The 57,671-nt window shown below is 70.6% G+C and carries 47 protein-coding genes (2 of these 47 running past the window's edge); 30 read left to right on the top strand and 17 right to left on the bottom strand.

Annotated features, from left to right (window positions below; all coding sequences use genetic code 11):
• Window positions 1-568: the end of an AAA family ATPase gene (locus WMF39_RS10020; RefSeq protein WP_437745309.1), read on the top strand. Its footprint begins 5,408 nt before the window's first position; 568 of the gene's 5,976 nt are visible here — the last part of the coding sequence; the start codon falls outside the window, past its left edge; it ends in the stop codon at window positions 566-568.
• Here the strand turns inward: WMF39_RS10020 and WMF39_RS10015 are convergent.
• Entirely contained in the window at window positions 549-1,961 is a 1,413-nt protein-coding gene (locus WMF39_RS10015) for an L-serine ammonia-lyase (RefSeq protein ID WP_437745308.1), read from the bottom strand. The genes WMF39_RS10020 and WMF39_RS10015 overlap by 20 nt on opposite strands.
• Before the next feature lie 215 nt (window positions 1,962-2,176).
• Here WMF39_RS10015 and WMF39_RS10010 point away from each other — a divergent pair, with 215 nt between their 5' ends.
• The 6 genes from WMF39_RS10010 to WMF39_RS09985 all read left to right on the top strand — a co-directional run bounded on the left by WMF39_RS10010 (window position 2,177) and on the right by WMF39_RS09985 (window position 11,484).
• Complete coding sequence (locus WMF39_RS10010; protein ID WP_437745307.1) at window positions 2,177-2,965, top strand: OmpA family protein; 789 nt, start codon at window positions 2,177-2,179, stop codon at window positions 2,963-2,965.
• Window positions 2,966-2,979: 14 nt separating this feature from the next.
• Window positions 2,980-4,260, top strand: a complete 1,281-nt coding sequence (locus WMF39_RS10005; RefSeq protein WP_437745306.1) for a glycosyltransferase — start codon at window positions 2,980-2,982, stop codon at window positions 4,258-4,260.
• Window positions 4,261-4,490: 230 nt separating this feature from the next.
• The gene (locus WMF39_RS10000; RefSeq protein ID WP_437745305.1) at window positions 4,491-7,541 is read left to right on the top strand and encodes an RHS repeat-associated core domain-containing protein; all 3,051 of its coding nucleotides are present in this window, start codon (window positions 4,491-4,493) and stop codon (window positions 7,539-7,541) included.
• Between the two features lie 790 nt (window positions 7,542-8,331).
• Window positions 8,332-8,736, top strand: a complete 405-nt coding sequence (locus WMF39_RS09995; protein WP_437745304.1) for a hypothetical protein — start codon at window positions 8,332-8,334, stop codon at window positions 8,734-8,736.
• Window positions 8,737-8,955: 219 nt separating this feature from the next.
• A complete protein-coding gene (locus tag WMF39_RS09990; RefSeq protein ID WP_437745303.1) occupies window positions 8,956-10,590 on the top strand; it encodes a hypothetical protein in 1,635 nt (544 codons plus the stop codon).
• A gap of 375 nt (window positions 10,591-10,965) precedes the next feature.
• Window positions 10,966-11,484 (top strand): SUKH-3 domain-containing protein, encoded by a 519-nt coding sequence (locus WMF39_RS09985; protein ID WP_437745302.1) that lies wholly within the window; start codon window positions 10,966-10,968, stop codon window positions 11,482-11,484.
• 14 nt (window positions 11,485-11,498) lie between these two features.
• Here WMF39_RS09985 and WMF39_RS09980 read toward each other — a convergent pair whose 3' ends face one another.
• Window positions 11,499-11,672: a hypothetical protein gene (locus WMF39_RS09980; protein WP_437745301.1), complete on the bottom strand. Its 174-nt coding sequence runs from the start codon at window positions 11,670-11,672 to the stop codon at window positions 11,499-11,501.
• 462 nt (window positions 11,673-12,134) lie between these two features.
• Between WMF39_RS09980 and WMF39_RS09975 the strand changes: the two genes are divergently transcribed.
• The 3 genes from WMF39_RS09975 to WMF39_RS09965 all read left to right on the top strand — a co-directional run bounded on the left by WMF39_RS09975 (window position 12,135) and on the right by WMF39_RS09965 (window position 14,442).
• Window positions 12,135-12,527: a hypothetical protein gene (locus tag WMF39_RS09975; RefSeq protein WP_437745300.1), complete on the top strand. Its 393-nt coding sequence runs from the start codon at window positions 12,135-12,137 to the stop codon at window positions 12,525-12,527.
• A 680-nt stretch (window positions 12,528-13,207) separates the two neighbouring features.
• On the top strand, window positions 13,208-13,843 hold the full coding sequence (locus WMF39_RS09970; protein ID WP_437745299.1) for a hypothetical protein: 636 nt from the start codon (window positions 13,208-13,210) through the stop codon (window positions 13,841-13,843).
• A gap of 11 nt (window positions 13,844-13,854) precedes the next feature.
• Complete coding sequence (locus WMF39_RS09965) at window positions 13,855-14,442, top strand: cytochrome P450 (RefSeq protein ID WP_437745298.1); 588 nt, start codon at window positions 13,855-13,857, stop codon at window positions 14,440-14,442.
• 90 nt (window positions 14,443-14,532) lie between these two features.
• Here WMF39_RS09965 and WMF39_RS09960 read toward each other — a convergent pair whose 3' ends face one another.
• Window positions 14,533-14,658, bottom strand: coding sequence for a hypothetical protein (locus WMF39_RS09960; protein WP_437748162.1), 126 nt, complete (start codon window positions 14,656-14,658; stop codon window positions 14,533-14,535).
• 224 nt (window positions 14,659-14,882) lie between these two features.
• On the opposite strand from WMF39_RS09960, the gene WMF39_RS09955 reads away from it, so the two are divergent.
• A complete protein-coding gene (locus tag WMF39_RS09955; RefSeq protein ID WP_437745297.1) occupies window positions 14,883-20,435 on the top strand; it encodes an AAA family ATPase in 5,553 nt (1,850 codons plus the stop codon).
• A gap of 102 nt (window positions 20,436-20,537) precedes the next feature.
• On the opposite strand, the gene WMF39_RS09950 is transcribed toward WMF39_RS09955, so the two are convergent.
• The 4 genes from WMF39_RS09950 to WMF39_RS09935 all read right to left on the bottom strand — a co-directional run bounded on the left by WMF39_RS09950 (window position 20,538) and on the right by WMF39_RS09935 (window position 24,457).
• Complete coding sequence (locus WMF39_RS09950) at window positions 20,538-21,008, bottom strand: SRPBCC family protein (protein WP_437745296.1); 471 nt, start codon at window positions 21,006-21,008, stop codon at window positions 20,538-20,540.
• Entirely contained in the window at window positions 21,005-21,625 is a 621-nt protein-coding gene (locus WMF39_RS09945; RefSeq protein WP_437745295.1) for a TetR/AcrR family transcriptional regulator, read from the bottom strand. The genes WMF39_RS09950 and WMF39_RS09945 overlap by 4 nt, the downstream gene beginning before the upstream one ends.
• Window positions 21,626-21,787: 162 nt before the next feature.
• Window positions 21,788-23,263, bottom strand: coding sequence for a hypothetical protein (locus tag WMF39_RS09940; protein ID WP_437745294.1), 1,476 nt, complete (start codon window positions 23,261-23,263; stop codon window positions 21,788-21,790).
• 516 nt (window positions 23,264-23,779) lie between these two features.
• Window positions 23,780-24,457 carry a hypothetical protein gene (locus WMF39_RS09935; protein WP_437745293.1) on the bottom strand — a complete coding sequence of 226 codons (678 nt, stop codon included), beginning with the start codon at window positions 24,455-24,457 and terminating at the stop codon, window positions 23,780-23,782.
• 448 nt (window positions 24,458-24,905) lie between these two features.
• On the opposite strand from WMF39_RS09935, the gene WMF39_RS09930 reads away from it, so the two are divergent.
• From WMF39_RS09930 to WMF39_RS09875, 12 genes are all read left to right on the top strand, one after another.
• Window positions 24,906-25,958 carry an NAD(P)H-dependent flavin oxidoreductase gene (locus tag WMF39_RS09930; RefSeq protein ID WP_437747960.1) on the top strand — a complete coding sequence of 351 codons (1,053 nt, stop codon included), beginning with the start codon at window positions 24,906-24,908 and terminating at the stop codon, window positions 25,956-25,958.
• Window positions 25,959-26,303: 345 nt separating this feature from the next.
• Entirely contained in the window at window positions 26,304-26,606 is a 303-nt protein-coding gene (locus WMF39_RS09925; RefSeq protein ID WP_437745292.1) for a hypothetical protein, read from the top strand.
• Between the two features lie 48 nt (window positions 26,607-26,654).
• Window positions 26,655-27,560, top strand: coding sequence for an ATP-grasp domain-containing protein (locus WMF39_RS09920; protein ID WP_437745291.1), 906 nt, complete (start codon window positions 26,655-26,657; stop codon window positions 27,558-27,560).
• Window positions 27,561-27,710: 150 nt separating this feature from the next.
• Window positions 27,711-28,244, top strand: a complete 534-nt coding sequence (locus WMF39_RS09915; protein WP_437745290.1) for a 2'-5' RNA ligase family protein — start codon at window positions 27,711-27,713, stop codon at window positions 28,242-28,244.
• Window positions 28,245-28,397: 153 nt separating this feature from the next.
• Complete coding sequence (locus WMF39_RS09910) at window positions 28,398-30,092, top strand: protein kinase domain-containing protein (RefSeq protein ID WP_437745289.1); 1,695 nt, start codon at window positions 28,398-28,400, stop codon at window positions 30,090-30,092.
• A 139-nt stretch (window positions 30,093-30,231) separates the two neighbouring features.
• Complete coding sequence (locus tag WMF39_RS09905; RefSeq protein ID WP_437745288.1) at window positions 30,232-31,233, top strand: tetratricopeptide repeat protein; 1,002 nt, start codon at window positions 30,232-30,234, stop codon at window positions 31,231-31,233.
• Window positions 31,230-32,378 carry a hypothetical protein gene (locus WMF39_RS09900; RefSeq protein ID WP_437745287.1) on the top strand — a complete coding sequence of 383 codons (1,149 nt, stop codon included), beginning with the start codon at window positions 31,230-31,232 and terminating at the stop codon, window positions 32,376-32,378. Before WMF39_RS09905 ends, WMF39_RS09900 begins: the two co-directional genes overlap by 4 nt.
• A 438-nt stretch (window positions 32,379-32,816) precedes the next feature.
• The gene (locus tag WMF39_RS09895; RefSeq protein ID WP_437745286.1) at window positions 32,817-35,837 is read left to right on the top strand and encodes a carboxypeptidase regulatory-like domain-containing protein; all 3,021 of its coding nucleotides are present in this window, start codon (window positions 32,817-32,819) and stop codon (window positions 35,835-35,837) included.
• A gap of 120 nt (window positions 35,838-35,957) precedes the next feature.
• Window positions 35,958-36,878, top strand: a complete 921-nt coding sequence (locus WMF39_RS09890) for a LysR family transcriptional regulator (RefSeq protein ID WP_437745285.1) — start codon at window positions 35,958-35,960, stop codon at window positions 36,876-36,878.
• A 154-nt stretch (window positions 36,879-37,032) separates the two neighbouring features.
• The gene (locus tag WMF39_RS09885; RefSeq protein ID WP_437745284.1) at window positions 37,033-38,127 is read left to right on the top strand and encodes a 2Fe-2S iron-sulfur cluster-binding protein; all 1,095 of its coding nucleotides are present in this window, start codon (window positions 37,033-37,035) and stop codon (window positions 38,125-38,127) included.
• A gap of 32 nt (window positions 38,128-38,159) precedes the next feature.
• Complete coding sequence (locus WMF39_RS09880; RefSeq protein WP_437745283.1) at window positions 38,160-38,342, top strand: hypothetical protein; 183 nt, start codon at window positions 38,160-38,162, stop codon at window positions 38,340-38,342.
• A 50-nt stretch (window positions 38,343-38,392) separates the two neighbouring features.
• A complete protein-coding gene (locus tag WMF39_RS09875; RefSeq protein WP_437745282.1) occupies window positions 38,393-38,605 on the top strand; it encodes a hypothetical protein in 213 nt (70 codons plus the stop codon).
• A gap of 34 nt (window positions 38,606-38,639) precedes the next feature.
• Here WMF39_RS09875 and WMF39_RS09870 read toward each other — a convergent pair whose 3' ends face one another.
• Window positions 38,640-38,894 (bottom strand): hypothetical protein, encoded by a 255-nt coding sequence (locus tag WMF39_RS09870; RefSeq protein ID WP_437745281.1) that lies wholly within the window; start codon window positions 38,892-38,894, stop codon window positions 38,640-38,642.
• Window positions 38,895-38,943: 49 nt separating this feature from the next.
• Here WMF39_RS09870 and WMF39_RS09865 point away from each other — a divergent pair, with 49 nt between their 5' ends.
• From WMF39_RS09865 to WMF39_RS09855, 3 genes are read left to right on the top strand one after another with little or no spacing between them, the layout of a single operon-like run.
• Window positions 38,944-39,666, top strand: a complete 723-nt coding sequence (locus tag WMF39_RS09865) for a hypothetical protein (protein WP_437745280.1) — start codon at window positions 38,944-38,946, stop codon at window positions 39,664-39,666.
• Window positions 39,667-39,692: 26 nt separating this feature from the next.
• Window positions 39,693-40,196: a hypothetical protein gene (locus WMF39_RS09860; protein ID WP_437745279.1), complete on the top strand. Its 504-nt coding sequence runs from the start codon at window positions 39,693-39,695 to the stop codon at window positions 40,194-40,196.
• Window positions 40,169-40,822 (top strand): hypothetical protein, encoded by a 654-nt coding sequence (locus WMF39_RS09855; RefSeq protein ID WP_437745278.1) that lies wholly within the window; start codon window positions 40,169-40,171, stop codon window positions 40,820-40,822. Before WMF39_RS09860 ends, WMF39_RS09855 begins: the two co-directional genes overlap by 28 nt.
• 12 nt (window positions 40,823-40,834) lie before the next feature.
• On the opposite strand, the gene WMF39_RS09850 is transcribed toward WMF39_RS09855, so the two are convergent.
• Together WMF39_RS09850 and WMF39_RS09845 are read right to left on the bottom strand one after the other, a co-directional pair.
• Window positions 40,835-44,197 carry a hypothetical protein gene (locus WMF39_RS09850; protein ID WP_437745277.1) on the bottom strand — a complete coding sequence of 1,121 codons (3,363 nt, stop codon included), beginning with the start codon at window positions 44,195-44,197 and terminating at the stop codon, window positions 40,835-40,837.
• 200 nt (window positions 44,198-44,397) lie between these two features.
• On the bottom strand, window positions 44,398-46,074 hold the full coding sequence (locus tag WMF39_RS09845; RefSeq protein ID WP_437745276.1) for a glycoside hydrolase family 30 protein: 1,677 nt from the start codon (window positions 46,072-46,074) through the stop codon (window positions 44,398-44,400).
• A 305-nt stretch (window positions 46,075-46,379) separates the two neighbouring features.
• Between WMF39_RS09845 and WMF39_RS09840 the strand changes: the two genes are divergently transcribed.
• A complete protein-coding gene (locus WMF39_RS09840) occupies window positions 46,380-47,165 on the top strand; it encodes a hypothetical protein (protein ID WP_437745275.1) in 786 nt (261 codons plus the stop codon).
• Between the two features lie 47 nt (window positions 47,166-47,212).
• Here WMF39_RS09840 and WMF39_RS09835 read toward each other — a convergent pair whose 3' ends face one another.
• Both WMF39_RS09835 and WMF39_RS09830 read right to left on the bottom strand, forming a co-directional pair.
• Window positions 47,213-48,034, bottom strand: a complete 822-nt coding sequence (locus WMF39_RS09835) for a metallophosphoesterase (RefSeq protein WP_437745274.1) — start codon at window positions 48,032-48,034, stop codon at window positions 47,213-47,215.
• An 18-nt stretch (window positions 48,035-48,052) separates the two neighbouring features.
• A complete protein-coding gene (locus WMF39_RS09830) occupies window positions 48,053-49,294 on the bottom strand; it encodes a radical SAM protein (RefSeq protein WP_437745273.1) in 1,242 nt (413 codons plus the stop codon).
• A gap of 243 nt (window positions 49,295-49,537) precedes the next feature.
• Here WMF39_RS09830 and WMF39_RS09825 point away from each other — a divergent pair, with 243 nt between their 5' ends.
• Window positions 49,538-49,963 carry a putative metal-binding motif-containing protein gene (locus WMF39_RS09825; RefSeq protein ID WP_437745272.1) on the top strand — a complete coding sequence of 142 codons (426 nt, stop codon included), beginning with the start codon at window positions 49,538-49,540 and terminating at the stop codon, window positions 49,961-49,963.
• A 76-nt stretch (window positions 49,964-50,039) separates the two neighbouring features.
• Here the strand turns inward: WMF39_RS09825 and WMF39_RS09820 are convergent, their stop codons facing one another.
• From WMF39_RS09820 to WMF39_RS09805, 4 genes are all read right to left on the bottom strand, one after another.
• Complete coding sequence (locus tag WMF39_RS09820; protein WP_437745271.1) at window positions 50,040-51,446, bottom strand: hypothetical protein; 1,407 nt, start codon at window positions 51,444-51,446, stop codon at window positions 50,040-50,042.
• Window positions 51,447-51,623: 177 nt separating this feature from the next.
• Complete coding sequence (locus WMF39_RS09815) at window positions 51,624-52,271, bottom strand: nucleotidyl transferase AbiEii/AbiGii toxin family protein (RefSeq protein ID WP_437745270.1); 648 nt, start codon at window positions 52,269-52,271, stop codon at window positions 51,624-51,626.
• On the bottom strand, window positions 52,217-52,522 hold the full coding sequence (locus tag WMF39_RS09810; RefSeq protein WP_437745269.1) for a DUF6922 domain-containing protein: 306 nt from the start codon (window positions 52,520-52,522) through the stop codon (window positions 52,217-52,219). Before WMF39_RS09810 ends, WMF39_RS09815 begins: the two co-directional genes overlap by 55 nt.
• A 319-nt stretch (window positions 52,523-52,841) precedes the next feature.
• Complete coding sequence (locus WMF39_RS09805) at window positions 52,842-54,032, bottom strand: SMP-30/gluconolactonase/LRE family protein (RefSeq protein ID WP_437745268.1); 1,191 nt, start codon at window positions 54,030-54,032, stop codon at window positions 52,842-52,844.
• A gap of 219 nt (window positions 54,033-54,251) precedes the next feature.
• Here WMF39_RS09805 and WMF39_RS09800 point away from each other — a divergent pair, with 219 nt between their 5' ends.
• Entirely contained in the window at window positions 54,252-55,232 is a 981-nt protein-coding gene (locus WMF39_RS09800) for a 2-dehydropantoate 2-reductase (RefSeq protein WP_437745267.1), read from the top strand.
• Window positions 55,233-55,244: 12 nt separating this feature from the next.
• On the opposite strand, the gene WMF39_RS09795 is transcribed toward WMF39_RS09800, so the two are convergent.
• Complete coding sequence (locus tag WMF39_RS09795) at window positions 55,245-55,910, bottom strand: hypothetical protein (RefSeq protein ID WP_437745266.1); 666 nt, start codon at window positions 55,908-55,910, stop codon at window positions 55,245-55,247.
• A 735-nt stretch (window positions 55,911-56,645) separates the two neighbouring features.
• Between WMF39_RS09795 and WMF39_RS09790 the strand changes: the two genes are divergently transcribed.
• On the top strand, window positions 56,646-57,671 hold the 5' portion of the coding sequence (locus WMF39_RS09790) for a DUF7507 domain-containing protein (RefSeq protein ID WP_437745265.1). It continues 948 nt past the right edge of the window; the window shows 1,026 of its 1,974 coding nt (coding positions 1-1,026); the start codon lies at window positions 56,646-56,648; its stop codon lies off the right edge, out of view.

Here is a 57,671-nt window from a genome sequence, read left to right as displayed (position 1 = left end):
AGACGGTGAGGCGGCGCTCCGGCTGGCCATGGAGCGGAGGCCGGCGCTCGTCTTGATGGACCTGGTCATGCCGGGCATCGACGGCCATGAGGCCACGCGCCGCCTGCGGCAGATGCCCGAGCTCGGCGAGGTCATCATCCTGATCTCGTCCGCGAACGTGTCCGGAGCCGAACAGCAGGAGGACGTCCGCGCCGGCTGGAACGACTCCCTGCACAAGCCCGTGCAAGCGGGCGAGCTCTTCGACAAGATCCACCGCTTCCTCGGCGTGGAATGGATTCACGCCGAGGAGAAGGCCCCTGTCGCGGCGGCGAGGGAGAAGGGTCCGCTGGTGCCGCCTTCGGCCGAGGAGCTTGCCCTTCTATCGCGGCTCGTGGCGTCGGGGCGCGTCCGGAACGTGGTGGCGGAAGCGGTGCGGATGGAGGAAACCGACCCGCGGCTCGGCCCGTGGCTCGAGCAGCTCAGGGCGCTCGTGCGGACGTACCAGATGCGAAAGCTGCAAGAGTTCGTCGATGGGTATGCCGCAGGCACGGCGCTGCCCAGGAGGAGCGCTAGCACTCCGGCAAATTGACCCCCACCTCCACCGGCAGCTCGAGCACGTTGACCGCGAGCCCCCCGCGCGCCGTCTCCTTGTACTTCGACTCCATGTCTGCCCCGGTGTCGCGCATCGTCTTGATCACCTTGTCGAGGCTCACGAAGTGCGCCCCATCCCCGTGCAGCGCCATGCGCGCCGCGCTGATCGCCTTGATCGCGGCCATCGCGTTGCGCTCGATGCACGGCACCTGGACGAGCCCGCCCACGGGATCACACGTCAATCCGAGGTTGTGCTCCATCGCGATCTCGGCCGCGTTCTCCGCCTGCTCCGGCGTGCCGCCCAGCACCTCGGCCAGCGCGCCCGCGGCCATCGAGCACGCGGAGCCCACCTCGCCCTGACACCCCACCTCCGCGCCGCTGATCGACGCGTTCTCCTTGTAGAGAATGCCTATCGCGCCCGCCGTGAGCAAGAAACGGATGACCCCCTCGTCCGTCGACGTCGGCACGAAGCGCCGGTAATAGTGCAGCACCGCCGGGATGATCCCCGCGGCGCCGTTCGTCGGCGCCGTGACCACGCGGCCCCCGGCGGCGTTCTCCTCGCTCACCGCGAGCGCGTAGAGGCTCACCCAGTCTATCGCCGTCAGCGGATCCCGGAGCCCCGCCTCCGGGCTCTCGATGAGCTTGCGGTACAGCGCCGGCGCGCGGCGCACCACCTTGAGGCCGCCGGGCAACACGCCCTCTGCCCGGAAGCCGCGCCGCACGCACTCCTGCATCACCCCCCAGATGCGCAGGAGCCCCGCCCGGGTCTCCGCCTCCGGGCGGAAGACCTTCTCGTTCTCCAGCATGACCTGGCTCAGCGACAGGCCGCTCGCCGCGCACGCCGCGAGCAGATCCGCGGCGCTGTGAAACGGATACGGCAGCGGCGTCGTGTCCGCTTCGATCGGGTTTTCCCCCTTCGCCGCCGCCTCGTTCACCACGAAGCCGCCGCCCACCGAGTAATACACGCGCGCGCGCAGCGGCGCGCCCCCCTCGTCCAGCGCCGTGAAGCGCATGCCGTTCGGATGAAACGGCAGGCTCCGGTGCAGGAAGGCCAGGTGTCCTTTCACCTGGAAGCCGATCTCGTGGCGCGAGAGCAGCGACAGCCGGCCGCTCTGCCGCACGCCCTCGACGATCGCGCCCGCCCGCTCGACGTCCACGCCGTCCGGCGTCTCGCCCATGAGCCCGAGGATCACGGCCTTGTCGCTGCCATGGCCGCGGCCGGTGGCGCCGAGCGACCCGAACAGCTCCACCGACACCGCCGTGGTGCGGGCGAGCAGGCCCGCCTCGTCGAGATCCACCGCGAACATGCGCGCCGCGCGCATCGGCCCGACCGTGTGCGAGCTGCTGGGCCCGATACCGATCTTGAAGAGGTCGAAAATGGTGACTGCCATGTGACGTGGAACGCCGTTCAGCAGGATCTCCGGCGCCTTTGCCGGAGCGCGCTCGACGCTCGACGGTACACCCTACACCGGTGCAGGCCGGCGCGCAGGGCGGCTCGCGCCGCGAACACACAGCACGTCAACCCGCCGCTCCACCACGCGCGCCTTTTGGTATGCTCGGGGACGTCTTCCCGCGTTTCCCTCACCCTCCAGAGATGGGGATCCCCATGCGCCATGCCCCGGCCGTGCTCCTCGCCGCCTCCCTGCTCGCCCCCGCCGCCGCGCGCGCTGACGGCCCCTCGCCCCCGCCCGCGCAGAGCGCACAAGCGAGGCCGCCCGCGCTCGAGGTGACGATCGACAGGTCCAAGGTGGACCTCAAGGGCCGCCAGATCGAGGTGAAGCTGTCGCGCGCCGCCAGCAAGGTGCGCGTCAAGGTCCTCGGGCAGTCGGGCGCGGTCCTGGCCGAAGAGGAGAAGCCGTTCGGCGGGGCCGCCGCCGGCTCGCCGCTCGCCGTGACCTGGTCGCCCTCGAGCGACGAGCCCGTCGCGCGCATCGAGGTGTACGGCTACGACACCGAGGGTTACTGGGCGGGCATCGCGATCATCCCCTGGAACGTGAGCATCCCCCACGAAGAGGTGCAGTTCGAGACCAACTCCGACGTCATCCGCGCCCCCGAGGTGCCCAAGCTGGAGGCGAGCCTCCAGAAGATCTCGGAGGTCGTGGCGAAGACCAGCGAGCTCGGCAAGATCACGCTGTTCATCGTCGGCCACACGGACACGGTCGGCAGCGCGGAGCACAACCTCGCCCTGTCGCGGAAGCGCGCCCGCGCGATCGCCGCCTGGTTCAAGGGCCGCGGCGTGAAGCTCCCCATCGCCTTCGAGGGGCTCGGCGAGTCGGCGCCGCTCGTGAAGACCGCGGACCAGGTGGACGAGCCGCGCAACCGCCGGGTCGACTACATCCTGTCGGTCGAGCCGCCGCGGCTGCCGTCGGGCGACGCGTCCTGGAAGGCGCTCTGAGGCGAGGCGGCCCCGTGAAGACCACCGTCCTCGCCCTCGGCAGCCGCGGCGATGTCCAGCCCGCGATCGCGCTCGGCAAGGCGCTCGCGGCCCGCGGCCACGCCGTCAGTGTCCTCGCCGGCAAGAGCTTCCAGCCCTGGATCGAGGCGCACGGGCTCGCCGCCATCCCGGCGAGCGTCGACTCGGTCGACATCATGGAGAGCGACCTCGGCAAAGAGTGGGTGTCGCGCGGCACGAACCCCATGGCCCAGTCGCGCATCCTGCAGCGGCTCATCGACCGCTTCGGCGCGGAGATGGCCGACGACGCCCTGCGCGCCTGCGAGGGCGCCGAGCTCATCCTGAGCAGCTTCACCTCGGACACGTACGCGGCCTCCATCGCCGAGGCCTCCGGCGCGGTGCAGGTCAGCATGCCGCTCCAGCCCTCCATCCTGGCGACGCGCCACGGACCGACCGCGCTCGCCGCCCCCCTCCCGCGCCGCGACAGCGTGCTCAACCTCCTGTTCGGCAAGCTCCTGATCGAGCCGACGGTGTGGCGCTGGTACGGCGGCGTGACGGCCCGCGTGCGGCAGAGGCTCGGCCTGCCGCCGCAGGATCGGCGAACGTACATGGCCGCGCTGCGCCGCATGCTTGTCGTCCACGGCTACAGCGCCCACGTCGTGCCGCACCCGCCGGACTGGCCGCCCAGCTACCACACGACGGGCTACTGGTTCCTCGACGAGGGCGAAGCGTACAGGCCGCCCGAGGCCCTCGAGCGGTTCCTCGCGGCGGGCGAGCCGCCCATCGCCCTCGGCTTCGGCAGCATGACGTCCCACGATCCCGGCGCCACGACGAGGCTCCTCGTCGACGCGGTCGCGCGGAGCGGCCAGCGCGCCATCCTGCTCTCCGGCTGGGCCGGGCTCGGCGACATCGCGCTGCCCGACACGATCCTCCGGATCGACGCCGCGCCGCACGACTGGCTCTATCCGCGCGTCGCCGCGGCGGTGATCCACGGCGGCGCGGGCACCGTGGCCGCGTGCCTGCGCGCCGGGCGGCCCGCGGTGGTCGTCCCGCACCTCGCGGACCAGCTCTTCTGGGGGCGCCGCGTCGAGGAGCTCCGCGTCGGCCCGCGCGCCATCCCGCGGCCACGCCTCACCGCCGACGCGCTCGCGGCCGCGATCCGGACCGCCGCGACCGACGCCGGCATGAAGCAGCGCGCCGAGGAGCTCGGACGCAAGATCCGCGGCGAGGACGGCGCGGCGTCGGCGATAGGCCACATCGAGCGGCACCTCGCGGCGCGCAATGGCGTGACAGCGTAGGAATCCGCCGTCCGAGGAGATCGACCCTCGGGCGCTCACGCCGTTGCGTGAGCCTCGCGCGTCCACGCTGTGGGCGGCGAGGGCGCGCCGCGAAGGAGCCTTTCCAAAGTCCTCGTCGCCGGGGTCCGGGCGCATGTACTCTCGTCCGATCAGCGCAGCGGCGCCCGTCCGCCGAGCGGCTCGGATACCGCCCTTCCTTCGGATACGCCCCTTACCTTGACGAGGCCATGATGCAGCCGGATCTTCTCTCCAGCACACCCGCCCGCGCCGCCGCCCACGCGAGCGCGCCGCCGTCGGCGCGTGGCTTTCCGCTCGTCAGCGTGCTCCCGCATTTACTGAAGGATCGGCTCGATTACCTCGTCTCGGCGAGAGAGCAGCTCGGCGATCTGTACACGAGCGATCTCGGGCTCGCGCGGATCGTCGCGCTGAACCACCCCAGGCACGCGCAGCACGTCCTGCGCGACAACGCGCGCAACTACCGCAAGGGAGGCGCGATATGGGCAGGACGGACGCGGCGGAGGCAATACGATGTATTCGGCCGCCTCACCGGCATCGTCAAGCCCGGCGGCGCGGCGCTGCGACGGCGCTACGACGACGGGGCGCAGCAGTCCATCACCATCCACGAGGATGGCGCGCGCACGATCCAGCGCGAAGGGGAGCGCGGAAAGATCGAGCAGGTCGACGAGGCAGGCCGCGTGACGACATGGTCGTTGAACGCCGCGGGCCTGGTGACCCAGGTCGACCATCCCGGCGGCGCCACCGAGACGTTCTCGTACGACGCGCACGCGAACCTCGCGCGCCACGTGGACACGATCGGCGTCACCTTCGAATACACGTGGGATCTGTGGGGGCAGCCCGTGCGCATCAAGGGCGAGAGCGGCCAGACCTACGAGCTCTTTTACGACAGCCGGAACGAGATCGCGGAGATCGTCGAGGAGAACGGCAGGCGCACTACCTTCGTGACCGACGCGATGAGACAGATCATCGAAGAGCGCACCACCGAGGGCGCGATCTCGACGAGCCGCTACGTCGCAGGCGCGCTCGTCGAGCGGATCCGTCCGGACGGCGGTCGTTTCCGCTTCGGATACGACGGGCTCCTGCGCCTGCGATGGATCGAGAACCCCGCCGGCGAGCGGTACGTGCGCGAGTACGATGCATCCGGCAACATCGCGAGGGAGACGACGTTCGCAGGGATCACGACCGAATACGAGGTTGACGGCGCAAACCAGATCGCCGCGCTCACCCGGGATGGGCTGCGGATCCGGTTCACCCGCGATGGGGAGGACCGGATCGTCGAGAAGGAGTTCTCGACCGGACGGCGGGAGCGCTTCCGCTACGACACCCGCGGGGGCCTCCTGTACGCCGAGGTCGGTGGGGTGTCCGTCTCGTACGAGCGGGACCCGGAAGGGCGCGTGCTGCGCGAGGTGCAGGAGGCGTCTGGCTGGCGCTATGCGGTGGAGTACCGGTACGACGAGCTCGGGACGCTCGTGGAGCGCAAGTATTCCACCGGATGGAGCGTGGGGCTCGTGCGGCGGCCGGAGGATGGACAGCCCACGCGCCTGTCGCTCCTCGGAGGCGACACCGGGCTCGCGGGGGGCGACGCCGGCCGCGCAGGCACCGGCGCGGCGCTCCCGTGCCTCGAATTCGCGTACGACGCGCGTGGATGGGAGATCGAGCGCCGGCGGCTCGACGCCCCCTGCTGCGTCGCGACGGATCGAGATCCCTTCGGTCTGCCCACGCTCGTACGCCTGCTCGACGCGAAAGGCACCGAGCGGCAGGCGCGAGCGTTCGAATGGAGCCGGCTGGGCCCGCTCGCCAGGATCATCGATGCGCAGCGCGGCTCCCGCCGCTACGCCCTCGACGTGATGGGGAGGCCGGTCGAAGCCGACGGGCTCGAGGTGCGCGAGCGGTTCACCTACGCGCCGCAGGGCACCGCCGTGCCAGCCGACGTGCTCTTCGCCCTCGGGCGCGATGGGCGGCCTATCGCGAACGGGCGAGCTCGCCTGAGCTGGGACAGCGCCGGCCGACTGGCGGCGCGGCATGCGGACGACCCGCTGCAGAGCTGGCGATACCGCTACGACGAGAACAACCAGCTGATCCAAGCGGTGCGCGGCGACGGGCTCGAAATCCGCTATCTTTACGATCCGTTCGGCCGCCGATTGGCTGTGGGCTTCAACGACGGCACGAGCGTCTGGTTCGGCTGGGACGGCAACAGCATCGTCGAGGAGCTCCCCTCCTCGGGCGCGCCTGTGCGGCGCGTGTTCGCGGACGATGGCTTCACGCCGCTCCTCGAAAGCGGGCCCGACGGCGCCTGGCAGCTCGTGCTCACCGACGCCGCGGCGGCGCCGTGGCTCTACGCGGCGCCGGATCTGCAGTGCTCCACGATCGAGATGAGCACGTGGGGCGAGGTGGCGTCGAGGACGGGGCAGCCGGGGCAGCTGCGCTTCGCGGGGCAGCGCGCCGATGATCTGACGGGTCTCCATTACAACAGGCATCGTTACTATGCGCCGGATCTCCATGTCTTCCTGACGCCCGATCCGCTCGCCCTCCTCTCCACGCTGCAGGACGTGGGGTACGTCCCGAACCCGACAATCTTCATCGATCCGCTCGGACTGCTGACCATTATCAATGGATCGCCGGGCGATCCCGTGATGGAAGATACCATCCGACAAATGAAGGCGCAGTATCCGGACGCGAAGGTCATCCGGAGCGACAAGCTCGGCAAGTCACCCTCAATCTGGCAGAGGCTCTCGGGGACGGGAAAGAGCGCAAACATGATTGATGCCAACGAAAACCATGTATTCGTCACGACGCATGGAGCGCCTGGACGCGCACAGTGGAAGGGCAAGAAGGGTGGCTACGCCACGGGTGACGAGATTGGGATGCAGCTCAACAAGGCAGGGTTCAAGGGCAAGGGCGCGCGCGTGGACACTACCATATGCAACGGCGCGACTCCCGGAGAGAACGACGCGCCTAGCATCACCCAGGGAATTGCAAATCAGACGGGAGCGACGGTGTGGGGCGCTCTGGCCGATGATCCCGGGGCGGCGCGGAGGGGAACACCGATGACAAAGCATCCGATCACCTTCGTCAAGCCGCGGCCGTGGTACAACTTCTGGTCTCCTACCGCGAAGCAGAGTGACGGCTCCGACTTCGTCATCGAAGACAAAGAGTACATCACCGACAAGCAGGGTCACCTCTACTACGGCACGATGAGCGGCACACCGAACAACCCAACGGTGCACGGCGGGAAGTACGTGCCCACAGCGCCGAAGCGATAGCCCTATGCCTGTATGGCCCATCCTGCCTTCGCCGCCTCCGCAGCAAGCGGATGTGGACCGCGCCCTCGGCAGCGCGACGGCGGCGTGGCTCGTCGCAAACGATCGCCGCCGCGCTCGCGTCCCTCGTTCGGAGCTCGACGCGCTTCGTCCGCTGCTTCGCCTGCGAGGAGGTATGTCCCCGCGTAGCGAAGGCGCAGATCTACAAGAGGACGCGCTGGCGCCAGTCACGGTGGAGTTCGAGCGCCATGGGCGGCCACTTGCCGCGCTCCGCATAGGCGCAGACCTATCAATCCAGCTTGGATGGGATACCGCCGCGCACGTGGACGCGCCTGGCGCACTCCGCGCATGGCTCACCGCGCACGGTGTAGCCGTACCGCGCCCTGAGCCAGGGCGCGGCCAAACGCCCGCAGGCTTGGCGTCAGGAGGTGCGCTCGTTCCTCCGGGGACAACCCTCGTTGCCGCAACGTCGTCGTCCTATCGCCGCCTTTGCACGGATGGCAGCCGGGTTTTCGCCATCGACGGCTGGAGGCTCGTGCGGCTGAAGAAGGACCACGGGGTCCTTGAGGTGTGCCCCGTCTTCAGGCCAGACACACCTATCGCGATCCGCAATCGCGCGGTGCTCGTGCTCGACCCGAGCGGCAGGCGCTGCATTGTAACGGAAGAGGGTGAGTCTCGCCCAGACCTGCGACCGCTCTGTGGCCTGCCGGCGTTACGCCTTCGCCATGCGCTGCCACGCTTCGCGGAGGCGCGCGACGCGGCGCTCGCCCGCCTCGTCCCAAACGACGCCGACTTGCTCCCACTCGACCCCGGCTACGACGCCTGCGACGCCTACGAGGCCTTCGGCGGCGAGCTGCCGGCCGCGCTGCGGCTGCGCTCGTTCTGGGGCTGTGACGTTCCCCGCGGGCTCCTGCACGAGGCACCGAAGCGCGGCGCTCCCCGGACCGTCGCGCTCGGTGGCCGCCCTGTCTGGCTGGGCGCGACCAGCACGGGCGTGCTCGTCGTCGCGGCGCGCGATGACAACGAGGTGGCCGTGCTCGCGGTCGATCAAGGCGGCGCGGCTCGCTCGCTGGGCACGTTCCGTGGCCAGGCGGATGACGTGCTCGCCGTGCTGCGGGTGGCTGGTGAGGTGTGGCTCCGCCTCGCGGCGCCGCCCGGCGACATCGTGGTGACGCTGGAGGGCGCCGCGGGCGCATAATGACAGCTGGGGCGGCAGATGCAGATACGCGGTGTAGATGGGAGGGCGCTCGAGAGGGGGAAGAAGAGCCAGGCTGGCCGCGGCGGCATCGCTGCCGAGCGGGGGCCTCGGAGCGCCTCCACCGGTCGCGGGGACGCCGCCACTCGGGCCATCGGACACCAAGCCGAGTCCCCCCGCGGTCCGGAGGGCTACACCCCCGTGGGGCCGGAAACGTAACTCATGGCGGTGTGGCCCATAGTTCCTTCTCCGCCGCCGAACCAGGCTGACATCGATCGCGTGCTCGATGAGGCCACGGCGGCGTGGCTCGTCCGCGACAAGCAGCGCTGGATCCGCATCAGTCGCTCCGAACTCGGCTCGCTCCGCCAGTTGCTCCGCCTCCGCAAGAGCACGCGCGCTGGCCTCGCGGCCTGCGCACGCCGGGTGACCCTCACGTTCGAACGTGCCTGTCGTCCGTCTGGCACGCTCTGGATCGAAGGGAATTGCACCGTGCGGCTGCTCTCGTGGAGTGAGTTCGCCGATGTGGAGGAGCCTGCGATGCTCGCGGCGTGGCTCGCGGCGCACGGTGTCGACGAGCCGCTGCGAGCGCTGGAGCGAAGCTGCGCTCCCGAGATCGCCTCTGCGCTGAGCACCTGGCGTGCCGCCGCGCCGCCGGAGCTCCGCCGGTACGTGGATGCGTTCTGGCAGGAGGGGCGTGCCGTGCTCGACGCCGAGGCGTATGGCGCGGCCCTGGAAGCTCTACGCGCAGCCCGAGGCGAGCCGGCCGAGATGGCCTGGGCGCTCGGTGCCTGGTACGGCGCGCGCCGGGGTCGCTGGGACGAGGCGTATGCCTTCGAGGCGGTGCCTGAGACGATGCTTTGCAGCATCGATGCCCACGTGGTGTTCGAGGCAGCGCTCGCGGGTGTACCCGCCGCGGCGCGCACAGGGATCACTAGATTCTTGGTCGAACAGATCACCTGGCGCACGCGATGGGGAATCGAGCAGCGTATGCCGCTGGAGGTGCGCGAGGCGCTCCTGGCCGCGGCTCGGGACTCCGGTGCTCAGGAGAACATCGTTCGCGCCAGACGCCTGTTGTTCGGCGAGGGCGACCTCGCCCCGCCGGGAACCGAGTTTGTCGCGGCGTCGTCGGGGGGGCGGTTCAATCGCCTTTGCACGGATGGTGCCCGCGCATTCGGCATCGATGGTCATGAGCTCGCGCGGCTGGAGAGAGGCCATGGCACCACCGAGCTGGCCAGGCTCCTCGCCCCCGGGAGCCCGCTCGCCGCTCGCGAGGGCAGCCTGTTCTTTCTCCGGCGCAGCGGCGTACACAGCATCTCGGTGGAAGGCGGGGAGATCCGCTCCCGCATCGGTCCGCTCTTCAATTGGCCGTCCGGCCGCCTGCGCCGCGCCCTCTGGCTCTTCGCGGAGGCGCGCGACGCGGCGCTCGCCCGCCTCGTCCCGAACGGCGCCGACCTGCTCCCGCTCGACCCCGGCTACGACGCCTGCGACGCCTACGAGGCATTCGGCGGCGCGCTGCCGGCCGCGCTGCGGCTGCGCTCGTTCTGGGGCTGCGACGTTCCGCGCGGGCTCCTGCACGAGGTGCCGAAGCGCGGCGCTCCCCGGAACGTGGCGCTCGGCGGCCGCCCTGTCTGGCTGGGCGCGACCGATACCGGTGTGCTCGTCGTCGTGGCGCGCGCTGACAACGAGGTGGCCGTGCTCGCGGTCGACGAGGGCGGCCCGGCCCGCTCGCTGGGCGCGTTCCCCGGCCGGGCGGACGACGTGCTCGCCGCGCTGCGCGTGGGCGGCGAGGCGTGGCTCCACCTCGCGGCGCCGCTCGGCGACATCGTCGTGGCGCTGGAGCGTGCCGCCGGCGCATGACACAACTGCAGGGGCACCTCTACTGCGGCACGATGAGCGGCACACCGAACACCCCGACGGTGCACCGCGGGCCGGCACCGGGGCGTCAGCGCCCCGCGCGCTGGCGACGATCGATGAGAGAACTCGTGGAACGGGCCGCGATTCCCCGGATCCGTGAACGGCTCGCCGAGGATCTTCTTCAGCCCCGCCGGCAGGAACGCGAAGCCGATCAGGATGCGCAGGTTCACCACGGCGAGGTGCGCCCACCGGCGCTGCCGGAACCAGGCGACCATCGCCTCGATGCGGTCCATCACGGAGTCCACGGGCCGCGCAGTGTAGCCGCCCCGCCACGCCGCGCCGCGCACGCCGCGGATCTGCTACCCCTGCAGAGGCTCGATGTCCGACCTCGATCTCCCCGCGCGTCTCGCCGCGTACCCCGCCGTCCTCAATGCCCTCGTGGCCGCCGGCTGGACGCCCGATCGTCGCGTGCCCCTGCCCTCCGACGCGCACCTGCCCGGCTTCGTGTGCCACGCGTACGCGGAAGCCTTCCTGGCGTCGTTCGGCGGCCTGCGCGTCCGAGTCCCCTACGCCGCCGGCGGCATCACCCAGCACCGCGGCTTCGACGTCGCGCTCGGGCCGCCGTTCGAGCAGATGGACGCCGTCCACCACGCGCCATACATCGAGGCCCTCGCCGGCACCGCCGTCGTCTACCCCGTGCTTCACTCCGGCGACGCCGGCACCTTCGTCCTCGAGGACGGCCGCGCCCTGTCCATCGGCCTCAACTTCCTCGGCTACGTCCGGGCGCGCGACCCGTTCCAGATCTTGGACTGGCACCTGCGCGGCCTCGACGCCGGCGTGCGCGTCATCTACCTCGCCGACGACGAGCGCCCGCCGGCCTGGCGCGGCGTCTGGTAGCGGCCAGAGGACCGCTAGAGGCTGCAGGCCGCGCCGTCGACGACCGACGTGACCAGCCCGTTCTCCGCCGCCACCTCGCGGCTGTGGCAGGCCCCCGGCGCGCGCTCAACGTACGCCTGCCGGCTGTCGTTGACCGCGCCCACCAGCGCGCCCGTCGCGTCGAGCGTCAGCGTGCTCGACGGCGACACCTCGTTCGACACCTGGCGGGCGGCGAGGTGACGATCAGGGTGCGCGATGGACTAGGGGGTTGCTGCGAAGCAGCCGTGGTGTTGGCGCTGGGTCAGGCGGGCGCGATGGAACCGCCGCCCGATTCCGCGCCGCAGATCTCGCCGGCACCACCGTCTCGGCCTGCGGCGGCGGACTCGACCACGGCGCCGCCGGTCGTCGTGCCGCCGGCTGCTGGCGCCGCCCCGCCCGCGCCGCTCGCGCAGCCTGCGGGAGAGGCGGGGGGCGTACCATCTCAGCTTCCGTCAGGCGTGAGGAGCATGCCACAGGCGGGGTATCCGCCGCCCGGGTACGCCCCGCCGCCCGACGGCTGGCGCGCTGGCCCATGGCAGCCCGGGAATCAGTGCCCGGGCACAAAGGGCACGTCGCGGCTCGTCTGGTATGGCTGGAAGCACGTCATCGTGCTCGGCGGGAGTCTCCTGCTCATGCCCTTCGCCATCGGCGCCGAGACCCCGGAGCTCCTCCTGGTGAGCCTCGGCGGCATGGCGTTCGGCGGCCCGATCATCCACGGCGGTCACGACAATTCCGGCAAGGCCTTGGCCAGCCTCGGCATCAACATCGGGGGCACGTTGGTCGGCGGCCTGATCGGAGCGGAGACCGCCGGCAAGGCCGATGAAGGTGATTGGTTCGATCCTTCGGTCACTGGCGCGATCCTCGGCGGCAGCCTCGGCCTGCTCGCGGCCAACATCGTCGATATCGCCGTCCTCCCGTACGAGGAAAGCGAACCGGAGAGCTATCGTTCCACCCGCCTCCGGCTCGAGCCCCAGATCGGCTTCGCGCCCGGCGGCGTCACCTTCGGCCTCGGCGGCACCTTCTGAGTCGCGAGCCGCTCGGGCTGTGGAGCCAGGGTCGAGAGGGTACCCTGGGCAACGGGGAAGTCCCCAACGACCCATATTCTCCCATGGGAGGATAGGCATGTTGGGAACGTGGCGTCGCAACCTCGTCCCCGCAGATCCTCGCAGGTGCCGACCGCACCGGTCCCACCGGTGACGTCGGCGCATCTCCGCCGTCGCCTGCGGGCGGTGGCACCGTGCTCGCTCGTGTCCAGGCGCTTCGCCCCGCTGCGCGGGCGCCTGCGGCGGCCCGGACACGAGCTGCGCGCGGTGCCTCACGTGAAACGTGGGCGACGGCGGAGGGGCGCTCCGCTGGGGGCTCGAGCTCGGGGCAGGTGGACCAGGCTGGCCGCGAGGCGAGGTCGAGCCGAGCGAGCTCATGACAGCCCGCGCAAAGCCATTCCGACCTGTCAAGAATTTCCCGCCAACGAATAGGCGTTTGCGGGACTGCGCCTGAGCAGCAGCGGCGGCGAGGTCTCGCACACGCCTAGTCGTTGGGACGCCTTCCGCCGGTCCCAGGTCCGAAGCGCGATCGTGGACGAGGAGGGCCGGACGATCGCAAGGGATGTGCCCCCGTGCCTCGTGCTGTGGATGCTTCGTGCCCTGAACCACTGGGCGAAGGACCCCCCGCCGCGAGACGACGACTCAGCAGGGAGCAGCGACGCATGAGCGATGAGACCCGGTGCGACGTCTGCGGCGAGGCTGGGCGCCGGCGCCACGGCCGGCTATGCCCCGTCGGCTGGCTCTACGGCGTTGCAGGGGTTGACGAGTGCGTTGCCAGCGTCGACCCGCACTGCCTCGAGGAGACCTTCCGCGCCCCCGGTCCGTGCGACTTCTGCCAGGCGCGGAGCTCGACCGCATGGAGCGTGCTGCCAGCGGTCGCCGACGACCACGTCCCGCCGGCGGCCCGTGTCCTGTGGGCCTGCGGTCAGGCGTGCGTTGGCCGGCTCTCGTGCGTCGATGGCGTGCGGGAGGCGTCCCGAGGGCTCGGCCCCTGCGACTTCTGCGGCGCGGCGTTGGCGGCCGAGTGGCTGGCCTTCCCGACGCAGCACCACGAGCAGGACCCGCCCGAGGTGCGCGTGCTCTCGATCTGCGGCGTGCACGGGCCCCGTGTGTTCTGGCGACGAGGCCCGGGCCGGCGGGGCGCTCCCCTGAGGCGGCCAGCGGAGGGTGAGGTTGCCGGCACCGTCGAGCAGCCGCACCTCGCCGCGGCGAGCTGGCGCGAGCTTCAGCCGCGCCGCTGGGACGGGCTTCGCCGGCCCCAACCCGGATTGTGGCCCCGACGGACTCAACCCGGGTGAGGACTTTGTCGATGTTCCTCGCCGGGTACGAGACGACCTCGGTCGCCCTCGCGTGGGCGCTCCACTTCCTTGTCGAGAACCCCGACCTCCTGGAGGCGCTCGCGGCAGAGGTCGATGCGGCGCTCGGCGACAGGCGGCCCGGCTTCGCGGACGTCTCCAGGCTGCCGCTCGCGCTCGCGGTCGTGCAGGAGGCGCTCCGGATCTACCCGCCGGCGTACTGGATACCTCGCACCGCGATCGAGGACGACGAGATCGACGGCTTCCACATTCCCGCCGGCACCCTGGTGGGCGTCATGAGTTATGTCCTGCACCGGCACCCGGACCACTGGGAGGCCCCGACGCGCTTCGACCCGGGCCGGTTCACGCCCGAACGCGCGCGCGCCCGGCACCCGCTCGCGTTCATCCCGTTCGGGATCGGGCAGCGCCAGTGCATCGGCAAGGAGTTCGCGCTCATGGAAGGGCAGCTCATCCTCGCCCGGCTCCTCCAGCGCTACCGGGTCAGCGCGGTGCCGGGGCGGACGACGCGGCTGCACGTCGCGACCACGCTGCGCACGTCTGGCGGCGTGTGGCTCCGGCTGGAGCCGCGCCCGGGAAGGTGAGATGACCGAGGTGAGCAGGCGCCGAGCACGGCGCCTCCGTCTATCCTGATGGCGCCCTACGTCGAGATCGTCGGCGTGAGTTCGCGCAGGTCACCGCGCCCTGACCAGCTGCAGCTCCTTGTTCTTGAGGGTGACCTGCGCGAGCAGAACCGGGCCGTAGTGCAGCTCCCAGACGTCATCGGCGATCCCCCTTGAAATCGGCGTACTATGCGCCATTCGGCTGCTCGGCTGGAGCCAGCGGCGACGCCAAGGGGTGCGCCGAGCGTCCGGACTCCAGCGCGGCGTTCGGAGTTTCCTGACGACCTCACGCGCCTGCACACCCAAGAGTCGCACGAGCTGGGCGTGGGCCAAACTCCGCCGGTGCCAGGTCACACCCTTTGGAATATACAAGTGGCTGGTTGTAGTGCGTCGCATTGACGAGCGAGCGAGCAAGGTTTTCGATGATCGTCGAGAGAGGCTACGCGCTCCGCGAGAAGATCGAGGAAACCGCCGACTTTACCCTGTACCGCGCATGCCGCGAGGGCGACGGCGTTCCGGTCTTGCTGAAAGTCCTGCGCGCGGAAAGATCGACCGGCGCCGAGATCGCGCGCTTCAAGCACCAGTACGAGCGCATCGCGCGCATCGCCTCGCCCCGCCTCGTCGCGCTGCGCGGCGTCGAGGCGCTCGCCGGCTCCTTGATCGTCGTCCTCGAGGACTTCCCGGGCCGCGATCTCGCGCGGATCCTCGCCGCGCGCCCGTCACGCAGGATGCCGGTCGGCGAGGCGCTCGATCTCGCGGCCGCGCTCGCCGAAGGTCTCGCCGCGATGCACGCGGCCGGGCTCGTCCACCGCGATCTGCGCCCGAAGAACGTGCTCGTCGGCGCGCGCGGCGCGGTCAAGATCAATGGCTTCGGCGTCGACGCCGAGGTCACCCACGCGCACGAACGGCTCTACGCGCCGGCGGTCATCGCCGACGTGCTGCCCTACGTCTCCCCCGAGCAGACAGGCCGCATGAACCGCGGCGTCGACTACCGGACCGACCTCTACGCGCTTGGCGTCATCCTGTACCAGATGCTCACGGGTCAGCGCCCCTTCGAGGCCCTGGACCCGATGGAGCTGATTCACGCGCACCTCGCCCTCGCGCCCGCGCCGCCGTCCCGCGTCGATCCGACCATCCCCGAGGCCGTTTCCGACGTCGTGCTCAAGCTGCTCGCGAAGAACACCGAGGAGCGTTACCAGAGCGCCGAGGGCCTGCTCGCCGACCTCGAGCGCTGCCGCGAGGCCCTGCGCGGCACGGGGACGATCGAGCCATTCGTCGCGGGCCAGCGCGATCGTCAGGACCTCTTCCGGATCCACCAGAAGCTCTACGGCCGCGAGCAGGACATCGAGGCGCTCACCGCCGCGTTCGTGCGCGCGCTCGAGGGGAACCGTGAGATCGTCCTCGTCTCCGGCTATTCGGGGATCGGGAAGTCCTCGCTCGTGCACGAGATCTTGAAGCCACTCGCGCGGCAGAAGGGCTATTTCACGAGCGGCAAATACGACCAATACAACCGCGACGCGCCCTACAGCCTGGTGATCCAGGCGTTCGACGGCCTCGTGCGGCAGATCCTCACCGAGAGCGATGCGCGCATCCTCCGCGTTCGGAGCGCGCTCCTCGAGGCGCTCGGGCCAACCGCGCAGGTCGTCTGCGACGTCATCCCGTCGCTCTCCCACCTGATCGGCCCGCAGCCGCCCGTTCCGGCGCTCGGCCCGATCGAGGCGCAAAACCGCCTGAACCGGTGCTTCTTGCTGTTCGTCTCGGTGTTCGCGCGGCGCACGCACCCGCTCGTCCTGTTCCTCGACGATCTTCAGTGGATCGACCCCGCGAGCCTCGGGCTGCTCCGCGCGCTCCTCGCCGACGACTCGCTCGATGCGCTCTTTTTCTGCGGCGCTTACCGTGACAACGAGGTATCGCCCGAGCACCCGTTCGTCCTGGCGATCGAGGAGCTCGAGCAAGCCGGGCTCGTCGTGCGCGACATCGCCCTCGCCCCGCTCGCGCGCCCTCACCTGATCGAGATGCTCTCGGATAGCCTCAAGCGCAGCGACTGCGGGCCGCTCGCCGATGCGGTGCAGAAGAAGACCGGCGGCAACCCGTTCTTCGTCAAGGAGTTCGTCCGGTCGCTGCACGACCACGGCGCCCTGGCGTACGCAGCCGGATCAGGCTGGCGCTGGGACCTCGCCTCGATTGACGCGCTCGGGTACACGGACAACGTGGCAGACCTCATGGTGCGCACCATCGCGCGCCTGCCGCCGGCAACGGTGAAGTCGCTCAACCTGGCCGCGGCGATCGGCAACCGGTTCGACCTCGACGTGCTCGCCGTGGTGAACGAGTGCTCGCCGGAAGACGCGTACGCCCGCCTCGATCCCGCCATGAGCGAGGGGCTCGTGATCGCCGGGCGCGGCGGCTACCGCTTCGCCCATGACAAGGTGCAGGAGGGCGCCTACGCCATGATCCCGGAGGCCGACCGACCGGCCTTCCACCTCCGGATCGGCCGGCTGCTCGCGGACAAGCTGGATCTCTCGGAGAGCCAGAGCCTCTTCGACGTCGTCGGCCACCTGAACAGCGCAGGCGACCTCGTGTCGGACCCCGTGGAGCGCCTGCACCTCGCCCGCATGAGCCTCGAGGCCGCATGCCGCGCCGAGGACTCGGCCGCCTTCGGCGCCGCGCTGCACTACCTGCAGCTCGGCCTCCTGCGCCTTCCGGAGGACGCCTGGGCGTCACAGTACCCGCTCCGCCTCGAGTACGCGAAGAGAACCGCCCTGATGCTCTCGCTCTGCGGCCGGCATGACGACGCCCTCGCGATCCTCTCCGATGGCCTGGAGCGGGCCGCGAGCCGGCTCGATCGCACCGAGGTGCTCCGGCTCAAGATGAACGTGCAGGTGCTCAAGAACGACCTGCCAGCCGCGCTCGCGGAGGGGCTCGAGGCCCTGCGCCCGTTCGGGATCGACCTGCCTCCCTTCCCGGACGACGTCATGCTCGACGCCCAGGTGCGGGCGACGATGGATCTCGTCCGGGAAAGGACGCTCGAGGCGCTGCCAGGCCTGCCGCCGCTCGCGAACCCGGAGATCCTCGCCATGCAGGACGTGCTCCAGGAGCTCTTTCTCCCCTGCTACTTCCTGGCCACGAACAACCTCGGCATCACGGTCGCGAAGATCCTCGAGAACACGCTGCGCCACGGGCTCTCGAAGAACTCGATCTTCGGCTGCATGAACTTCGGGATGCTCCTCTGCGCCCGCGGCGACATCGCGCTCGGCTACCGCTTCGGCCGCGCCGCCATCGACCTCGCGGACCGCTACACGGACAAGAAGTCCGAGGCGATGCTCTGCAATATGTGGGGCGCCTTCGTGCAGCATTGGCGAGAGGGCTACGCCGCCTGCAAGGCGTCGCTGGTCGCCGGGATGCACGCCGGGCTCGAGACGGGCCAGTACATCTGGTCATTCTACAACACGGTCAATGGCATCACGAACAGCCTCCTGCGCGGCCTCCCGCTCTCCGACCTCCTCGCCGAGGCGCAGAGCTACCAGCCGATGCGCAAGCTCGACGAGTTCAATGCCATCACCTGGGCGGTCGGCGCGGTCGGACAGATCGCGCACCAGCTCTCGGTCGAGGCCGAGCGCCCCGCCACGCTCAAGGGGGCGTGGGTCGATATCGACGAGGTGATCGAGGAGTCCCGCCGCATCGACAACCAGGCCTCGTTCTTCTTCGCCCACTTCTACATCGTCGTCCTCTGCGTGTTCCAGGGGGCGTTCGAGGAAGCGGCGCGCGCCGCGCTCTTGCCGAACATCGAAATCCCGGCCGTGGCGGCCTGGCATGGCAACCCCGCGTTCCATTGCTACGCAGGCATCGCGTTCACGCAGGCGGCGGACGTCGTCTCCCCAGAGGAGCGCGCGCTCTTTCTCGCCCGCGCCGAGGTCTCCGCCGAAAAACTCTCGCGCTGGGCGGACCTCTGCCCGGAGAACGTGGCGCACCGCCGCGCCCTCCTCCTCGCCGAGCTCGAGCGCGCCCGCGGCGACGCGCGCGCCGCCGGGGACCGCTACGACGAGGCGATCGCGCTCGCGCAGCGCGGCGGCTATCTCCACGACGAGGCGCTCGGCAACGAGCTCGCAGGCCTCTGCTTCCGCGCGCTCGGCAAGACCACCATCGCCGGCGCCTACCTCACCAAGGCGCACAGGGCGTACGGCCGCTGGGGCGCGACGGAGGCGATGCGGCGCCTCGAGCGCGCGTACCCCGACCTCGTCCCCGGCGAGAGCCTCCGCGGCGAGAGGAGCCCGCAGGCCGGCGCCGCGCTCGACGTCGGCTCGGTGCTCAAGGCCTCCCAGGCCATCTCGGGCGAGATCGTCCTCGACCGCCTGCTCGACGCGCTCATGCGCATCATGGTCGAAAACGCCGGCGCGCGGCGCGGCGTCCTCCTGCTCCTGCGTGACGGACGGCTCGTCGTCGAGGCCGAGCACCACATCCGGGATGCGTCGGTCCACGTGCTCGGCGCGGCGCCCCTCGAGGGCCGCAAGGACCTGCCGGACAGCGTTGTCACGTACGTGGCGCGGACGCGCGAGACCGTCCTGCTCGACGACCTCGCGATCGACGGGCCGTTCGGGCGCGATCCCTGCTTCGCCGGCGGTGCGCCGCGCTCCTCGCTCGCCGCGCCCATCGTCTACAAGGGCCGCTTCGCCGGCGTGATCTATCTCGAGAACGACCTCACCCGCTCTGCCTTCACCCCCGATCGCGTCGAGGTGATCCGGCTCCTTTCGGCCCAGGCGGCCAACTCCATCGAGAATGCGCGCCTCTATGCGGATCTGCAGCAGGAGAACGCGGAGCGGCGGCGCGCCGAGGAGGTGCTCCGCCATTCCTACTCGCTCCTCGAGGCCACGCTCGAATCGACGACGGACGGCATCCTCGTCGTCGACCTCGAGCAGCGCGTCGTGCGTCAGAATCACAGGTTCGCGGCGATGTGGCGCATCCCGGACGAGATCCTCTCCACCGGGTCGGACGACACGTTCCGTACGTTCGTCTGCGACCAGGTCCTCGATCCCGAGGCGTTCCTGCAAAGGATCCGCGCTCTCTATGCCTCGCCCGAGGAGTCCGGCTTCGATGCCATCCCGTTCGCGGACGGGCGCGTCTTCGAGCGTTATTCGCAGCCCCAGCGCCTCGGCGGGCGCGTGGTCGGGCGGGTCTGGAGCTTCCGGGACATCACCGCGCGCGTGCGCGCCGAGCAGCAGCGCGATCGGCTCCTCCTGGACGAGCGGCGGGCGCGCACGGCAGCGGAGGAGGCCGTGCACCTGCGGGACGACTTCCTTTCTATCGCCTCGCACGAGCTCCGCACCCCGCTCACCAGCCTGCAGCTCGCCATTCAATCGCTGGGGCGAAGGCTCGCGCAGGGCATGGACGTCGAGCGCGTGCGATCCGCGGTCGCCCTCTCTGTCCGCCAGGCCAAGCGCCTCACCGACCTCGTCGATATGCTCCTCGACGTCTCCCGGATCCAGGCGGGGAGGATCGAGCTGGACACAGCGCCCGTCGAGCTGCGCGCGCTCGTCGACGAGGTCGTCGCCCACCTCGGCGATCAGATCGCGCAGTCAGGCAGCGCGGTCGCCGTGCGCGCGGAGCAGCCGGTCATCGGCCGGTGGGACCCGCACCGCCTGGAGCAGGTCGTGACCAACCTCCTCACCAACGCGTTCAAGTTCGGGGAACGTCAGCCGATCGAAATCGCCATCACCCGGGAAGATCGGGTCGCGCGGCTCTCGGTGACGGACCGTGGGATCGGGATCCCGGCCGAAGTGCAGGCCCAGCTCTTCGAACGATTTCGCCGCGGCGTCTCGTCCAAGCATTACGGGGGGCTCGGGCTCGGCCTCTACATCACCCGCACCATCGTCGAGGCACACGGCGGCCGAATTCGCGTGTCGAGCGAGGTCGGCCGGGGCTCGACCTTCTGCGTCGAGCTGCCGCTCTCGACCGAGCGCGCGGGAGATTTGTCGTCGTAGCGGTTGCCTCGAGCGGCCTCGTGCGTGATCGTGCATCACGACAGAGAGGAGCGGCTCACTGCGAGGCCGCTGCGCCGAGGTGCGCTCGAACGTCGGCACCATTCACGACGGATCGCGCTCCAGGTTCTCGCGCAGCTTACGCAGTCCGTCGCGCGCTCGGCCGCGCATCACGCGGCGCAGGAGGGGGACCACAAGCCAGCGAAACCACCACCGCTGGTTGCGGCTGACCATGCGCCACTCGACGCGCGTCTCGTCGTCGGAGAGCGCCTCGAAGTCCACACTCATGCGGGCCAAGAGGAAGCCCTCACTTTCGGTCAGCAGACGCTCCCCGACGCGCGCCTCCTTCACCTCGATGTCGATCGTGCCGGTGCGCCCGAAGGGCATGCGCACGGTCTCCCGGTAGCGCTTGCCGACCTGCCCGTGCTCCAGCGTGTCGAGCTCGCGCATGGCTGCGACGCCCGGGAACCAAGTCGGGAAGTTCTCCATGTTGGACACGTACGCGAACGTTTCGCGCAGGGGCCGCCCGATCTCCACCGAGCCCTGCGCCAAAAGCTCCGGCTGCGCGCCGCTCACGAGCGCCTCCTCGGTGCCGTCTTGATCTCCATCGGCCTGAGCAGGCTCTGCTCCACGCTCCGGCGCATCGCGCGGACGTAGCGCGGCCGGGACCAGCTCCGCTCCTCGATGAGCTCCTGCCAGTTCCCGATCGACAGGAGGGTGGCCAAGAAGTCCGCCGCATCCGACGCCGACCATTCGTCGGCAAGCGCGCCTTCGGCCTGAAGCCGCGCCACGAAGCCCGCGCAGACGCCCGTGAAACCACGCATGCGGTCGCGCCACGCGAGCTCCGCGTCCTCGTCCGTGGCCCGTGCCACCCGCATGGCCCGCGCCACATCGGTGATGTGGGCGACGTAGCCCGCCCACGCGCCGATGAACTCGGAGAGGACCGCGCGCGCGTCGGGGAGGCGCTCGCACTTTCGGACCAGGTCGGCGAACCCATGCACCTCGTCGACGTGACGCACCAGCGCGACCAAGAGCTGGGTCCTGGTCTCGAAGTGCAGATAGACCGCTTGGCGCGACACCCCGGCCGCCGACGCGATCTCCGCCATCGAGACGCCGCGACGCCCCGGCTCGGTCACCAGCCGGCGCGCGGCCTCGAGAATCACGGCGCGGGTTTCCCCGTCCTTGCTTGACATGGTGTCAACATGGGGCATAGTTTACACTGTGTCAAGTTCGCCGGGCGCGCCGGCGCGGTTCCTCGAGGCGCTCTTCGGCCATGCGAGGAAGGGGCGAGAGGGACGACGTTGCGGACGCCACGTTCCCCTGATGCCCTTGACCTCCTCGCGCCTCCGCTCCCGTCAGGGCATCGGGTACACGAGCGAGAGCCCGGCGACGCACATCTCGTCGAACGTATTCCCCTCGCCGTAGGCCACGTCGATCGTCGAGATCAACTTCGCCTCCTTGAGCGCCTTGACCACGTACGGGTTCTCCGTCGAGTTATTGTACGTGCACCGGATCCGGAGCACGTCGCCCGGCTCGAGCGTCGGGAGCGTCTCGATGGGCGCGTCGTACGAGTACGAGCGCTGCCAGCCGAACTCCCACTTCGGCGCGTGCGCCAGGCACTCCTCCTTGGGTTGATCGGGTGAGCCGTTCGCCCGCGTGACCGTCACCTTCTCGTCGAAGCCCAGGTAGTGCATGTGCAGAAAGTCCCCATAGATGCGCGTGCCCGGCGGGAACGGCATCTCTTGCGATCCGGGCGAGTCCGGGGCCGGGACCGTGAACTGCTCCGTCTCCACGTGGTCCTTGCTGTCCGCGGGGATCAGGAACTCGACGCCGTTCTTGTCGCCCGGACCCGGTAGCAGCCCGAAGCCAAGCTCGCCGACCGGATCATCGAAGTTGCCGATCAGGTGGTACAGGAAGCCGTACTTCGGCTTCTCTTTGGTGAGCCTGAGCTGGATGCGCGTCAGGTCCGGGTCGGCCGTCGTGCCGGCGGGGTGGTAGTGGATCTGCATCATGATGAGCGACCCCTTCGGGATCAGCTGACCCACCCCCTCGGGCAGATCGACCGGGTCGGCGCCGGGAGCCCAGGCTGTGACCATCTGGAGCGCTCCAATCTCCGCGCCATTCGCGACCTCGCCGGCGCCACACGGAAAGCTCCCGTCGGGGCCGGCCAGGCTCGCGGACCTCCCCTCCGGATCGATGGAGATGATCCCATGGTGAACGACCTTGTGGTTGCCGGGCACCATCTGTAGACCATTCAGGTACTGGTCCTCGGTGAGCCCGGGATCGATGATGAAGCAGCGGAACTCGTCCTGCTCACCGGAGGTGACGTAGGGCTCGTTCGGATGAACCTCGAGGGTCATGCCCCGCAGGTCGGGGCTCTTCGGCACGAACGAGGCGGGCGCGTCCTTCGGATCACCCTTGGGGGTGCCGGCCTTGCTCCAGGCCTCCAGCGTGCTGATCTCCTCCTCGGAGAGGCGGATGTCGCCCTTCCACGCGTGACGGGTCGAGCACTCGTCCGTGTCACGCACGGCGAAGGGCGGCATCGTGCCTGCCTTGGTCGTCTGGACCATGAGCGCCGCGACAGCCCTGGCGTCGTCGTACGCGGTAAGGCTGAAGGGCGCGATATTGCCCGCCGAGTGGCAGCCCATGCAGCTCTTCTGCAGGATGGGCTCGACGTCCTTGTGGAACGTGGGGCTACTCCCGGTCGCCTGGGGCTCCGTGGGCCCGTCGCCCGCGGAGCAGCCGGTGAACGAGGCGGCGGCTGGCAGGGCGAGGGCGAGGGCGGACAGCGAGGCTCGGGCGACGGAACGCGAACGTACTGAAGCAGGCATGAGACCTCCGGGCAGCCGGATCCCTTCACGAGCGGAGGGCCCGGGCGCTTGGTAAGGAGCCACGTTTTGTTCGACTGCGTTTCAGATATGTGTACTATGCATATAGTCACCCCTTTCGGAGCGTCAAGAACATTTGTGCAAAATACACGTATTTAAAAAAAGAAGCTCCGCGAGCTCCACGGAGCCATGGTCGACCTGATCGCGCTCATGAACCAGCCGCGGCGCGATCAGGCGCTGCTCGAGGAGGCGGGCATCTCGCTGGATCGAGCCCACTTTGCGCTGTCGTGGCGCTGAAGGAAGCCGCAGGTAGATAGCCCACCTGCGGGAGTTGCCCGGTTCAGCAGAAGGACCGCCATGGCGGTTCGCTTCCCGTCCGACTTCCCGCGGTAGCACGTGTTTCGCTTCGTCGCGCAGCGCGGCCGGGAGAGGCAGAACAGCGCGTTCATGCAGTGCGCGACCGCCAGCGGGAGGACGTTCCAGCAGACGATCGATCGGATCGAAGCCCTGACCGGGGCGTCAGCGCCCCGCGCGCCGGCGACGATCGATGAGCGCGGTCACGATCGGGAACAGCGGCAGCGCCATCAGCACGTAGAACCCCGGCTCATCGAACGCGGGCCCCCGCGGCCGGTAGATGCCGCCGCTGAGCAGACACGTCGCGAGGTACGCCGCCAGGATGGCCGCCCCGCACAGGCTCCACAGCCGCAGGTCGATCGGCGCTGGTGACGAGGCACGCGCGGCCCGCGGCGTGGCGTCCGGCGCGTCGAGGACGCCGCGCCACCGCTCGACGTCCCACAGCGCCAGCCCGACCAGGCCCGCGAACATCAGCGTGACGACGGTCGCCGTCGGGACGACCGCCGTGCTCCAGCAGAACGCCAGGATCGCGCCCGTCACCGGCAGCGCCATGAATGCGCCGGCCGTCGCGAAGCGCTGCGTCATGAGCAGCGTCGCGGCCACCAGCTGGACCACGCCCACGAACGTGTAGAAGTGCCCGGTCGCGTGGAACGCGTGCAAGAACTCGTGGAACGGGCCGCGATTCCCCGGATCCGTGAACGGCTCGCCGAGGATCTTCTTCAGCCCCGCCGGCAGGAACGCGAAGCCTATCAGGATGCGCAGGTTCACCACGGCGAGGTGCGCCCACCGGCGCTGCCGGAGCCAGGCGACCATCGCCTCGATGCGGTCCATCACGGAGTCCACGGGCCGCGCAGTGTAGCCGCGCCGCACACCGGCGGCGAGCCGCGATCGGACGGCTCTGCTCCACGACCATGTTGAACGACTTACCGAACTGTCCACTGGACAGACCTCGTCCTGCGGCTTCGGCTGACCAATCGACTGATAGTTAGACAAACTAACCAACCTGCGCATGAAGACGACACAAGCACCGCTACTCGTGATACTGCTGTTGCACGCCGGCTGTGCCCGGAATGGTCCGTCGTCGCTGCCCCACGGCTCTGCAACTCGACCGCCCGCCCCTGCCCAAGAGATATCAAATAGTAGCTTGCCTGCATCGAAACAGCCAAGCCCGCCAAGCGCTACCACCGATGGGCCCTTCGCTTATGCTCAGGTCCCACGGCCGAACGCTCTCTGTTGGGCGGAAAAAGGACAAAAGCTGGACGCTGCCTCGGCAGTGGATCTGGAGATTCTCATGACGGCGCTGCAGGAGCTCCTTGGAATCGATCTTCCAATCATCCAGGCCCCCATGGCCGGCGTGCAAGGCAGCGCGCTCGCGGTCGCGGTCTCCAGCGCTGGTGGGCTCGGTTCGCTGCCCGGCGCCGTGCTTGGTCCGGACGCCCTGCGCAAGGAGCTGGCAGCCCTCCGAGCGCAGACAACGAGGCCGTTCAACGTGAACTTCTTCTGTCACACGCGGCCCGAGCCCAACGCCGAGCAAGAAGCGATCTGGCGTGCCCGGCTCTTGCCGTATTTCGCTGAGCTCGGCGTCGATGCAAGCGCCATCCCGACCGGCCCCGGCCGGTTGCCCTTCAGCGATGAGGCCGCTGATGTGCTCGACGAGCTCAGACCTGCTGTGGTGAGCTTTCACTTCGGCCTGCCCTCGGAGGCTTTGCTCTCGCGGGTGCGCCGCTGGGGCGCGAAGATCCTGTCCTCTGCGACGACGGTCGACGAGGCGCGCTGGCTGGAGGCGCGCGGCGTCGACGCGGTCATCGCCCAGGGCATCGAGGCGGGCGGTCATCGCGGCAGCTTCCTGTCCGACGATCTCAGCGTCCAGCTCGGCACCTTCGCGCTGGTGCCGCAGATCGTGGACGCCGTGAAGATCCCCGTCATCGCCGCGGGCGGCATCGCGGACGCGAGGGGTGTCGCAGCCGCCATCGCGCTCGGTGCGGCCGGCGTGCAGATCGGGACGGCCTACCTCTTGTGCCCGGAGGCCACCACGAGCCTGGTGCATCGCGCGGCCCTCGCGAGCGGCGCAGCCAGCATCACGGCGCTCACCAACCTCTTCACCGGGCGACCCGCTCGGGGCATCGTGAACCGCCTCATGAGGGAGCTTGGGCCGATGAGCGGCGCCGCGCCAGCTTTCCCCTTGGCGACGTCGGCCATCGCCCCCCTGCGCGCCAAGGCCGAAAGCCAGGGCAGCGGCGACTTCTCGCCGCTCTGGGCGGGGCAAAACGCCAGCGGGTGCAAGGAAGTGCCAGCGGCGGAGCTCACGCGGCAGCTCGCGGGTTCACTCCGAGGCGCACGCTGACGCCGCCCAACCTGCCGGTGTATCCGACGGGCGCCTGCGGCGCATCGGCCGACGCCAGGCCGCAGGAGGAAGCGATGAAACGCACGTGGACAATCATCGGTGTTGCTGATGTTGCTCGTAGCTTCAAGTGGTATCAGTCGCTGTTCGGTCAACCGGAAACGAACCCCGCCCATGATGATTTCGGCCAGATACTGGACTCCGATGGGACGGTCTTGCTTTGCGTTCACCAGTGGGGAGCCCACGAGCATCCACCACTGACCAGCCCCGATCACGCTCAGCCTGGCAATGGGTGCGCACCGGCCGCTCTTGCCCTCGAGCGTGCGCGGCACGGAGCTGCGGTCCCGGATGAGCAACGGCGATTTCTGGGCGCGGCGCGACCAGCTCGGCGGGCCGGCGCTGCGTTGCGTGCCGGGCGATAGGGCGGGCGCGCCGATCGCGCTGAACGGCTGGGAGGGACCTCCACCGCCCTGGCTACCGCCCGAGCCCATGGTGTGGAACTGGAATCCGCCGCCGCCCCGCCCGCCCATGCCGCCGCGTCCCGATGGAAAGAGGCACTGCTCGAGCTGTGACTTCCTGCTCGATGCCTCGGCGAAGCTCTGCACCATGTGCGGAACGTGGATGGATGTCGAGGGAGCAGCCCAGAGCTGAGCTCGACGGCCACGGACGAGCGATCTGAAATCGGATAGAGTCTGCGAGATGCTCCCAGCCCCGCTCGTCCTGTTCCCGAGCAACCCGCTGCACCCGACCACGCCGGACAGCGCCTTCGAGGAGGAAGCCCGGCATGCCGCCAGCGCAGGCTTCGACGTCGGCTTCATCGACCTCGAGGTGTTCCTCGGCGGCGACGTGAAGCTCCGCCGGGTGCCGGAAGGCTCGGGCGAGGTGATCTACCGCGGCTGGCTCCTGGGCCTCGATGCTTATCGATGCATGAGCGAGGTCGTCGCCGCGCGTGGCCGGCGGTTGATCACGGAGCCGGAAGCGTACCAGCACTGCTATCACCTGCCGGCGTGGTACGAGGCGATCGGCGGCGCCGAGCACACAGCGCGGTCGATCTGGATCCCGGGCTCCACGTTCGACCTCGAAGCCGTCGTCGTTCACGTGCGAGAGGCGTTCGGATCGGGCGCCGTGATCCTCAAGGACTATGTGAAGTCCCGCAAGCACGAGTGGTTCGACGCGTGCTTCATCCCGGCGGCGGACGACGAGGCCAACGTGCGGCGCGTCGTGGGCAACTTCCTCCGCCTCCAGGACGACCACGTCGTCGGCGGGCTCGTCTTCCGCGAGTTCGTCGCGCTGCGACGCATCGGGCTGCACCCGAAGAGCAGGCTGCCGCTGGTGAACGAGCATCGCTTCTTCGTGCTCGACGGCCGGCCGTTCTACGCGGCACCGTACTGGGCCGACGGTGACTATCCGGGTGAGCCGCCGAGCGCCGACGTGCTCGCGCCTGTTCTCGGCCACGTGCGCAGTCGCTTCTACGCGGCCGACGTCGCCGAGAAGGAAGGGGGCGGCTGGATGCTGGTGGAGCTGAACGATGGCGGGTCGGCGGGCATCCCCGAGGGCGGGGCCGCGGACGCGTTCTACCGGAGCCTGCGCGCGGCGCTCGGCTGAGGAGCGTCCCATTGCTCGATCCGAACCATCGGCCGCGAACCGCCCCCCTGCGCACGCCCTGAGCGGGCCGTGAGCCGGAGGGGGCGCTCACGCGAGCTCCGGCGCGCGGCGGCTTGCCCGCGAGGCGCGGCGGCGCAAAGGGTGTCGGCCATGGCGCAAGAGACAGCGTTCGCCCTGTGGCTCATCCCCGGCGGAGCGCCGGCCGCGCGGCTCGAGGAGCTCATCGAGGCGCTCGCCCGGGAGACCGGGGGCCCGGCGTTCGCGCCCCACCTCACCCTGCTCGGCGGGCTGCGCGGCGACGGCGGCGCGCTGGCCGCGAAGCTCGGCGGGCTGCGCGGCGACGGCAGCGCGCTCCGCCCCGTCGCGCTCGAGGCGCGCGGCCCCGCCACCGGCAGCACCCGCCACCAGTGCGTGTTCCTCGACGTGACGCCGTCCGAGCCGCTCGCGGCGCTGCGCCGCGCGGCCGAGGCGGCGCTCGGCGCGAGCGAGGCCCCCTTTCGCCCGCACGTGAGCCTCGTGTACGGCGAGCTGCCGGCCGCGCGCCGCCAGGAGCTCGCCGCGGATCCTCGGGTGCTTGCGCTCGCGCACGGGGTGTGGCGGGCCGACCGGCTGGAGCTGTGGGCCGTGGAGGGGCGGACCGAGCGCTGGCGCTGCGTCGAGGGCGTCGCGCTGGAACGCCGGTGAGATCTCGCCGGCGCGGGTGTCATGCCTGCCCACCACGCGCCCAGACGCACGGTTCCGCCGCAGCGCAAGCGTCGACGAGGGATTTCCGCCCTGCGCGCAGATCGCGGCGCGCCGAAGTATGTGATCTCGTGGATCTCGGCTAGCCTGGGGCCCATGGCGATGGCTCCCGTTGCTGTGGGCGACGTCCTCGCGGGCAAGTACCGCGTGGAGCAGATCGTTGGCGCCGGTGCGATGGGCACGATCGTCGCCGCGTGGCACCTGGAGCTCGAGCAGCGGGTCGCGATGAAGTTCCTGCACTCGCTGCGGGCGGATGGCGGCGACCCGGCGGAGCGGTTCCGGCGCGAGGCGCGCGCGCTGGCCAGGATCAAGAGCGAGCACGTGGCGCGCGTCCTGGATGTCGGCTCGCTGGAGGGCGGGATGCCCTACATGGTGATGGAGTTCCTGGAGGGGAACGACCTCGCCCACGAGATCCGGGCGCGCGGTCCGCTGCCCGTGGTGGAGGCCGTCGGGTACATGCTCCAGGCCCTCGACGCGATGGCCGAGGCGCACGCCACGGGGATCGTGCACCGCGATCTCAAGCCGGCCAACCTGTTCCTCTCGCTCCGGCCCGACGGCGACCGGGTCATCAAGGTCCTGGATTTCGGTATCTCGAAGTCGCTGCTCGGCATATCGCGCGACCAGGTGGCGCTGACCCAGACAGCGTCGCTCCTCGGGTCGCCGCTCTACATGTCTCCCGAGCAGGTGCGCTCCGCGAAGGATGTGGATACGCGCGCGGATATCTGGTCTCTCGGCGTGATCCTGTACGAGATGCTGACCGGGCGGACTCCGTACGACGGCGACTCCGTCGCTCAGCTCTTCCACACGCTGCTCTACGAGAACGCTGCCCCGGTCACCCAGCTGCGCCCCGACGTCCCGCGCGAGCTGGACGCCGTGGTGATGCACTGCCTCGCCAAGGAGCGCGAGCAGCGGTGGACGAACGTCGGCGATCTGGCGGCCGCGCTGCTCCCGTTCGGCCCCGCCACGGGCCACATGCACGTCGACCGGGCGCGCCGCATGCTCGGCAGCTCCTCGGACATCGCACGGCCGTCGCTCCTCCAGACCGGCGTGCCGAGCGGGGGCGCCCAGGGCTTCGGATCGCGCCCGTCCATACCGCACGGGGGCGCGCCCTTCGCGCCGGGCTCGCCGTCTTCGCCGTCCTTCGCGCCGGCCTCGCCGTCCTTCGCGCCGGCCTCGCCGTCCTTCGCGCGGGGCACGCCGTCCTTCGTGCCGGCCGCACCAACTGCGCCCAACGCGGAGACGGGGCCGACGGTCAACTCGTGGAGCAACTCGGGCCATCCGGTGCGAACGGTCCGGCACGGGGCGCGCGTCGTCCTGGCGATCGCCGCCGGCGCCCTCCTGGCAGGGGCCTCGCTCGGCGCCTTGTTCTTCCTGCGCTCCGGGCTCGCCACCGACCAGGAACAGCCCCCCGCAGCCGCGGCGGCGCCCACCGCCGAGGCCACGACGGCGCCCACCTCCGAGGCCACGGCTGCGCCCACCTCCGAGGCCACGGCTGCGCCCACCTCCGAGGCCACGGCGAAGGGCGACGCGCGCGAGGCTCCCGGCGCCACCGGCGGCGCGCCCGAGGTGGCCGGCGGTTCGCCAGCCCCGACCGCGCCGGCGGCCTCCGCCAGCGCGCCCGCGCCGCCGCCGGCGGCGTCCTCCGGCCCGGCGGCGCCGCTCGCCGCGCAGCCGGGCGCGCCTCGGGCGACCGCCACGGCCCGGCCCGTCGAGCGCGCGCAGCCCGACGCAGGGGCGCGCCCGGAGCCGACGCGGGGCAATTCGATCAGCGACTTCGGCGGGCGGCGCTGAGCGTGGCGCTCGCGTCGATCCGGCGACGGCCCCCGGGGCCGCCGTGGCCAGCTTGGAGGAGAACACGGGACGTATGAGGCGTACGAAACGTCGTCAGCGAAGCATCGCACACTGCGTCGGCCTGGGTCTGTGCGCGGCGTTGATCTCCGGGGGGCTCCCCGCGCGGGCGGAGCCGAGCGCCGCCGACAAGGCGACGGCGGAGGCGCTCTTCGACGCGGCGCTCGACCTGATGAAGCAGGGGCGCAGCGCGGAGGCGTGCCCGAGGCTGGAGCAGAGCCAGCGCATCGATCCAGGCATCGGCACGCTCCTCTACCTGGCCGAGTGTTACGAGAACACCGGCCGCACGGCGAGCGCCTGGGCCACGTTCCGGCAGGCCATGTCGGAGTCGCAGGCCGCGGGGCAAGCCGACCGCGCCCGCAAGGCGCAGGCGAGGGCGGCCCGGCTGGAGCCGGGCCTGTCGAAGCTGAGCATCGGCGTCGCGGCGGAGAACCTCGCGATCGAGGGCTTCAAGGTGCGCTCCGCCGGAAAGGCGATCGATCCCGCGGTCTTCGGCGTCGCGATCCCCGTGGATCCGGGCGAGATCGCGATCGAGGCGAGCGCCCCGGGCCACGAGACCTGGACGGCGACCGTGAAGCTCGGGGGCGACAAGAAGGGCCCTGCGAGCGTCGATGTCCCGGCGCTCAAGCGGCTCGAGGGGCCGCCGCCTGCGCCCCGCGATGCGCCGCCTCCCGAGGCGGCGGGCCCTGCGCCGGCGCGCGGCGCCCCTGCGCCGGCGCCGGCGCCCGCGGCGTCCGGGGGCAACACGGCGCGCTTGATTGGCTTCGTCGTGGGCGGCGCGGGCGTCGTGGGGCTCGGCGTCGGGACGTTCTTCGGCGTGAAGGCCATCTCGAAGAACAGCGACGCGGAAAGCTACTGCAAGGGCGGCAGCACGTGCGAGGACGAGCGCGGCGTCACGCTGACCGAGGAGGCCAAGAGCGCCGCCACCGTGTCGAACGTCGCGTTCGGGCTCGGGGCGGCGGCGGCGATCGGCGGCGCCGTCCTCGTGTTCGTCGTCGCGCCGAGGCAGGCCCCGCCCGTCCAGGTGGGGGCGTTCGTGGACGCGCGCAACGTCGGGTTGCGCGTGGGAGGTACGTTCGAATGAGACGCATGACAGGGCTCCTGTCGCTCGCCCTGCTCGCCCCGCTCTCGAGCCTCGCGTGGCTCGGCTGCCAGGCCATCGCCGGCATCGAGGACCGCACCTTCGACCCGGGCAGCACGGAGACCGGGGGCGGGCAGGCGCCCGTGAGCGAGCAATGCGCGTCGTACTGCGCCGACGTGATGGCGAACTGCACGGGAGAGCACCAGGTCTACGCCACGCTGGCGACGTGCCAGGGCGTGTGCGCGCTGCTCCCGGAGGGCGATCCCCTGGAGCCCGTGGACAACACGGTCGCGTGCCGCGCCCGCCAGGCGGAGCTCGCGGGCGCCACCGGCGAGGTCGGGGTGCACTGCCCGGCGGCGGGCCCGGGCGGCGGCGGCGAGTGCGGGAGCAACTGCGAGAGCTACTGCGCGCTGCGGGCCGCGGCGTGCACGCTCGAGGTCGCCACCGAGGAGGAGTGCGTCGCCATGTGCGCGGGGCTCAAGGACGTGGATAATTTCGACGTCATCGAGAACCACGACGGCGACACGCTGCAGTGCCGCCTCGTGCACGTGAGCTCCGCGACGGTGGACCCCGAGGAGCACTGCCCGCACGCGAGCCTGACGCCGGTGCAGCCCTGCGGCGATCCGGAAGGGACCGAGCCGAGCTGCGAGGACTTCTGCCAGGTGGTCATGACGTCGTGCACGGGCGATCTGGCCGTGTACGAGTCGAGAGCGCAATGCCTCGCGGTCTGCGCGGCGCTCCCTCCCGGCGCGACGGAGGACCGGACCGAGAACACCGTGGGCTGCCGCAAGTACCACGCTTACAGCGCGATGCTGGCGCCGACCACCCACTGCCCGCACGCGGGGCCGGGCGGAGACGGCCATTGCGGGGTCGAGGAGCCAGGCTCGGGCACGACGGGCAACTGCGTGTCGTACTGCACGCTGTTCGAGGCGGCCTGCAAGGAGGCCCTCGGCGAGGCGTACGATGGCTGGGGCGCGGCGTGCCAGGACGAGTGCAGCACGATGACGGGAGCCGCCCACGATTCCCACTACTCCGTCGCGAGCGCCGAGGGCGGCGACACGGTCTCTTGCCGGCTGCTCCACGTGAGCCGCGCGTTCGAGAACCCGGACGAGTGCCTCGCGCTGGCCGACGGGACCGCCTGTCAGTGATGGGGGCGCGGTAGCCCCACCGCGTTCGGGAGGGCGTGTCGGCGGTTCCGGGGCATAGGCGTTAGGCGTTAACCAAGCTCGTTCGGTCACGCTCAGGGCACGAAGCCCGCCCCTCTCCTCCGCACCATCGTTTACCAACGTGAACGTTTACGTGGTCGTGGTCGTTCACGGCTTATCGTTGACGACCACGACCACGACTGCGTAAACGTTCGGATGTAGGAGAACGCGGCGCGCAGCTTGGTTAACGTCTGTGGGGGTCGCGGGACGGGTCGAGCCGCTCGATACACCCTCGATGAGGCAACAGGGCAAGCACCCGCGCCCCGCCGTGGGAACGCGCCGTCATCCTGCTCCCCAGAACGAGCCCCCGCCGCGCGTGCGCGCGATGGATTAGTAATCCCGGCGGCAGGGGGCCATGCACGAAGGAGGGGCTGTCAGGCCATGAAGAGAGCGGAAGCGAGACGGTGGCTTGCCCTTGTCGTGCTCGGGCTGGCGGCGGCGGGGATCCTGGGCTTCTCGTTGTGGCTCCGCGCCGGAGAGGCGCCGGCGGACGGCCCCGCACCTCCGGCGAGCGCCGCTTCGACGCGGGGAGCGCGGCGCCTCCGCGCGAGGGACACGCCGCCCCCGACGCTCGGGAGCATCGCGGGGCGGGTCGCCAATGCGGCCGGCTCGCCCGTCGCCGGAGCGCTGGTGTGCGCCAGCGCGAGCGGCGGAGCGAGCGGACTGACGCCGTTCGATCTGGGCGAGCCGACGTGCGCGCCCGCAGGAGAGGACGGCCGCTACCAGCTCGCGGATCTCTCCCCCGCGCGCTTCACGCTCTTCGCCTCGGCGCCGGGCCATCGCCCGGCGAGCTACACCTCCCCTGCCCCGGACCGCGCCGGCTGGCTCGATCTCCGCCAGGGAGAGGCGCGCACCGGCGTCGATCTGACGCTCGCCCGCGGCGGCGTCGAGGTCCGGGGCCACGTCAAGGACGTCAGCGGCGGGCCCATCGCCGGGGCGCTCGTCATGATTCATGGCTTCCTGGGGTCGCACCAGGGCGCCGCGGTGACCCGCTCCGACGCAGAGGGCTCCTTCTCCGCGTGGACCGAGGAGGGATACTGCCTGGCGCGCGCCACCGCCGACGGGTACGCCGAGGGGTCGCAGCACGGCATGGCGCCGGGGCCGCCGCTCGAGATCTTGATGACGCCCGGCTCGGTGATCGAGGGGCGGGTCGTCGAGGCGGGGTCGGGCGCGCCGATCGCCGGCGCGACGATCCGTCCCGGGATGGCGCAGAGGTGGGGCCCCGGGGAGGTGAAACCCGTATCGAGCGACGCGGAGGGGCGCTTCCGCATCCCGGGCCTGCCGCCCGGGCGGTACAAGCCCACGGCGCGCGCCGCGGGCGGCTATGGCCAGGCGCGCGCGAGCGTGGTGCTCGGGATCGGCCAGACCTCGAGCGAGGTGGTGATCGAGATGCACCCCGCCAGCAGCGTGGCCGGCCGCGTGGAGGTCGCGCCCGGGGGCGGGCCCTGCGCGAGCGGCTCCGTCACCCTGTTCCACGAAGGGAGCGGCTGGCTCCCGACGGTCCTCGAGGCCGACGGTTCAGCGCGCTTCGAGGGCGTGCTGCCCGGCTCGTACCAGGTGATGGTGCTCTGCCAGGATCACGCGTCGGAGCCGGCCTACCCCGCCGTGGAGGTCGGCGAGGCGGACGTCGAGGGCCTCGTGTGGACCGTCCGCGCCGGGCTGTCGCTCCGCGGCCGGGTGGTGGACCGCGAGGACAAGCCCGTGCGCGCCATGGTCCACGCGAGCCCGACCGACATGGGGGGGATGCAGCCGATGCAGCCCGGCCCCGTCGGGCAGAGCGATGACGACGGCCGCTTCGTGCTCCGGGGGCTCCTCCCTGGCAAGCACAGGGTCATGGCGCACTCGAACGATCACATTCCGCCCGAACCGGTGATGGTCGAGCTCGTCGACGAGCGCGCTCCCGAGATCACCCTCGTGATGGACAGCGGGGGTCGCGTCGAGGGCACCGTGACCGACGAGGACCGCCGCCCCGTTGCAGGCGCGGACGTCATGCTGAGCGCGCAGCAGCCCGGGTGGGGCGGCCCTCCGAGAAAGTCCCTCGCGGACGGGACATTCGTGATCAAGGGGGTCGCGCCGGGCGCGTACCGGATCTGGGCCATGCAGGGGGGTATGCCCATGAGGGCGCCAGGTCAGGCCGGCGGCGGCGACCCCGGGGTCGCTGTCACCGTGAAGGCAGGGGCGGCCGCGCGCGTGAGCCTTGTCGTGGAGCGCCAGAACGGCGAGATCCACGGGCGCGTCGTCGACGGGAGCAGCAGGCCGGTGGCGGACGCATTCGTCAATGTCCAGCGGGAGCCCGAGGGCGCGGGCGAGCCGGGCGCCCCGGCCCCTCCGCCCCCGCCGCCGGAGAGCATGGGGCCCCACGCGCCGGTGCTCACCGATCCCGACGGGGAGTTCGTGATCGGGAACCTGGGCCGGGGCACGTACACGGTCCAGGCGCAGCGCCGCGGAGGGGGCCGCGCCGCCGTCGAGCACGTCGAGATCGGCGGCACCGTGACGCTCACGATCCAGGAGACAGGCACCGTCTCCGGCGCCGTCTCCAGCCCCGGCAGCGCGCCGCCCGATCAGTTCACGATCCGCGTCACGGGCCGCGAAGCGCCGTTCTTCCGGAACGAGTCCTTCGCGTTCACGGACGGGGCCTGGACGATGAGCGACCTGCCGGCGGGCAAGTACGAACTTGCAGCCGACGCCCCGGAGGGGACGGCCACGGGGGAGGTGACGCTCGCGCAGGGGGAGCAGCGGAGCGGGGTGGTGCTCACGCTCGCCGGGCGCGTCGCGCTCCGGGGTCAGGTGGTGTCCCTGGAGGACGGCGCGCCCATGGCCGGGGTGACCGTGCACGCGTACCCGCGCGCCGGCGGAATGGCGCCCTCGCCGGTGCAGCAGCACGAGATCACCGACGGAGCGGGTCATTTTCACCTCGACCGCGTGCCCAGAGGTCCCCTCGTGCTCATGCTCATGCCCGCGGATCCGATGAGCTCGGCGTTCGACGCGGCGATGATCCCGGTCGATGTGCAGCCGGGCGCGGAGACCGACGTCGGGCGGCTGTTCATGGCGAAGCGCCGGGTGAAGCAGGACGAGCCTCCCGGCGATCTCGGGTTCACGGTCGAGCCGCCCCGGTCGCCGATGGAGATGGCCATGCGGCCGCACGAGGTGGTCGAGGTGCGCCGCGGCGGTCCGGCCGCGGCGGCGGGCCTGCAGGTGGGGGACGTGATCGTCTCGGTGGACGGCCACGATGTCACCGGCAAGCTGGGGTATCTGGTTGGGTCCCTGATCCGCGTGCCTGCGGGGACCCGGGTGACCCTCGGGCTCTCGCGCGGGGCGAGCGTGGCCCTCGTGGCCGCGGCGATGCCGCCACCCCCGGGCGGCGGGCAGGGCGGCATCGAGGCCGCGCCCGCGTCACCGTAGGCGCCGGCCGCCACCTCCCGGTGCCCATGAGGTCTCCGGGATCTCCTTCATGGACCGTACGCGCAAGCCGCTCGGGCCCTCGGCGGCGGGTGTCTGTCGGGGCAGCGCTACGCTCCCCGCATGAACGCACCGCCGCTGCCTCGCCTGCGCGCCGTGGACCTGAACCTGCTCACCGTGCTGGACGCCGTGCTCACCGAGCGCAACGTGACGCGGGCGGCCGAGCGCCTCGGCATGACCCAGCCGGCCGTGAGCAGCGCGCTGAACCGGCTGCGCCTGCTGTTCAACGACGATCTCATCGTGCGCCGCGGCAAGGAGATGGCCCCGACGCCGCGCGCCCTCGCGCTCGCCGGCCCGATCCGCAAGGCGCTCGACCTGATCCAGGCATCACTCGCCCACGCCGGCGCCTTCGATTGCACGGCGAGCCGTACCTTCAGGCTGGGGATCAGCGACATCGGGGAGGCCCTTCTCTTGCCTCGTTTTCTGCAGTGGCTCGAGCAGCTCGGCGCCCGCGTCCGGCTCGATTTCTGTCGCGAGCCCGGGACCTCCCTGCAAAACGAGATGCGGCTCGGCAAGATCGAGCTCGTCCTGGATCACATCGCCATCCCGGGCGAGGAGTTCCGGCGAACGCGCGTGCTCGACCTCGAGTTCGTCACGCTGGTGCGCCAGGATCATCCGACCGTGGGCCCCTCGCTGACCCTCGACGAGTACATGGCGCTCGAGCACGTGATCATCGAGCCGCGCGAGGGCCAGACCAACCTGGCAGAGCAGATTCAGGCCGTCGTTGGGCGATCGCGGCGCGTGCGGGTGCAGGTCCCCCGCTATCTCTCGATGCCGTTCATCGTCTCGCAGTCGAACCTCGTCTGCACGGTGCCGCTCCCCCTGGCGCGGCTGTTCGAGCAGCACTTCCCCGTGCGGGTGGTGAGCTGTCCGCTCCCCATCCAGCCGATCCCGCTGTTCATGATGTGGCATGCCTGTCAGGACGGCGACCCGGCCCACGAGTGGCTCCGGCGATCCCTCATCGAGCTCTGCAGCCGCGTCTGACACGTCCAGGGCGAGCGGGCTTGGCCGGGAAAGAGGCGGGCGGCCGTGGATTCGGCGGAATATTCACGCCGGCAATCTGCCTCATACAATTTGCTGATTGGGCTTTTCGGTGGCCGCCTCCATGAAGCCACGTGCAACAGGGAGCCATGACATCGTGAAAGCCATCTCATTCGGCGGCCGGACGAGGGGTCGAGCCGGGACCCTCCATATCCTGGGCAGCGATCGCGCGGCCCGTATCGAGGCCGGAGAAACGCTGCTCAGCGCAGCCGTGCGCGGGAACATCCCGTTTCCACACATGTGCAGCGTGGGCGAGTGCGGCACCTGCAAGTGCCGCCTCATCAAGGGGCATATCCGCCTCAAGAGCGATATCTCGCGCCACGTCGCACCCGAGGAGATCTCTGCCGGCTTCGTCCTCGCCTGCCAGAGCCTGGCCGTGTCGGAGGACGTGGCCGTCGAGGTCCCGGGGATGGGCCGCGGGCGCTCGACGGATCGAGCGCCAGTGCAGATCGACGCGAGCGTCGCGCGCGTGACGCGGCTCGCGCCCAGCGTCCTCGCGCTCGAGGTCGACCTCGCCTCGGACGTCCGCTACGTGGCCGGGCAGTATGCGCAGCTCACGGTTCCCGGCGCCCCGGGGCTCGGCGAGCCGCGCTGTTACTCGTTCGCCGAGGCGCCGGATCGGGCCTCGCCGCGCAGGGCGCTCTTTCATGTCCGCCACGTGCCGGGCGGCGCCTTCACCGGTTGGCTCTTCGGGGCCGATCGCACGGGCGCGCGCCTTCGCTTCTCGGGGCCCCACGGCAGCTTCCGCTATCACGAGGCCGATCGGCCGCTCCTCTGCGTGGCAGGAGGCACGGGGCTCTCTCCGATCAAGGCGATCCTGGAGCAGGGGCTCTCGGATGGGCTCGCCCGCGACGTGACGCTGGTCGTCGGCGCGCGCGCCCGGCAGGATCTCTATGCGCTCGACGCCATCGCCTCGATCAAGGAGCGATGGCGAGGTCGCTTCGTCTTCCTACCCGTGCTCTCGCACGAGCCCGAAGGCTCGAGCTGGACAGGGCGGAAGGGGCACGTCACCGACCACCTCCGTGAGGTCGCCGCGGGCCACGCCGATTGCGCGGCCTACGTGTGCGGGCCGCCCGGGATGATCGACGCCGTGCTCGACGTGCTGCGCGGCGAGATCCCGCCGAAGCACTTGCATCACGATAGATTCCTGGACCGCGGCTCGGTGGCTCGCGCCGCCGCTGCGGTTGCCTGAGCCCAGCCACGACGCTCGAAAGGAGAGCCCTCATGCTCCACGGCACGGTGTTCGTCCTCGTCTTCCTCGCGCTCTTTGCCGCCCTCGAGCTCGCGCTCGGCCTGTATCGGCGCACAGGCGTGCTCACCATGCGGGAGCTCGGCGCGAGCGCATCGTCTCGCTGCCCGACACGCACCATGTGCACCACGGAGTCGGCCGCTTCGGCAATGCCATGAAGAACTACGGCGCCGCCCTCATTTGCTTCGATTGGATCCATGGCACGCTCATGATCCCGCACGCGCGCCAGGAGGGCTTCGGGCTCCCCGAGGGCGCACCGGTCGAGCCCTGGGCCGAGCAGCTCTTCTGGCCATTCGTGCGCTCGACGAAGAAGAAGTCGGCTCGTCGCCGGCCGATCGAACCGACGCCACCGACGGCCGATCTCGCCATGGCAGAGGCGGTGATTTACACCGCCGATGGCCGCGCTGTCGTCGTGAGGTGAGCCCTGCCAGACGGCGCGTCCGCCGCCCTCCGCCTCACGGCGGCATGACGAACGACGCCGGCCCCGCCACGGCGGGGGACGGGTCCTTCCGGTAGCGCTCCAGCAGCTCACGCCGCTCCGCGGTCCAGCCGTTCTTCGGCGACGCCGCCTGCACGAGCGCCTCCAGCGCGAGCCGGCGCAGCCGCGGATCGGGGCTCGCCCGGAGCTCCAGCTCGAGCTCGCCAAGCCGCGACGAAGAGGCGCGCAGATCCAGGAGAAACCTGACATGTGGGTCGGGAGGTGGATCCATGGACGCCCTCCGAGACTCCCAATAGGATGCCGGCGCCAAGGAGGACAGCATGCAGCGATGGATGCGTCGAGCGCTCGCGCTCGTGTTGATGGGAGGGATGCTTGCCGGACTGGCGCCAGGATGCACCATCCACCTCCGACCGTCCGATCGAAACGAGGCAGAGGACGAGGCGGCAGAAAACGACCAGGCGGAGCCCCCTGACGAGCACGGCGATCCCGGCGAGGGCTCGGAGACCGATGACGTCGACGACGAGACGTCGTCCCCAGAGGAGCAAGCCTACGAGGACCTGCTGAACGTCGATCCCCAAGAGCTCGCCCTCAAGACGATGGCGACCTCCTACGCGGCGGTGATGGTCGCGAGCCTCGTCGAATCCCAGGTGCTCGATCCAGCGGCCGTGGATGAAGCGGCGGTAGAGTCACTGATCGAGCAGGTTGAGCCGGCGGGATGGGATGCGGCGTACGCCTGGATGGAAACACCGGAGGCCGTAACGCTGGCTGCGAACGACGGGATCTACCCCAATTTCGCGTGCTTCGACGAGCCGCATGTGTGTCCACAGACGACCGAGTGCCCGTTGAGCAACGGCGAACAGGCGTTCTGCATGGTGACACACTGTGGCGATGCTCAATGCCCTTGGTGCCCATGGGTCCTCGGGAATCTCCTTTTTAAATCCTGGTGCGCCTATGGCTGCCTCAAGCACGGCAGCCTCGTCGCTGGAGCATATATACTCGTTTCGCACTTTGGACCCGGGGACAGGCATTGCACCTACTGGTGAGCAAAAAAAAAAAAAAAAAAAAACCGATGAAGATCACCTTCGAGGACGGAAACGCCCTGACCTTCATGAGCAGTGATGGCAGAGAGGACATCGAGGACACGGTCGATGCCATCAACGCCACGTATTGGCTGTGGGCCTTCTCGTCACCGCGCCTCTATGGGACGTTCGGCCGCGTGCCTCCTCGCGACCACATCCTGCGCATACTAGACATCTACATCTCCTATGTGAAGAAGGGCGGCCGTCACACTGCACCACAGTTCCAGCCCGTACACTACGAACGGCGCCTGCCGCTCGCGCTGCGCCTTCGCGAGCTCTTCGAGCAATGGACACCGCCTGAGTTACCCCAGGAGGTCGTGGACATCTCTCGGGCGCTCATCGAACATGAAGGCATCAAAACGCCGGCGTGCGGGTGGGACACATACGAAGATCCGCAAGAGCAAGGAATCAAGTACGAGGATACGCTCCTCTGGCCCGAAGGTGTGCCCGCCATCCTGAAGGGCCAATGGCCGCCGAAACGTTCGAAGCATTGATACCGACCCAGGAGCCCTTCATGCCGACCCCGTATTCGATGCGTCTCGCCGGCGCCGCCGCGCTGTCCGCTGCCATGCTCGCGGGAGGCTGCGCGCCCCCCAGCGGCATCTCGCCGGCCCCGGCCGAGCCGGTCGAATCGCGCAGCGCGGCCGGCGCGGGAGATGGGGTCGCCCCCCGCGACGGCAAAGGCGCCAGCAGCGCGGGCCGGGAGGCGCTCGCGGACACCAGTCCCGCGCAGAGCCAGGCCCTGATGGACCGTACGCGCAAGCATGCCATGGTGACCGCAGCATTCGCCAACACGATAGCCGGCTTCGCTGCGCCCCGGGTCATCGCCAAGGCGAAGCGCCTTCCGAGCCGTGAGGAGATGCTCCGGTGCATCGATGCCTATCTCGAGGTGGTCGCGGAGACGAAGCGATCCCCCCACGACGAGGGGAATCAAGCGACGATCAACTCCGAACCCTACGCCCTCAAGCTCCGCGATCTCTTCTCCGCCTGGACACCCGGCGCGACCGTGCCAGCCGCGATCCAGAAGAATGCGCGTGCCGTGCTCGATGCGCTCGGCATACCTGAACCCCCTGAGGGATGGGATCGATTCGAGGGGGACGCCGCTTCGAGTTCGCCGTAGCGACGCGCGCCCTCACGGCGGCATGACGAACGACGCCGGCCCCGCCACGGCGGGGGACGGGTCCTTGCGGTAGCGCTCTGCCAGCAGCTCACGCCGCTCCGCCGTCCAGCCGTTCTTCGGCGACGCCGCCTGCACGAGCGCCTCCAGCGCGAGCCGGCGCAGCCGCGGATCGGGGCTCGCCCGGAGCTCCTGCTCGAGCTGCGACGGGTGGACGCAGCCGTGCACCGCGGCCATCGCCGCGACCATCGCGTCGTGGTGCAGGAGGTCCCGCCGGCCGAGCTCGGCGAGCGCCTGTCCGAGCGCCTTCCAGGGAAGGAGGCGCGCCGCGAGCCCCAGGTACTGGGGCACGGCCAGAGCGTCCGCCTTGAGCGCGGCCAGCAGCCCCTCGCCGACGGCGACGTGGTGCTTCGCGGCATACGAGCCGAGCCGCGCCGAGAGCGCGGGCAGGAACGCCACGAGGTGCCGGCGCCTCGGCAAGAGCTCCGCGAGCCGCTGGACGACGATCGCGACCTCCCCCGGCTGCATCCTGGCGAGCGCCGCGGACAGCGCCTCCGCCGCCTCCTCGGGCGCAGGCGCGGCCATGTGCTCGAGCAGCCGGCGGAAGAGCGCTCGCGCCTCGTCCCGGAGCGGCAGGTGCGCGGCGCGCCGCAGCAGGTCGAGCCGCGCCTCCGGCTCTGCCCGCCCGAGGATCGCGGCGAGCAGGTCCACCACGCGCCGCTCGGCCTCGGTCGACAGCCTGCCGAGCGGGACGTCCGCGAGCTTCGAGGCCACGATCCAGTCGGGATCCCGCGCGGCGCGGCCGAAGACGTCCCAGGTCTCCGGCTTGTCCAGGTGGTCCCAGAGCGCCCGGAGCAGCGCGATCCGCACGTCGCGGTGGGTCTTCGGGGCGTCCAGCCGGAGCAGGTCCCGGTAGGCGTCGTCGCCGCCCAGCTCGCCGAGCAGGCGCACGACCTCCTTGGCCACGGTCACCTTCGTGGTCGGCACCGCCCGGAGCTCGGCGAGCACCCGCTCCCGGGACATCTCCGCGAACGCCTTCCGGAGCGCGTAGATCGCCCAGCGCGCGCGATCGTCGCCCAGGCACTCGATCAGGACGGGGACGCCCTGGCCTGCGTCGAGCCACGGCAGGCCCCGGATGGCCATCTCGCGAAGGGGCGGCCTCGGATCCGAGGCGAACGGGGTGATCGCCGACGCGTCGACGTACGCGAGCCGGACCAGCGTGGAGAGCGCGAACCGCAGCGTGGGGACGGCGCTGGTCTCGTCGCCGAGCACCGCGCGGAGGCCGGCGGCGTACTTTTCCTGCTGCCTCGCCGTCCAGCGGCCGTGGCCCCCGCCGAAATCGAGCACCCAGCGCGTCTTGCCCGTCGCGAACCTGCCGGTCATGGGCTGCCCACGGTCCAGCAGGGGGTCCAGGAGATCCTGGCGCTTCTGGCTCACGTGCCGGGCGACGGCGCCGATCAGCACGAAGCTCCTGTCCTCGCGCAGCAGCGCGGGCACGAGCCGCGCGAACCGCGGCCTGTCGTGGGCGCGCAGCAGGCCGAGCGCGCCCGCCGCGACGCCGACGAACGGGAGCTCGCGGGACAGCCGCTCGAGCGCCTCGAGCAGCGGCGTGACCACCTTGAGGCGGATGCCGAGGCTCTGCGCGAGCGAGAGCACCGCCCCTGCCCGCTCACCCGTGCACCACGCGCCCGCGAGCTGCGCGAGCGCCGGGCTGAGCCGCTCGGCCTCCGCGCGGGTCAGCCCCTCCCCTAGCCCCGCGGTCGAGACCGAGCCGCGCACCGCGAGGATCTTCGCGATCCAGCGCGCCCCCCACGCCCCGTCGATGCGGAACAGGCGGACCACGAGCCGCTCCACGGCCGAGGCCGTGGCGTGGGACAGATCCGCGGCGTCGAGCGCGTCCTGCGCCACGGCGCCCACGGCCTCCAGGTGCTCCTGCGCGAACCGGCCGAGCGGCAGCGCGGCGAGGGCGCCGATCATCGCCCGCCGCACCGGATCCTGCTCGAACTTGCGGGCGCGCACGTTCGCGAGCGCGTCCGCGAGCGCGCCCCGGTCGTGCAGGACGCTCGCGAGGAGCAGCGCCTGCGCCTTCGCCCGCTCGTCGCCCTCCGGGTGCCCGAGGAGCGGCGCGAGCACCTCCCTGGCCTCGGCGAAGGACAGCAGGCGCGCGTAGCTCATCCGCCGCTCCGGCTTCGAGACGAGCGACGGGCAGCTCGAGAGGTGCCGCCTCGCCTCGCGCTCGCGCAGGTCGCGGGGCAGCGCGTCGAGCACCTCGGGCGCGATCGAGCCGTCGGCGGCCTGCGCCGCGCAGGACCAGCGCTCGAAGGCCCGCTCCCGGATCGCCTGCTCCTCGGCCGAATCGGCCTTCACGTAGCGGAACAGGAAGGCGCCGAAGCCCCCGCGCCCTCCGAGCAGGAAGGCCCGGAGGACGGCCTTCTGGTCGTCGGGGCCGAGCCGCAGGAACCACCGCGGGCCCTGCTTGCCGTCGCTCAGCGCGCCCCAGGCGTGGCGGATGAGGTAATCGAGGCGCTCGGCGCCGAGGGCGGGCGCGCCCTTGTCGAAGCGCACCACCGCGAAGGCGCCGGGCGGCCGCGCGGGTCGCCCGCTCTCGTGGCGCGCCTTGAGGAGGTCGAACGTGGCGGCCGGGCGCGATCGGGCCAGGAGGTGCAGGGAGCCGGCGAGGAACGAGGGCTCTTCGCCGCGCTCGAAGAGGGCCTGGATCAGCGGCAGCGCCGCGTCGGGCGCGCGCCGGGCGAGCGGGACGAGCAGCGGCGCGAGGCGGTAGCGCAGGCGAACGTCGAGGGACGGGGAGCGGGCGATCGCCTCCCCGAACCAGCGCGCCGCGGCCGCGGGGTGCCTCACGCCGAGCCGATCGAGGCAGCTCGGGCCGCCCGCCTCGTCGATGGCGCGCCGGTGCGCCGACACGAGCGCCTCGGAGCCAAACGGGAGCAGATCCACGATCAGGGGGTCGCGCCCCGCCTGCATGCGCGCGCCGAGGAAGGCGTCCACGGCGGCCTGGCGCTTGCGCCGCGCGAGCTGGGCGACGGTGCGCCGGAGGGTGCGCCGCTCGAGGAGGGCGCCGAGCGCCGCGAGCGCCTGCGTGTCGTCGCAGAAGCGGGCGACCATGCGGCACGCCCGCCGCCGCACGGTGCGGGACGGGTCGGAGACGGCCGCCACGACGCGCGCGCCGTCGCCCGAGCCGTAGACGCTCATGAGCGCGAGGAGGCGCTCGTAGGGCTGAGCGCTGCTCCAGAGCGCCCCAAGGAGCGCGCTTGCGCCGGCGTCGCCGCGCGCGGCGGCGCGGCCCACCTCCACCACGCGGCGGACGCGGTCGTAGTGGGCCAGCGGCTCGATGTCGGCGAGGAAGGAAGCGGCATCCATGGAGGGCGATCATAGCGCCCCGGGGCCGGAGGCTCGCAAGGCCGAGCGCGGCGACGCTCCGGAGCGTCGACACCCTCCGGTTCAGGTTTCATCTCTCCCGGGAGGCTGTCGACACCCTCCGGTTTGAGTTTCATCTCTCCCGGGAGGCTCTCGACAGGTTCAGGCCGCGATGGGTCGACCCGGGTCGGGTCGCGCGCGCCTCACTTCCAGTTGACTGTGGCCCAGCCGCGGGCAGGAACGCTGAACTGGAGCTTCTTGGAGGCCACGCTGAGGGTGGTCGTCTTCGCGGAGCTGCCCGAGTTGTACATGACCGTGACGATGCTGCCGTCAGGGTTCTTGAACGCCAGCGCGTCACCGCCGGTCGTGTTGACGCGCATCGCTCCAGGATCGACGTATTGCGAGACGTGGCGGAAGACGTAGTAGGCAGGGGTCAGTACCAGCTCCTTCGTGTCGGCTTTCACGTTGAGGAGCGCGTTCTGGGGCCACGGCCGCTGCGAGTCGATGTTCTTCCCCACCGGGTCCAGCACCATGTTCCAGGCGTTGTACGAGTTCACCCCCGCCTTGATCCAGTCGCGGATGAGCCCCCAGCTCTCCTGCCCGTACGCGTGATCGTTCGCTGCCGTGTTCGGGTTGAACGCCGGCACGCCCGGAGGGTTCCAGTTGTAGTTGCCGCACTGGTGCTCCGTTTGCACGATCGGCATGTTCCGCGATTTCAAGCCGTTCACGCTGCCCCGCATGTTCCACTGCAGCCCGAAGCCCTTGACGTACTTCATCGCGGTGGCATCGCCCGTCACGGCGCTGAGGATCCCCGGGTCTGCCGCGTCGTTGGACATCGTGCCGAGGAAGATCTGAGCCTTGATCCCGCGCTCTTCGAACAGCGGCCCCAGGTGGGTGCCGATGAACTTGGCCATGAGCTGCCCCGTCCACGCGCAGCTCGGATACCTCGTCTCGTAGGTCGGCTCGTTCTGGGGGTGGACCGCCTCGATGGTCATGCCCTCTGCGGCGTACGCCTCCACGAACTTCGCGAAGTACAGGGCATGCGCCTTCAGGGTGTTCGCGTCGTCCTTCATCTTGCCACCATCGAAGGCGCCGTTGCTCTTCATCCAGGTGGGGGGCGTCCAGGGGCTGGCCCAGAGGTGGAGGCCGGGCCTGACGGCGAGCGCCGCCTTGATGTACGGGATCAGCTTCTCCTTGTCCCGCGCGATGGAGAAGCTCTCCATCGTGAAATCATCTTTCTTCTCGTTGAGGCTATAGCGGTCCATCGCATAGTCGCTGGCCCCCATGGGGATGCGCCCGTAGGCGAACCCTGCGCCCTCGTTCTTGTCGAAGAGAAGCTTGATGGCTCGCTGCCGCTCAGCCTCGCTGAGCATCGAGAGCATGTTCCATCCCATCTCGTTGAAGGAGCCGCCGAAGCCATCCCATCGCTGCTGCGTTGCCGCGTCATCGACGGTCACGTCGGCATTGCCGCTCGTCACCTCCGTCGGCGTCCCGATCTTCCAGTACTCGTTCGCGCCCGAGGTGATCAACGTGGGCTCGACAACGTCGGGCTCACCACCGCCGGTACCGGGAGACGAGCCGCCGCCGCCGTCTCCGCTCGGATCGCCGCCCGCACCGTCCGAACCGGTCGAGCCGCCCGTCCCCGCGCCGCTGCCTGCCGTCCCGCTCCCGCTCGCGTTTCCGCTCCCGCTCGCGTTTCCGCTCCCGCTCCCGCTCGCGTTTCCGCTCCCGCTCCCGCTCGCGTTTCCGCTCCCGCTACTGCCCGCACCCGCACCCGGGCCGCCCGAGCTCTCGGGTTCTTCCGGGCCGCTCGAAGAACCGCAACCCACCAAAAGAAACGCGAGCCAAATGCCGACGGTCGAGCCTCGTGCCCTGTTCATCACAAAAATCCTCCATCCCAGGGGGAGCAACCCCTTGGCGGTGCCTGCAGCAGGCGTCAGAGAGTAGCCGTCTTATATGCCCAGAGAGCCCCACGGTGATCGGGCGGGTGGGATAAAAGGCGGCAAGCTCCACGTCGATGACCCGGCGCACGCACGCGCCATGCGCTCGCATCACGCCTCCCGTGCGGAAGGTCCGCGTCGACGTCGCGGATGGCACGGCGGCACGCCTTCCAGATCGTGCACAGCAGATCCAACCCGGCCGTACGATTGCTGGGTTTCGATGCGCGTGTTAGCGTCGGCCCCCGATGCGAACCGCGGTTTTCGCCCTCGCCCTCCTGGCCGGCTGCGGGGGCGCATCCGGGGCGGCGCCCGGCGCGGCCCTCTCCCCCTCCTACGCGACGAGCCTGGGCTCCACGTCGGCGAGCATGCCCAGCATGCCGTCCGCGCCCGCGTTGCCCAGCCGGGCTTCGGTCCAGGCCGATCTGGTCGTCCGCCCCGACGTGCTCGTCCTCGGCTTCGCGCTCCAGGAGACCGACGCCGATCCGCAGCGCGCCCTCACCGCGGCGCAGGCCGCGGTGGAGAACCTGGAGCGGCAGTTCAAGGAGTCGACCGGCGGCGCATCCACGGTGAGGATGCTGGGCGCGTCGTTCAGCACGGTCTTCACCGACAAGGCGGAGAGCGACGGTGACGCCGTATCGGCCGCTGTCGACGGCGTGATCGAGGTGCGCCTCGCCCCAGAGCTCGACTTCTGGGCGAGGAGCCGGCTGGCCGCAGCCATGGCGCAGGTCAGGCGCGAGGTGAGCGCCGCGGTGCAGGCTGCGAAGGACGGGCGGCGCGGGGCCACCTTCGGGCAGCCTCGGGCCGAGGTGAAGGAGCCGGAGGGGCACCGCGCGCAGCTGACCGAGCAATGGCTCCGGAGGGCGCGATCGTTCGCGGAGGCGGCGCAGGCCGCGTCGGCGCCGCTCCTGCTGGTGGACTGCGCGCCGCCGGGGGCCATCGAGCAGCGGCCCATCTCGCTGCTGGAGGTGGGGCTCTCTCTGTCGGTCGTGTGCCGCCTGGACGCGCTCTCCGCAGAACCGAAGCGCGACTGACGGCCTCCGGGCGGCTCACCCCCGGCCATCCGTCGTCGGGCAGGGCGTCACCCGGCGATCAGCCGGAACACGGGGAGCTCTGGCCGACAGGTGAACCGCACAGGAAGGACGCTTGTGCCGACACCGCGGCTCACGTACACCCTGCCATGGGCCGTGTCGTACATACCCGAGCGAAATCGGCCCGATCCAGGCGGAACCCACACCGCTGTTCCGAGCGCTCGGATCTGTCCTCCATGCGTATGCCCCGCGAGGCCCAGATCGAAGCGCGGCGCGCCGGGAGGGAGCGTATCGAAGACGCCGGGCGCGTGCGTGAGAAAGAGCCGAACCGGAGCGGACGGCACCCTCGCCAGGGCGGCTCGCAGGTCGGCGTTCCCGCTGCAGAAATCGTCCGTCGCGACGATGGAGACGCCGCGCTTCAGCAGCACCGACTCGTTCCCGAGGAGCCTGGCTCCGGCGCGCGCGTACACCTCGCTCAGCCTTTGCAAGGGGACGTGCCCCCAGTGTTCCCAGTTGCCGACGGTGGCGAGGACCTCACGCCCCGGCGCGGCGAGGCTGCGGCAGAACTCCTCCAGCACGCCGAGCGAGCCCTCGTCCTCGATCGAGTCGCCGGTCAGCACGACGAGATCAGGCGCCAGCCCGCGGATGGCGTCGATGGCCTTCTCGTGGACACTGCCCAGCGCGCGCAGGTGGATGTCAGAGAGGTGAGCGATCCGAAACCCCTGGAGCGCGGCCGGGAGCCGGGGGATCGGGACATCGTGCTCGGCGACATCGAGCCAGGAAGGTTCGATGGCGATCCCATCCACGGCGGCAATCCCTGCAGCGCAGCAGCTGGCGTGGAGGAAGGCTCGGCGGGTGACCGGTCGGACCATGTCGGAACCTTAGCAAACTCAGCTGGAGGGCCGCGGCTTGCGCGTGAGCTGGACCAGCCGCTCCGGGGAATCGCGCCCGGGATCGGGACCGTCGAGATCCTCCATCACGAGCTCGAACAGCCCGTTGTCGAACGGCCTCCCCGCGGCCGGCGCGGCGGGCACGAGGCGCTCGCGCTTGCCCTGCGCGGCCAGGGTGCGCGCGCGGAAGTGGCAGTACGGGTTGTTCCCCGGCCGCCCGAAGAGCGCGTGCGCCGTGAAGGTGCACCCGCCCATGCACACCTCCGCGAACGCGCAGCTCCGGCAGAAACCCCAGAGATCGTCGGCCGTGCGCGCCCGCGCGAACGCGAGCCGCGGCGCCTCGTCCCAGATCTCCTGGAGCGCGCGCCCGCGCAGGTCGCCGCCCACGTAGGCGTCGCTCTGGAGCGACGGGCAGCCCTTCACCGCGCCGTCGGACTCGATCCCCAGCACCAGCTTCCCTGCCTGACAGCCGCGAAAGTGGTCGCGGCCGCCCTCGCGCAGCGAGCGCAGGAGCGCCTCCTCCGGGCCGAAGTAGCCCAGGTTGTTGCCGGGCATCACCGTGATCCCGTCGCGGAAGGCCCGCCGCTTCAGCTCGGCGATGCGCGGGAGCACGTCGAGCAGATCGTAGGGCTGGAGCAGCATCGCCGGCCGGTCGGCCGCGCGGCCGAGCGCCGCGGTGATCTGCACCTGCCACGCCGTGATCCCCTGCTCCCGGAGCAGGTCGTAGAGCGCCTCGAGGTCGCCCTGGTTCACCCGGTTGAGGTTGGTGTTGGCCGCGGTGAGCAGCCCCGCGCCCCGGAGGTGCCCGAGCGCCGAGAGCGCGCTCCGGTGGCTGCCCGGGGCCTTGCGGATGAGGTCGTGGGCGCGCTCCAGCCCGTCGACGCTGACCGAGACGCTGTGCAGGCCGGCCTCCTTCATCTGCGCCGAGATCTCCGCCGTGATCCCCCGCCCTCCGGTCGTCATGGTCGGCCGCACGCCCGCGGCCTTGAGCGCCGCGATGATCTCCAGAAAGCCGCCGTGCAGGTAGGCCTCGCCGCCGATGAGCACCACCTCGCGCGCGCCCATCGCCGCGAGCTGCTGCACCACGCCCAGCGCCTCCTCGGTGCCGAGCTCCGAGGGCCGCGCGGCCCCTGCCCTGGATCCGCAGTGCCGGCAGGGCTGATCGCAGCGGAGCGTCAGCTCCCAGACCACGTACGCCGGGTAATACTCGCCGGGGACCACATCGAGACGGCGCAGCGCCATGCCGGAGCCTACCGCGAACTCCGCCGCCGGCGCCTGCTCTCGGGCGCCCTTTCGACGCGCGGGGGGGATCGTTAAAGGGGGGTGACCTGCGCACGCGCACGCCGGGCCGCTGCGCCATTCCCCTTCATTTTCCTTGCACGTCGCCGAGGCGCCTTGCCATAGAAGGGGACGGTTTGACCTCCCTGGCTCGGCCTTCCGAGGCGCGCCAGGGCTCGGCCCCATGGCCCAAAGGCGGAGATCCTCATGCTCACCCTCGGCGCTTGTCCTTGCTGCGATGGTTTCCTGCCTCCCGGCGCTTCCGCCTGCCCGCATTGCGGCGCGACGCCCACGGCCGAGCGCCTCACCTGCGCGCAGGCGCGCCACGGGATCGCGGGCCGGCTGCTCGCGGCGGCGTCGGGCGGCATGATGGCTGTCACGCTGATGGCCTGCTACGGCATGCCCCCCTGTGACGAGCCCGCGACCGACGGCGACGGCGACGGCTACCAGGCGACATGCGAGGGCTACGGGCCCGAGGAGGACTGCGACGACGGCAATCCGGACATCCACCCCGGCGCGACGGACGTGGCAGGTGACAGCATCGATCAGGACTGCAGCGGCGACGACACCCTGCTCGGCACCGGCGGCGCGGGTGGCACCGGCGGCGGAGGCGGCGCTGGCGGCGCCTCCTGACAAATCCCCTCACTTTGTTGGCATTTTAACGAGAAATTGAACAGGGCGACGGGGAGACGGGGAGATTGATGGGATTTCACTCTCCGCCTCCTCGCCTCCCTGTGAACTCTCCCGAAAACGGAGCCGCCGCCCATTCGGACAACACACGGCGGACGCGCTCGAGATAACCCGCCTCGCGCACGATCTCCTGGTATCCCGGCACCGCGCCGACCCACTCCCGCATACGCACGTTCGACGCCTCGGTGAGGTACATCGTGGGAAGCCCCATGAGCGCGGGCCCATCCATGCCTGCGGTCGTGACGCCGAGCTGACCGACAACGCCGTGCGTTCGCTTCAGGTGCTCGAAGAACTGCAGCTGCGCCCGGCGCATGTCGAGCTGCCGGAAGGTCGGGTCCTTCCAGAAGAGCGTCATGTCGACCGCGCCGTCGGGGACCTGTGCGTCTCGAAGGGCGTCGCCGGTCAGCACAGGCACGAGCCCCGCACGTTGAACGAGGTCCGTCAGCTCGAGCAGCTCGGCGAGCGTCGTGTTGCGGTGCGGGTGGTGGATCCCCTCGCGGATCCAGAGCAGCACCTTCTTCCGGCATGACGCTCCCGCCTGCGCTTCCGCGAGCCTGCGATCGACCCAGGCGATCACCGATCCCGGAATCAGCGCGTCCGCCAGAAACGCCGCGCGAAGTCTCCCCTGGGCGGAGGACGGATCGGCCTTGAAGGCGCGCGCGACGATCTCCGTGGTCTGCTTCACCGCGCGCGGGCGCGAGCGGTACGCCTGAAGGTGATCGCTCAGGCCTGCATCGCGGAGAAACGCCTCGGCTTGCGCCGTTCCCGCTTTGCCTGGCTCGACCTGGATCGCCGCGCCCGCGAGGACGGCGGCCGCGGCGACGTACCACCCCTCGCCGAACGAGAAGCCGCCGTCCGTGTGGAATGTATACGCGTGGTTTCGCTCCTCGATGATCCTGCGCGCCGCGCGGGCGGCGACCTCGGCCTCGTGAGCCGCCGCGCGCGCCGCGCATGCGACCTTTGACCGAGAAGAGCCGCCCTCGAGCTCCGAGGCGCTGATGGCGGCCGCGCGGGCCGAGGCCTCTGCGCCGGCCACGATCGCCTCCACGCGCCGCCAGCCGTCGTCGCAAGCGTCGCGCGTCGGCGCGCGCTGCGCGCTCAACGAGAGCTGGCCCGCTCCGTGGAGCGCGTCTGCCGCCCGCGCCGCGTGGGCCCTTGCCAGCGTCGAACGGGCGCCCATCGCCGTCGCGAGGATTCGCTCTCTTCCTGCGGTGACCTCATGTTCCTGGAGGGCGGCGCGCTCCTGCTCGGCGGCGGCCAGCGCGCGATCCGCCTGCTCGATCGCGCGTTCGAGCAGACGCCGATAGCGCTCGCGCTGCCCCGGCGCGTGCAGCGTGGTCGCCAGGGCGAGCGCGGCGTCGAGGCTGCTTTCGGCGTCGCGCCCGATGTGCTGCGCGGCGAGCGTCTCGGCGACAACCACTCCCATGCACACCGGCTCGAGTCCCTCGATCATCGTCCTGTCCGTCAGCCGCGGCGCGCAGCGCCGCCGGCAGCAGCGGCTTGTTGGGCAGTTCCCTGCCTCCGCTTCAGCGCAGGCACCTCGTATCACGGCGGTGGTTCCAGTAGTACCAGAGACATTCAACCAAATCGCTGGTCACCATTGTTATTCCTTCTCATCTATCAGCAACTTGGGCACTTCTGTCAGAAAGAATCTCTTCATCCGCTCCCAGCTTGTCGCGGTCAAGCCCCGCGGATACACGGGATCTTTCTCCGCGTCCTCGAAGTACGTCAGCGATCGCAGCACATGGTACAGATCCGCTTCCGACACCCCGAACTTTGCCACGTACGCCGCCGCAGCGTCCCGCAATGGCAGCCCCCCCTCGGCGAGCGCGCAGAGGTCCCAGAAATCGCGACGCAGCCCACGTCGCGCGATCGCGGCAAGCTTCATCGCAGCCAGGTCCCGCACCCCTGCCATGGGAAACGCTTCCGGTCCGGGCTTTGGCGCATCGAGCAGCCCATAAGGATACCTTACGATATCCACTGGGATGCCACCCACCATTACCCGCAACGCCGCATCGGTCATGCTTATCACCTGCAGATCGGGCACCACAACCCGAACCGCCTGGGCGAGCATCGTCAGATCGACGTCCGCGGAAATGCTGAACAAGTCGAGGTCCAGCGACCGACGGTGGCGTAGATGCACTGCGAGGGCCGTCCCCCCGGCCAGATAGAACCGCTCTATCCCTGGGATGATCTTCAGTCGACCCAAGGCGCGGCTCTGCTCCTTCGCCAATCCGGTGAACTTGCCCACACTTCACCCTCCGCTTTTAGTACTGCCCGCCAGAACGCGAGCGTCCGCCCACTCAATTCGGGGTGCCCGAGTTCCCGCAAAAACCGGTGAATCCCGTTCATTCCGTACGTCTGGATGAGCCAGCGCACCTCCTCCAGCCGACCGAACTCGAGAACTCGCGGGATGATGTAGTCCTGGCCCGTCACTGTATCGAGTGCCTTCGCGTCGACGTCCCAGAACACCCAGCGGAATTTCTCCGGCACCTTCGCCATGCCCGAGTCTACCGCGCCTGGAGCCCCGCGAGGAAGCCGCGGCCGCTTGGCATTCGCGCGGGCTGCCGAGATCCGCCCACCGCTGTCCGCGTGGAGACTCGAACGCCGGTCGGTCGTGGCTCCCCACACGGACGAATCTGCCCAGCATCTGCCCCGGACCGCCAGCTCGGTCAAGCGCGAGCGCCCGCAGGGTGTGCAGCGTCGGTGAATCCATCACGGAGTTCCTGGACAGCGCGCTCGCGCGCGGGGGCAAGCGGCCGGACGCTCTCGGCTGGAACGCCGGCGCGGCCGAGCACCGGCGGTCTGCATCCAGCAAGGTTCAGTAAGGGTATCCGGGGATGTTCATCTCCATCGCATAGAGCGACGCGCCCGACGTGATGTAAAGGGTCTTTCGATCGGCCCCGCCGAACGCGACGTTCGACACCTCGCCCATCCCCGTGATCGCGCCGAGCCTCGCGCCGCTCGGCGCGAGGACCTCGACGCCGTCGCGCCACGCGATGTAGACATTGCCCGCGCAGTCGACGCCCATGCCGTCGGCCTTCGGCAGGTTCGCCGCGAAATTGGACGAGGCGCCGGGCGCTCCGTCGGCGCTCAGCGTATAGCGGCGGATCCGGCCGGGGGTGAACTCGGTCACGTACAGCACGCTCTCGTCCGGCGAGAGCGCGACGCCGTTGGGGGTCTCCAGCGTGCCGATGAGGCTCACCGCGCCGGACGGGGACACGCGGTAAGCTGCTGTCGGCAGCTCCGGCCTGCCGCCGCTGAGCTGAAAATCGGGATCGGTGAAGTAGACGTTGCCGTCGCTCCGCGCGACGACATCGTTCGGGGAGCTGAACCGCTTGCCCATGTACGACCCGGCGACCTCGCGCCGCGCCTTCGTGCCGAGATCGAACACGGAGACGCTGCGCGTGTCGTGGGTACACGCGATGAGGTTCCCGTCGCTGTGGATGCCCAGCCCGTTCGTCCCGCTGTTCTCGAGGAACACCTCGATCGTGCTCGGAGGCGTGAGCTTCTGGATCTTCGCCTTCGGGCCGTTGAGGGGCGGAGCGTTCTGCGCCTGCATGTTGATCTCCGAGAAGAACAGCGCCCCGAGCTCGGCGACCCAGACCGGGCCCTCGACGTACGTGAACCCCCCTCTCACCAGCTGCGCCCTGCCGTTCGCCGGCACCGGATCGGCCGCGTACGGGCCGCCCGGGCAGACGGCCGACACCTCATCACCGCCGCCCGCCCCGGCGCCGCCCGCCCCGGCGCCGCCGCTGCCGCTGCCGCTCCCCGCCGCGTCGCCCCCGCTGCCGCTCGTCGCCGCAGCGCTGCCCGAGCCCGCGCTGCCCGCGCTGGTGCCGCTGGAGCTCGTGGCGCCCACGCTGCCCGTGGAGCCGCTCGACCCGCCAGCTCCAGCGCCGCTGGAGGCTCCGCCCCCGCCCTCCGACTGGAGCGGGTCGTCGCCGCCGCCACAGCCGTTCGCCGCGACGAGCACGATCCAAGAAACAACGAGCGAGTACCTGATCTTCATAAGCAAGTGCCTCCAAGCGCCCCCGGATGGTGTGCCGATCGGGCGCGCTCATCATCGTCAGCTCGCCTCGCGCCGCAAGGGCCGAGGTGACCGAGCGGCACAGCGCCTCGACCGCGCGCTCCGCGCAGGCCAAGGACCGGCGCGCCGCGGTGCGCCGTGAACGGCGGCGGCAGGCGAGGAGGCAACCGGCGGTCCACGACGATAGGATGCATGGACATCATGAAAATTGCTGTTTACGGCTTCGGATCCATCGGCGGTTTGCTCGGGGCCCGGCTGGCCACGGCCGGCTGCGACGTCAGCGCCGTCGCGCGCGGAGAGAACCTCGCCGCCTTGCAGGAGCGCGGCCTGCTGCTGCAGGTCGATGGAGAGATCACCCGCGTGCCGATCCGCGCTGCAGAGGATCCGGCCGCGCTCGGCGCGCAGGACGTCGTGATCATCGCGGTCAAGGCCACCGCGCTGGCCGACGTCGCCGCGCGCGTCGCGCCGCTGCTCCGCCAGGACACGATCGTCGTCCCCGCGATGAACGGCGTGCCGTGGTGGTTCTTCGCGCCCGAGAACGTGCCGTATGCCGGCGCTCGGCTCCGCTCGCTCGACCCGGGCGATGTCGTGCCGCGCGCCATCGGGCTCCGCCAGGTGGTCGGCTGCGTCGTGCATCTGTCGGGTTCCAGCCCGGAGCCGGGGCTGGTGCGCGCCGGCCTCGGCAACCGCCTGCTCCTCGGCGAGCCGGCCGGCGGACCTTCGGACCGGGTGGGCGCGCTGGTCGAGCTGCTGCAGCGCGCCGGCTTCGAGGCCGAGGCCAGCGCCGATATCCGGACCGACATCTGGTACAAGCTGTGGGGCAACATGACGATGAACCCGGTGTCGGTGCTCACCGGTGCGACGTGCGATCGGATACTGGACGATCCGCTGGTGCGCGGCTTCTGTCTCCAGGCGATGCAGGAAGCGGCGGCGATCGGCGAGAGGATCGGTTGCCCGATCGCGCAGAGCGGAGAAGACCGGATGGAGGTCACGCGCAGGCTCGGCGCGTTCAAGACATCGATGCTGCAGGACGCGGAAGCGGGCAAGTCGCTGGAGATCGACGCGCTGGTGACCGTGGTCCACGAGATAGGCAAGCTGACCGGCGTGCCGACGCCGACCATCGACGGCTTGCTCGGCCTCGTGCGCCTGTGCGGCCGCACGCGCGGCTTGTATGCCGGATGATCCAATCGTCGCTCAGGGCCGGGCTCCACCGCAGTCGCCCGGGCAATTGCAGTCGTTCTCACCCGCGCCGCAGGCGCCGTCGCCGCATTTCGCGCAGAGGCGCGCGTCGGGCGCCGTGGTCACGCACGCACCGTCGACCCGCGCCATGCTCTCGATGGGCGTGAGACCCGGGCAGCAGGTCGTGAACGACTTGCTCGACGCCATCCCTCCCTCGCCCGAGCAGCGCGACGCGAGCGCTGCGCACGAGCCGTCGGCTTGCTGGACATACCCGGGCAAGCAGTCGCACTGCGGCCGCCGGGGGCGCAGCACCGGCACCGTGCCGGCCGGGCCTCTCGGCCCGAGCTGAACGGTAGCCGCCGCCGGAGACCGCGCCGGCGCAGCGCCGCCCGGGCTCGCTGGCGGCGCGGGACTGGCTCCCTCCGGGTCCGTCGGCCCCGCGGGAGGCGTGGCGATCTTGCCGTCCGGCGTCTGGGACTCGAGCGGGATCCAGTCGACGATCTGGCCGTCCGGCGTGACCGTGGTGGCCACGACGTGCTTGCGGGGAGGCCGCGGCGTTCCCCCCGGCGCGCAGGGGTTGTCAGCGCCCGGGTGAGGGGGATCCGCCGGGTCGGGCTCCCTGGCGGCGCAGGCCGTGGCGAGGAGCAGCAGGGGGCATAGGAGCAGAGCAAGCGCGTGCATGGGCATGGAAACATGAGAGCCCGCGGGATCTTACAGCGCCGCGCCGCCTGCGGCGGCGGACACGGCGACGGAGCTGGATCCGCCATGGCTGATAGGGGCCGGGCTCGTGGAGCCACCCGCTGCTCCATACGCCCATCACGGGTGAGCTGTTCCAGACTCACGACATCGTCCGGGGACAGCTCGAACACGCGCGGCGGGCGCATCCGTATCCGCGAGGTCGAGCGGACGCGCCCCGGCGATGTTGAAACACGGTTCGAACAGTCCATTGCCCCGCGCCTCGCGGACGGTCCCCATGACGACGGTCGGGCGCTCATGGTGCGGCGTCCCTTAACGCCATGGCCACCATGCGTTAGGGACGCCCTCAATGTGAGGCACGTTGGAGAGCGCGAGCAACGCCGGCCAGGGCGCGTGTCCGAACGCCGGCGACAGGCGATACCATCAGACGATCGCTGCCCTGGGCGACGACCTGCCCTGTGCACACGCCGCCTCGTTCTACCTGCCTTCCGGCGCCGTCCCGCTGCTGCAAGGGGCAAATGCCATGTCGAGTTGCTTGACGAAATCCTCTTTTGCTTCACCTTCCTGGCGCCTGCGGAGCCCGCGCGAGCACGCGAGCCAGTGCAGGACCACCGCACCGACGGAGGAGACATCATGAATCCATCACCGACAGGACGGCGCCTCTGCGCCGTCGCGAACGGTCTTTTGTCTGCCGGCCTCTTGTCCGCGTCCCTGCCCGCGATGGCACAGACGACGGTCAACAACGTCTGCATGGACGACCTGGCCCCCTTCGGCTTGACCTGCTCCGCCAACGACATCTCGATCGCGAACGCGACGAACATCACGATCCTCGACGACGGCTGCCTGTTCCCGGGGGACACCGTCGACTTCGAAGCGACGTTCACGGTGGAGGTGACCGCGAAAGAGAAGTTCGACATCGGGCTCTACTTCGCGAGGGACGGGGACGTGAACGGCGACGGCGCGCTCAGCGGCTTGTGCTCCATCTCCACGATGCCCATCAGCCCCGATCCGCCGTGGCTTGATCTGGACGGCCTGGTCGGCGGGGTGCAGGACACGTGCGGTGATATCAGAAAGCCGGACCACAATCCGCTGTTCCCGCAGATCACGCTGACCGACGTCGTCTGTGCGGACCAGGACGGCGACGGCTTCTTGAACCTGCCGAACTGCACGAGCTGGCGCCAGTCGGGATCCAACGGGCTCTGCACCAGCCCGCTCCAGGCGTTCCCGGGGGCCCCGTCGAAATGCAACTGCGACTCCGGCTTCAACGTGCCCATCCCGGTGCCGCCGGCCACGCTCGAGGTCGTGAAGACGGCGAGCCCGACGTCGGTGAGCGAGCCCGAGGGGACCGTGACGTTCACGGTCTCCGTGACGAACACGGGCACCGATCCGAACAACGACGTCATGTTGAGCAGCCTTGTGGACACCGTCTACGGCGACATCACGACCCCCGGCCACGACGGGATCACGTCCACCACGTGCGACGTGCCTCAGACGCTCGTGCCCGGCGTCCCCTACGAGTGCACGTTCACGGCCACGGTGGCGGGCAACGCCGGCTCCGAGACCGACGTCGTGACCGCGAGCGGCGAGGACGAGAATGGCAACACGGTTACCGGCCAGGACGAGGAGACGGTGACGATCACGGACGTCCTGCCGCTCATCGAGGTGCAGAAGACGGCCGATCCGACGCAGGTGCCGGAGTCGGGGGCGCCCGTCACGTTCACGGTCTCGGTGACCAACCAGAGCGCC

The sequence above is a fragment of the Sorangium sp. So ce1504 genome, from assembly GCF_051521635.1.
Classification (GTDB): Bacteria; Myxococcota_A; Polyangia; order Polyangiales; family Polyangiaceae; genus Sorangium; species Sorangium cellulosum_B.
This window is presented reverse-complemented; position numbering and strand designations above follow the sequence as displayed.

Coding starts and splice junctions, on each gene's coding strand:
- WMF39_RS10015 (WP_437745308.1), bottom strand. CDS start 1,961: ATGGCAGTCACCATTTTCGACCTCTTCAAGATCGGTATCGGGCCCAGC.
- WMF39_RS09955 (WP_437745297.1), top strand. CDS start 14,883: ATGATCGTCGAGAGAGGCTACGCGCTCCGCGAGAAGATCGAGGAAACC.
- WMF39_RS09865 (WP_437745280.1), top strand. CDS start 38,944: ATGCAGCGATGGATGCGTCGAGCGCTCGCGCTCGTGTTGATGGGAGGG.
- WMF39_RS09960 (WP_437748162.1), bottom strand. CDS start 14,658: ATGGCGCATAGTACGCCGATTTCAAGGGGGATCGCCGATGACGTCTGG.
- WMF39_RS09970 (WP_437745299.1), top strand. CDS start 13,208: ATGAGCGATGAGACCCGGTGCGACGTCTGCGGCGAGGCTGGGCGCCGG.
- WMF39_RS09965 (WP_437745298.1), top strand. CDS start 13,855: ATGTTCCTCGCCGGGTACGAGACGACCTCGGTCGCCCTCGCGTGGGCG.
- WMF39_RS10010 (WP_437745307.1), top strand. CDS start 2,177: ATGCGCCATGCCCCGGCCGTGCTCCTCGCCGCCTCCCTGCTCGCCCCC.
- WMF39_RS09895 (WP_437745286.1), top strand. CDS start 32,817: ATGAAGAGAGCGGAAGCGAGACGGTGGCTTGCCCTTGTCGTGCTCGGG.
- WMF39_RS09975 (WP_437745300.1), top strand. CDS start 12,135: ATGCCCTTCGCCATCGGCGCCGAGACCCCGGAGCTCCTCCTGGTGAGC.
- WMF39_RS09990 (WP_437745303.1), top strand. CDS start 8,956: ATGGCGGTGTGGCCCATAGTTCCTTCTCCGCCGCCGAACCAGGCTGAC.
- WMF39_RS09880 (WP_437745283.1), top strand. CDS start 38,160: ATGCTCCACGGCACGGTGTTCGTCCTCGTCTTCCTCGCGCTCTTTGCC.
- WMF39_RS09945 (WP_437745295.1), bottom strand. CDS start 21,625: ATGTCAAGCAAGGACGGGGAAACCCGCGCCGTGATTCTCGAGGCCGCG.
- WMF39_RS09830 (WP_437745273.1), bottom strand. CDS start 49,294: ATGGCGCTGCGCCGTCTCGATGTGGTCCCCGGCGAGTATTACCCGGCG.
- WMF39_RS09845 (WP_437745276.1), bottom strand. CDS start 46,074: ATGAACAGGGCACGAGGCTCGACCGTCGGCATTTGGCTCGCGTTTCTT.
- WMF39_RS09910 (WP_437745289.1), top strand. CDS start 28,398: ATGGCGATGGCTCCCGTTGCTGTGGGCGACGTCCTCGCGGGCAAGTAC.
- WMF39_RS09915 (WP_437745290.1), top strand. CDS start 27,711: ATGGCGCAAGAGACAGCGTTCGCCCTGTGGCTCATCCCCGGCGGAGCG.
- WMF39_RS09920 (WP_437745291.1), top strand. CDS start 26,655: ATGCTCCCAGCCCCGCTCGTCCTGTTCCCGAGCAACCCGCTGCACCCG.
- WMF39_RS09795 (WP_437745266.1), bottom strand. CDS start 55,910: ATGCACGCGCTTGCTCTGCTCCTATGCCCCCTGCTGCTCCTCGCCACG.
- WMF39_RS09930 (WP_437747960.1), top strand. CDS start 24,906: ATGACGGCGCTGCAGGAGCTCCTTGGAATCGATCTTCCAATCATCCAG.
- WMF39_RS09940 (WP_437745294.1), bottom strand. CDS start 23,263: ATGCCTGCTTCAGTACGTTCGCGTTCCGTCGCCCGAGCCTCGCTGTCC.
- WMF39_RS09985 (WP_437745302.1), top strand. CDS start 10,966: ATGTCCGACCTCGATCTCCCCGCGCGTCTCGCCGCGTACCCCGCCGTC.
- WMF39_RS09855 (WP_437745278.1), top strand. CDS start 40,169: ATGGCCGCCGAAACGTTCGAAGCATTGATACCGACCCAGGAGCCCTTC.
- WMF39_RS09800 (WP_437745267.1), top strand. CDS start 54,252: ATGAAAATTGCTGTTTACGGCTTCGGATCCATCGGCGGTTTGCTCGGG.
- WMF39_RS09805 (WP_437745268.1), bottom strand. CDS start 54,032: ATGAAGATCAGGTACTCGCTCGTTGTTTCTTGGATCGTGCTCGTCGCG.
- WMF39_RS09835 (WP_437745274.1), bottom strand. CDS start 48,034: ATGGTCCGACCGGTCACCCGCCGAGCCTTCCTCCACGCCAGCTGCTGC.
- WMF39_RS09810 (WP_437745269.1), bottom strand. CDS start 52,522: ATGGCGAAGGTGCCGGAGAAATTCCGCTGGGTGTTCTGGGACGTCGAC.
- WMF39_RS09875 (WP_437745282.1), top strand. CDS start 38,393: ATGATCCCGCACGCGCGCCAGGAGGGCTTCGGGCTCCCCGAGGGCGCA.
- WMF39_RS09890 (WP_437745285.1), top strand. CDS start 35,958: ATGAACGCACCGCCGCTGCCTCGCCTGCGCGCCGTGGACCTGAACCTG.
- WMF39_RS09825 (WP_437745272.1), top strand. CDS start 49,538: ATGCTCACCCTCGGCGCTTGTCCTTGCTGCGATGGTTTCCTGCCTCCC.
- WMF39_RS09900 (WP_437745287.1), top strand. CDS start 31,230: ATGAGACGCATGACAGGGCTCCTGTCGCTCGCCCTGCTCGCCCCGCTC.
- WMF39_RS09870 (WP_437745281.1), bottom strand. CDS start 38,894: ATGGATCCACCTCCCGACCCACATGTCAGGTTTCTCCTGGATCTGCGC.
- WMF39_RS09860 (WP_437745279.1), top strand. CDS start 39,693: ATGAAGATCACCTTCGAGGACGGAAACGCCCTGACCTTCATGAGCAGT.
- WMF39_RS09850 (WP_437745277.1), bottom strand. CDS start 44,197: ATGGATGCCGCTTCCTTCCTCGCCGACATCGAGCCGCTGGCCCACTAC.
- WMF39_RS09820 (WP_437745271.1), bottom strand. CDS start 51,446: ATGGGAGTGGTTGTCGCCGAGACGCTCGCCGCGCAGCACATCGGGCGC.
- WMF39_RS09925 (WP_437745292.1), top strand. CDS start 26,304: ATGAGCAACGGCGATTTCTGGGCGCGGCGCGACCAGCTCGGCGGGCCG.
- WMF39_RS10000 (WP_437745305.1), top strand. CDS start 4,491: ATGCAGCCGGATCTTCTCTCCAGCACACCCGCCCGCGCCGCCGCCCAC.
- WMF39_RS09840 (WP_437745275.1), top strand. CDS start 46,380: ATGCGAACCGCGGTTTTCGCCCTCGCCCTCCTGGCCGGCTGCGGGGGC.